Source organism: Flavobacterium paronense, assembly GCF_030409795.1.
In the GTDB taxonomy this organism is placed as follows: Bacteria; Bacteroidota; Bacteroidia; order Flavobacteriales; family Flavobacteriaceae; genus Flavobacterium; species Flavobacterium paronense.
Window position 1 is genome coordinate 1,903,157 of sequence record NZ_JAUFQN010000019.1, and the last position, 57,671, is coordinate 1,960,827.

50 protein-coding genes (2 of these 50 running past the window's edge) are annotated in these 57,671 nt (G+C 33.9%); 16 read left to right on the forward strand and 34 right to left on the reverse strand.

Annotated elements, in window-relative coordinates; all coding sequences use genetic code 11:
• Positions 1-1,730, forward strand: partial view of an OmpA family protein gene (locus QWY90_RS09635; RefSeq protein ID WP_290285687.1) — the 3' portion only. Its footprint begins 220 nt before the window's first position; the window shows 1,730 of its 1,950 coding nt (coding positions 221-1,950); its start codon lies off the left edge, out of view; it ends in the stop codon at positions 1,728-1,730.
• Positions 1,731-1,797: 67 nt separating this feature from the next.
• Positions 1,798-2,952 (forward strand): Na+/H+ antiporter NhaA, encoded by a 1,155-nt coding sequence (gene nhaA, locus QWY90_RS09640; RefSeq protein WP_290285688.1) that lies wholly within the window; start codon positions 1,798-1,800, stop codon positions 2,950-2,952.
• A gap of 46 nt (positions 2,953-2,998) precedes the next feature.
• On the opposite strand, the gene corA is transcribed toward nhaA, so the two are convergent.
• A complete protein-coding gene (gene corA, locus QWY90_RS09645; RefSeq protein WP_290285690.1) occupies positions 2,999-4,069 on the reverse strand; it encodes a magnesium/cobalt transporter CorA in 1,071 nt (356 codons plus the stop codon).
• 68 nt (positions 4,070-4,137) lie between these two features.
• Between corA and hutI the strand changes: the two genes are divergently transcribed.
• Positions 4,138-5,376 (forward strand): imidazolonepropionase, encoded by a 1,239-nt coding sequence (gene hutI, locus QWY90_RS09650; protein WP_290285692.1) that lies wholly within the window; start codon positions 4,138-4,140, stop codon positions 5,374-5,376.
• A gap of 48 nt (positions 5,377-5,424) precedes the next feature.
• On the opposite strand, the gene QWY90_RS09655 is transcribed toward hutI, so the two are convergent.
• On the reverse strand, positions 5,425-6,309 hold the full coding sequence (locus QWY90_RS09655; protein WP_290285693.1) for a DUF8428 domain-containing protein: 885 nt from the start codon (positions 6,307-6,309) through the stop codon (positions 5,425-5,427).
• A gap of 97 nt (positions 6,310-6,406) precedes the next feature.
• Between QWY90_RS09655 and QWY90_RS09660 the strand changes: the two genes are divergently transcribed.
• Together QWY90_RS09660 and QWY90_RS09665 are read left to right on the forward strand one after the other, a co-directional pair.
• A complete protein-coding gene (locus tag QWY90_RS09660) occupies positions 6,407-7,444 on the forward strand; it encodes a formimidoylglutamase (protein ID WP_290285694.1) in 1,038 nt (345 codons plus the stop codon).
• 127 nt (positions 7,445-7,571) lie between these two features.
• Positions 7,572-8,828: a DEAD/DEAH box helicase gene (locus QWY90_RS09665; protein ID WP_290285696.1), complete on the forward strand. Its 1,257-nt coding sequence runs from the start codon at positions 7,572-7,574 to the stop codon at positions 8,826-8,828.
• Here the strand turns inward: QWY90_RS09665 and QWY90_RS09670 are convergent.
• The 12 genes from QWY90_RS09670 to holA form a co-directional block, all read right to left on the reverse strand.
• The gene (locus QWY90_RS09670; protein WP_290285697.1) at positions 8,825-11,029 is read right to left on the reverse strand and encodes a response regulator; all 2,205 of its coding nucleotides are present in this window, start codon (positions 11,027-11,029) and stop codon (positions 8,825-8,827) included. The two genes, QWY90_RS09665 and QWY90_RS09670, sit on opposite strands and share 4 nt — an antisense overlap.
• Positions 11,030-11,107: 78 nt before the next feature.
• The gene (gene ettA, locus QWY90_RS09675; protein WP_290285699.1) at positions 11,108-12,802 is read right to left on the reverse strand and encodes an energy-dependent translational throttle protein EttA; all 1,695 of its coding nucleotides are present in this window, start codon (positions 12,800-12,802) and stop codon (positions 11,108-11,110) included.
• A 40-nt stretch (positions 12,803-12,842) separates the two neighbouring features.
• The gene (locus tag QWY90_RS09680; protein ID WP_290285701.1) at positions 12,843-13,025 is read right to left on the reverse strand and encodes a CAL67264 family membrane protein; all 183 of its coding nucleotides are present in this window, start codon (positions 13,023-13,025) and stop codon (positions 12,843-12,845) included.
• Positions 13,026-13,113: 88 nt separating this feature from the next.
• Positions 13,114-13,611 carry a 4'-phosphopantetheinyl transferase family protein gene (locus QWY90_RS09685; RefSeq protein ID WP_290285703.1) on the reverse strand — a complete coding sequence of 166 codons (498 nt, stop codon included), beginning with the start codon at positions 13,609-13,611 and terminating at the stop codon, positions 13,114-13,116.
• The gene (locus QWY90_RS09690) at positions 13,608-13,862 is read right to left on the reverse strand and encodes an acyl carrier protein (protein WP_290285705.1); all 255 of its coding nucleotides are present in this window, start codon (positions 13,860-13,862) and stop codon (positions 13,608-13,610) included. The genes QWY90_RS09685 and QWY90_RS09690 overlap by 4 nt, the downstream gene beginning before the upstream one ends.
• Positions 13,863-13,869: 7 nt before the next feature.
• Positions 13,870-15,138, reverse strand: a complete 1,269-nt coding sequence (locus tag QWY90_RS09695; protein ID WP_290285707.1) for a beta-ketoacyl-[acyl-carrier-protein] synthase family protein — start codon at positions 15,136-15,138, stop codon at positions 13,870-13,872.
• Between the two features lies 1 nt (position 15,139).
• On the reverse strand, positions 15,140-15,565 hold the full coding sequence (locus QWY90_RS09700) for a 3-hydroxyacyl-ACP dehydratase FabZ family protein (protein ID WP_290285708.1): 426 nt from the start codon (positions 15,563-15,565) through the stop codon (positions 15,140-15,142).
• A 1-nt stretch (position 15,566) separates the two neighbouring features.
• Entirely contained in the window at positions 15,567-16,619 is a 1,053-nt protein-coding gene (locus tag QWY90_RS09705; protein WP_290285709.1) for a type III polyketide synthase, read from the reverse strand.
• A gap of 12 nt (positions 16,620-16,631) precedes the next feature.
• Positions 16,632-17,375 (reverse strand): methyltransferase domain-containing protein, encoded by a 744-nt coding sequence (locus QWY90_RS09710; protein ID WP_336622158.1) that lies wholly within the window; start codon positions 17,373-17,375, stop codon positions 16,632-16,634.
• Positions 17,372-18,484, reverse strand: a complete 1,113-nt coding sequence (locus tag QWY90_RS09715; protein ID WP_290285710.1) for an NAD(P)/FAD-dependent oxidoreductase — start codon at positions 18,482-18,484, stop codon at positions 17,372-17,374. Before QWY90_RS09715 ends, QWY90_RS09710 begins: the two co-directional genes overlap by 4 nt.
• A 79-nt stretch (positions 18,485-18,563) precedes the next feature.
• A complete protein-coding gene (locus QWY90_RS09720) occupies positions 18,564-19,838 on the reverse strand; it encodes a metal-dependent hydrolase family protein (protein ID WP_290285711.1) in 1,275 nt (424 codons plus the stop codon).
• A 28-nt stretch (positions 19,839-19,866) separates the two neighbouring features.
• Entirely contained in the window at positions 19,867-20,871 is a 1,005-nt protein-coding gene (holA, locus tag QWY90_RS09725) for a DNA polymerase III subunit delta (RefSeq protein WP_290285712.1), read from the reverse strand.
• A gap of 54 nt (positions 20,872-20,925) precedes the next feature.
• Here holA and QWY90_RS09730 point away from each other — a divergent pair, with 54 nt between their 5' ends.
• The 3 genes from QWY90_RS09730 to QWY90_RS09740 all read left to right on the forward strand — a co-directional run bounded on the left by QWY90_RS09730 (position 20,926) and on the right by QWY90_RS09740 (position 23,288).
• The gene (locus tag QWY90_RS09730) at positions 20,926-21,375 is read left to right on the forward strand and encodes a type I restriction enzyme HsdR N-terminal domain-containing protein (protein WP_290285714.1); all 450 of its coding nucleotides are present in this window, start codon (positions 20,926-20,928) and stop codon (positions 21,373-21,375) included.
• A gap of 2 nt (positions 21,376-21,377) precedes the next feature.
• Positions 21,378-22,367, forward strand: coding sequence for a glycosyltransferase family 2 protein (locus tag QWY90_RS09735; RefSeq protein WP_290285716.1), 990 nt, complete (start codon positions 21,378-21,380; stop codon positions 22,365-22,367).
• Between the two features lie 84 nt (positions 22,368-22,451).
• Entirely contained in the window at positions 22,452-23,288 is an 837-nt protein-coding gene (locus tag QWY90_RS09740) for an OmpA/MotB family protein (RefSeq protein WP_290285718.1), read from the forward strand.
• Between the two features lie 113 nt (positions 23,289-23,401).
• On the opposite strand, the gene QWY90_RS09745 is transcribed toward QWY90_RS09740, so the two are convergent.
• The gene (locus tag QWY90_RS09745) at positions 23,402-24,022 is read right to left on the reverse strand and encodes an L-threonylcarbamoyladenylate synthase (protein WP_290285720.1); all 621 of its coding nucleotides are present in this window, start codon (positions 24,020-24,022) and stop codon (positions 23,402-23,404) included.
• Positions 24,023-24,111: 89 nt separating this feature from the next.
• A complete protein-coding gene (locus QWY90_RS09750) occupies positions 24,112-26,439 on the reverse strand; it encodes an ATP-dependent helicase (RefSeq protein WP_290285722.1) in 2,328 nt (775 codons plus the stop codon).
• Positions 26,440-26,564: 125 nt separating this feature from the next.
• Between QWY90_RS09750 and QWY90_RS09755 the strand changes: the two genes are divergently transcribed.
• On the forward strand, positions 26,565-27,089 hold the full coding sequence (locus tag QWY90_RS09755) for a DUF7935 family protein (RefSeq protein WP_290285724.1): 525 nt from the start codon (positions 26,565-26,567) through the stop codon (positions 27,087-27,089).
• 34 nt (positions 27,090-27,123) lie between these two features.
• Here QWY90_RS09755 and QWY90_RS09760 read toward each other — a convergent pair whose 3' ends face one another.
• The 8 genes from QWY90_RS09760 to QWY90_RS09795 all read right to left on the reverse strand — a co-directional run bounded on the left by QWY90_RS09760 (position 27,124) and on the right by QWY90_RS09795 (position 37,065).
• A complete protein-coding gene (locus tag QWY90_RS09760) occupies positions 27,124-29,118 on the reverse strand; it encodes a protein-disulfide reductase DsbD family protein (RefSeq protein ID WP_290285725.1) in 1,995 nt (664 codons plus the stop codon).
• Positions 29,118-30,425, reverse strand: coding sequence for a tRNA lysidine(34) synthetase TilS (gene tilS / locus QWY90_RS09765; protein ID WP_290285726.1), 1,308 nt, complete (start codon positions 30,423-30,425; stop codon positions 29,118-29,120). Before tilS ends, QWY90_RS09760 begins: the two co-directional genes overlap by 1 nt.
• A gap of 277 nt (positions 30,426-30,702) precedes the next feature.
• Positions 30,703-31,470, reverse strand: coding sequence for an alpha/beta hydrolase family protein (locus QWY90_RS09770; protein WP_290285727.1), 768 nt, complete (start codon positions 31,468-31,470; stop codon positions 30,703-30,705).
• Between the two features lie 28 nt (positions 31,471-31,498).
• Entirely contained in the window at positions 31,499-32,929 is a 1,431-nt protein-coding gene (locus QWY90_RS09775) for a serine hydrolase domain-containing protein (protein WP_290285728.1), read from the reverse strand.
• Between the two features lie 30 nt (positions 32,930-32,959).
• The gene (locus QWY90_RS09780; protein ID WP_290285729.1) at positions 32,960-33,454 is read right to left on the reverse strand and encodes a nuclear transport factor 2 family protein; all 495 of its coding nucleotides are present in this window, start codon (positions 33,452-33,454) and stop codon (positions 32,960-32,962) included.
• Between the two features lie 19 nt (positions 33,455-33,473).
• On the reverse strand, positions 33,474-34,790 hold the full coding sequence (locus QWY90_RS09785) for a retropepsin-like aspartic protease (protein ID WP_290285730.1): 1,317 nt from the start codon (positions 34,788-34,790) through the stop codon (positions 33,474-33,476).
• A gap of 73 nt (positions 34,791-34,863) precedes the next feature.
• Complete coding sequence (locus tag QWY90_RS09790) at positions 34,864-35,697, reverse strand: helix-turn-helix domain-containing protein (protein WP_290285731.1); 834 nt, start codon at positions 35,695-35,697, stop codon at positions 34,864-34,866.
• Positions 35,698-35,781: 84 nt separating this feature from the next.
• Positions 35,782-37,065, reverse strand: a complete 1,284-nt coding sequence (locus QWY90_RS09795; protein WP_500683695.1) for an anthranilate synthase component I family protein — start codon at positions 37,063-37,065, stop codon at positions 35,782-35,784.
• Positions 37,066-37,265: 200 nt separating this feature from the next.
• Between QWY90_RS09795 and QWY90_RS09800 the strand changes: the two genes are divergently transcribed.
• Positions 37,266-38,159 (forward strand): DUF4349 domain-containing protein, encoded by an 894-nt coding sequence (locus tag QWY90_RS09800; RefSeq protein WP_290285733.1) that lies wholly within the window; start codon positions 37,266-37,268, stop codon positions 38,157-38,159.
• A gap of 95 nt (positions 38,160-38,254) precedes the next feature.
• Positions 38,255-38,629 (forward strand): DoxX family protein, encoded by a 375-nt coding sequence (locus QWY90_RS09805; protein WP_290285734.1) that lies wholly within the window; start codon positions 38,255-38,257, stop codon positions 38,627-38,629.
• Positions 38,630-38,683: 54 nt separating this feature from the next.
• Here QWY90_RS09805 and katG read toward each other — a convergent pair whose 3' ends face one another.
• Entirely contained in the window at positions 38,684-40,873 is a 2,190-nt protein-coding gene (katG, locus tag QWY90_RS09810; RefSeq protein ID WP_290285735.1) for a catalase/peroxidase HPI, read from the reverse strand.
• Between the two features lie 248 nt (positions 40,874-41,121).
• Between katG and QWY90_RS09815 the strand changes: the two genes are divergently transcribed.
• Entirely contained in the window at positions 41,122-43,038 is a 1,917-nt protein-coding gene (locus tag QWY90_RS09815; RefSeq protein ID WP_290285736.1) for an amino acid permease, read from the forward strand.
• A 40-nt stretch (positions 43,039-43,078) separates the two neighbouring features.
• On the opposite strand, the gene QWY90_RS09820 is transcribed toward QWY90_RS09815, so the two are convergent.
• From QWY90_RS09820 to pckA, 4 genes are all read right to left on the reverse strand, one after another.
• Complete coding sequence (locus tag QWY90_RS09820) at positions 43,079-44,323, reverse strand: T9SS type A sorting domain-containing protein (RefSeq protein ID WP_290285737.1); 1,245 nt, start codon at positions 44,321-44,323, stop codon at positions 43,079-43,081.
• Between the two features lie 4 nt (positions 44,324-44,327).
• Positions 44,328-45,671, reverse strand: coding sequence for a leucine-rich repeat domain-containing protein (locus QWY90_RS09825; protein ID WP_290285738.1), 1,344 nt, complete (start codon positions 45,669-45,671; stop codon positions 44,328-44,330).
• Positions 45,672-46,268: 597 nt separating this feature from the next.
• Positions 46,269-47,936, reverse strand: a complete 1,668-nt coding sequence (locus QWY90_RS09830) for a putative transporter (RefSeq protein WP_290285739.1) — start codon at positions 47,934-47,936, stop codon at positions 46,269-46,271.
• A 71-nt stretch (positions 47,937-48,007) separates the two neighbouring features.
• Complete coding sequence (gene pckA, locus QWY90_RS09835) at positions 48,008-49,609, reverse strand: phosphoenolpyruvate carboxykinase (ATP) (RefSeq protein ID WP_290285740.1); 1,602 nt, start codon at positions 49,607-49,609, stop codon at positions 48,008-48,010.
• Positions 49,610-49,989: 380 nt separating this feature from the next.
• Here pckA and lpdA point away from each other — a divergent pair, with 380 nt between their 5' ends.
• A complete protein-coding gene (gene lpdA, locus QWY90_RS09840) occupies positions 49,990-51,393 on the forward strand; it encodes a dihydrolipoyl dehydrogenase (RefSeq protein ID WP_290285741.1) in 1,404 nt (467 codons plus the stop codon).
• A 147-nt stretch (positions 51,394-51,540) separates the two neighbouring features.
• On the opposite strand, the gene arsB is transcribed toward lpdA, so the two are convergent.
• From arsB to QWY90_RS09865, 5 genes are all read right to left on the reverse strand, one after another.
• Positions 51,541-52,575, reverse strand: a complete 1,035-nt coding sequence (gene arsB / locus QWY90_RS09845; protein WP_290285742.1) for an ACR3 family arsenite efflux transporter — start codon at positions 52,573-52,575, stop codon at positions 51,541-51,543.
• Between the two features lie 3 nt (positions 52,576-52,578).
• A complete protein-coding gene (locus QWY90_RS09850) occupies positions 52,579-53,190 on the reverse strand; it encodes an arsenate-mycothiol transferase ArsC (RefSeq protein ID WP_290285743.1) in 612 nt (203 codons plus the stop codon).
• 2 nt (positions 53,191-53,192) lie between these two features.
• Positions 53,193-53,810 carry a class I SAM-dependent methyltransferase gene (locus tag QWY90_RS09855; protein WP_290285744.1) on the reverse strand — a complete coding sequence of 206 codons (618 nt, stop codon included), beginning with the start codon at positions 53,808-53,810 and terminating at the stop codon, positions 53,193-53,195.
• A 1-nt stretch (position 53,811) separates the two neighbouring features.
• Positions 53,812-54,285: a DUF6428 family protein gene (locus QWY90_RS09860; RefSeq protein WP_290285745.1), complete on the reverse strand. Its 474-nt coding sequence runs from the start codon at positions 54,283-54,285 to the stop codon at positions 53,812-53,814.
• An 82-nt stretch (positions 54,286-54,367) separates the two neighbouring features.
• Positions 54,368-54,691, reverse strand: coding sequence for an ArsR/SmtB family transcription factor (locus tag QWY90_RS09865; RefSeq protein WP_290285746.1), 324 nt, complete (start codon positions 54,689-54,691; stop codon positions 54,368-54,370).
• 161 nt (positions 54,692-54,852) lie between these two features.
• On the opposite strand from QWY90_RS09865, the gene tpx reads away from it, so the two are divergent.
• The 3 genes in view from tpx to QWY90_RS09880 are tightly spaced (at most 44 nt apart) and all read left to right on the forward strand, a layout consistent with a single transcriptional unit that may run on beyond the window.
• Positions 54,853-55,350: a thiol peroxidase gene (gene tpx, locus QWY90_RS09870; protein ID WP_290285747.1), complete on the forward strand. Its 498-nt coding sequence runs from the start codon at positions 54,853-54,855 to the stop codon at positions 55,348-55,350.
• Between the two features lie 10 nt (positions 55,351-55,360).
• On the forward strand, positions 55,361-55,735 hold the full coding sequence (locus QWY90_RS09875; protein WP_290285748.1) for a diacylglycerol kinase family protein: 375 nt from the start codon (positions 55,361-55,363) through the stop codon (positions 55,733-55,735).
• Between the two features lie 44 nt (positions 55,736-55,779).
• Positions 55,780-57,671: the 5' portion of a DNA translocase FtsK gene (locus QWY90_RS09880; protein ID WP_290285749.1), read on the forward strand. The gene runs 544 nt beyond the window's last position; 1,892 of the gene's 2,436 nt are visible here — the first part of the coding sequence; it begins with the start codon at positions 55,780-55,782; its stop codon lies off the right edge, out of view.

A 57,671-nucleotide genomic window follows, 5' to 3' on the forward strand; every position in this document is an offset into this window, starting at 1 on the left:
AAAAAGCTAACAAATGGTATGCTGAACTTTACGCAACAAGTCCAGAACAAGAACCTGAATTCTATTATCGTTTTGCTCAAACTTTAAAAGCGGTTAAAGAAAGTGACAAAGCTGATGCTATGTTAGCTAAATTTTCTGAAAAAAGTGGAAATGATAGCAGAGCTAAAATACTTTCACAAAACAAAAATTATTTAGCCGAAATCAAAGCTAATTCAGGTCGTTATAAAATCGAAAACGCTGGTGTTAATACCAAATATTCCGATTATGGAACAGCTTATATGGGAACTAAAGTGGTGTTTTCATCGGCTCGGGATACTGGAAATTTCTCCAAAAGAATCCACACTTGGACAGGACAATATTTCACCAATCTTTATGATTCTCCAATAGCTGAAGATGGTTCTCTTGGTGCCGTAGGTAAGTTTGGCAAAAAAATAAATACCAAATTCCATGAAGATACACCAGCCTTTACTAAAGATGGAAAAACAGTATATTTTACCCGTAATAATTACCTTGATGGTAGAGGGTATGATGCCAGTAAAGTAACACTATTAAAAATTTACAAAGCCACTGTTGATAAAGACGGACAATGGAATAATATTACACCGCTTTCCTTTAACAGTGATAGCTATCAAACAGCCCATCCTGCCCTATCGCCAGATGAAAAAACATTGTACTTTGCCTCTGATATGCCTGGAACTCATGGACAATCCGATTTGTATAAAGTAAAAATAAATGATGATGGTAGTTTTGGTTCAACTGAAAACCTTGGAGATGCTATTAATACTGAAGGTAGAGAAACCTATCCTTTCATATCAGATGAAAATGAACTATACTTTGCCTCTGACGGTCAACCTGGATTAGGTGGTTTAGATATTTATATCACTAAAATCCCAAAAGATGGCAGCACTAATTTTAAAGAAGTGTTGAATGTTGGTGAAGAAGCCAATAGTCCAAAAGATGATTTTGCCTTCATTATCAATTCTAAATCTAAAAAAGGGTTCTTATCTTCTAACAGAGATGGCGGACAAGGAAGTGATGATATTTATAAATTTGTGGAAACAAAACCAATTTGGTGTGAACAAATCCTTTATGGTGTGGTAACTGATGAAGATACTAAAGTTGTTTTACCAAATGCCAAATTGATTCTTTTTGATGAAAAATTCAATCAAATTAAAGAAACAACTTCTGATGCTCAGGGAAAATACGAATTTACAGAAGTTGAATGTGGTAAAAAATATTTTGTAAGAGCTTCTCTTGAAGATTATACAACAAAAGAATCTCCGGTAATTATTGGTAAAGAAACTGGTAAAACAGAACTAAACTTTGAGCTTAAAACATCTACATGTAAAGTTAAAATTGGTGACGATTTAGCCAATTGCTTCAAAATCAATATCATTTATTTTGACTTAGACAAATGGAACATTAGACCTGATGCGGCTGTAGATTTAGCCAAATTATTGGATGTGTTAAACCAAAATCCAACTATGAAAATCAATATTCGTTCGCATACAGATAGCAGAGCTTCGTTCTCTTATAACGATAAGTTATCTAAAAGAAGAGCGAAATCGACTAAAGATTGGTTAGTCAAAAACGGAATTGCTACTAATCGTTTAACATCTGAAGGTTTAGGTGAAAACGAATTAGTTAACAAATGTGCTGATGGTGTAGAATGTACAGAAGCAGAACATCAACTTAACAGAAGATCTGAATTCATAATTACCGCTCTATAATACAAAAAAAACTAAAATCAAACTCTAAAAGCATCCTGAAAAGGGTGCTTTTTTTTATATTTGATATATGAAAATTACAAAACTTTTCAAAGACTTTTTTGATAGCGAAAAAGCGGGAGGATTCACATTAATTGCTTGTACATTACTTTCATTATTTTTAGCAAATTCGATATGGAGTGAAAATTACTTAAATATTTGGCACTTTGAGATAGGGAATCATTCACTTGAACATTGGATAAATGATGGACTAATGACCTTTTTCTTTTTGTTAATCGGTTTAGAATTAGAACGCGAAATTTATGAAGGAGAACTTTCCAATATCAAAAATGCATTACTGCCAATCTCAGGAGCAATTGGCGGTATGTTACTCCCCGCAGGTTTATTTTTACTTTTAAATTTTGGAGCAAAAACTCAATCCGGTGCAGGAATACCAATGGCAACCGACATTGCGTTTGCATTGGGAATATTATCGCTTTTAGGAAATAAAGTCCACACTTCATTAAAAGTATTTCTCACCGCTTTAGCGGTAATCGATGATTTAGGTGCGATTCTAATAATTGCTATTTTCTATACAAGCGATTTAAATTGGGTGAATTTAATAATCGCTTTATCCATTTTTGGAGGTTTGTTAATTTTAAACCGATTAAAAGTCCACAACCTTATTCCTTATTTAATTGGTGGAGTTTTTATGTGGTATTTTATGCTTAATTCAGGTGTTCATGCCACGATTACGGGTGTTTTATTGGCATTTGCTATTCCGTTTGGTAAAGGAAATGAAAAATCACCATCCATAATTTTACAAAATCTTTTACATAAACCTGTTGCCTATTTTATTCTACCAATTTTTGCGTTGGCAAATACCGCTATTTTGATAAATTCTGATTGGCAAACTGCTTTGTCACATAATTACACACTGGGAATTGCTTTCGGATTAATCATCGGAAAGCCTATAGGAATTGCACTTTTTAGTTATTTGGCAGTGAAATTAAAAATCTGCTCGCTTCCTGAAGACATCAATTGGAAAGCCATAATTGGTGTTGGATTTTTAGGTGGAATTGGATTTACCATGTCAATATTCATAACGCTTCTAGCCTTTTCAGATGCTGAACACATAAATAATTCAAAGATTATGATTTTGATTTCATCCTTAATCGCCGGAATTTTAGGGTTACTATTTTTAAAGTCTGTATTAAAAAAGGATTGTAATGAAACTAATTCGTAATTTATTCCGCTGCGCTCCATACAATTCGCGCTTCGCGCTTGGGTCTTTAATACCAATTTCTTCTTTTAAAATAATAGATCATTCCCAGCAATAGTAATAACATACAACCCAAGATTATAAAATAGCCATACTGCCAATGCAATTCAGGCATGTTTTCAAAATTCATTCCGTATACTCCAACGATAAATGTTAATGGCATAAAGAAAACCGAAACTACTGTCAAGGTCTTCATCACTTCATTCATCTTGTGATTTTGGGTTGAAAAAAAGAAATTTGATGCACTTTCTAAAGTAGTCATATCATATTCTATTTGTTCCAAAAGTTCTAAACATTTTTGATGTAAACGTTCAAAAAAAGTAAAATTATTAGATTCAATAGCATCAAAAACATTATCATCTTTTATACTTTTTATTGAATATAACGAATCACGTAACGGAATAATAGAACGTTTTAAAAAATTAAAATTATCACGATGTTTTTCTATTTGTTCCAAAACAGAAAGGTTTGTATCTTTTTTTGATAAATTAATAAGTTCCTCTACTTTGTCTTCTTCATTTTCAATGGTAATGTAGAAGTTTTCCATAATAGCATCAAGCAAAAGATACAATAAATAATCTGCTTTTTTAGTCCTAACAATTCCCGAATGGGTTCGCATACGTTCCCGAATATGTGTAAAAAAATCACTTCGTTTCTCTTGAAAAGATACTAAAATTCCATTCTTTAATAAAAAGCTAATTTGCTCTACTTTGATATTATTTGAGTCTTCCTCGGGTAAAAGAGATTTAACATTGAAAAACAAAGTATCATGGTATTCATCAAGCTTAGTTCGCTTAGTAGTGTTTAAAATATCCGAAAGCATAAAATTATCTACGCCTAAATAATCGCCAATACCTTTTATAACCTCATTTTCATTTAAACCGTGAACATTTAACCAATTTGTTTTTGCAAAATTCACATGTTTTTGCATTTCATCAATATCGAACTCATGAAATTCTGCCAAGTCGTTATCATCATAAACAAAAAGCTGAACTTCAGTATGTGTATACTTATGAACGCCTGTATATTCCAGCAAAGTTGGCTGGACTTTTCTTCCTTTTTTATATTTAATTTTTCTCACGAATTCTAAATTTGTTTAAATTTAATACTATTTCTTTTTTTAGAACTATTTTTACCAAAAATCATTTTATGCAAACGTTAATCATCAACATAAAAGAACTATTGCAAGTTAGAAAAACTTCGGTTGAAAAAGTTTCCGGAAGCGAAATGGCAATTTTACCAACTATTAAAAATGCCTATTTGTTGATTGAAAATGATTTGATTGCCGCTTTTGGTTCGATGGAAGATTGCCCAAAAATAAACCCTGATAAAACGATTGATGCTTCGGGGAAAATGATTTTACCTACTTGGTGCGACAGTCATACGCATATTGTTTATGTTGGCAACCGCGAACAAGAATTTGTAGATAGAATTAATGGTTTGACTTATGAAGAAATCGCTAATCGTGGCGGTGGAATTTTAAATTCTGCAAAAAAACTAAATGAAGCATCCGAAGAAGAAATTTATAACCAATCCAAAAAAAGACTAGAAGAAGTTATCCAACAAGGTACCGGAGCAATCGAAATTAAATCGGGTTACGGACTAACGGTTGAAGGCGAACTTAAAATGCTTCGCGTGATTAAAAAATTAGCTCAAAACTATCCAATCACAATTAAGGCTACTTTCCTTGGAGCACATGCTTTCCCAGCCGAATTCAAAGAAAATCACACGGCCTATATTGATTTATTACTTAATGAAATGTTGCCAAAAATTGCTGAAGAAAAACTGGCAGATTATATCGATGCTTTTTGTGAAACTGGTTACTTTTCAGTAGCAGAAACGGAACGGATTATGGAAGCCGGCTTGCAATATGGATTACGTTCAAAAATTCATGTCAATCAGTTTAACGCCATCAACGGCATTGCAGCTTGCGTAAAACACAAAGCCCTTACAGTTGATCATTTAGAAATTGTTTCCGATGACGATATTGAAGTACTTAAAAATTCTGAAACCATGCCTGTTGCTTTACCAAGTTGCTCCTATTTTATAAGCATTCCGTATACGCCAGCACGAAAAATTATTTCTGCAGGTTTGCCCCTTGCCTTGGCTTCCGATTTTAATCCGGGCACTTCGCCATCAGGAAATATGAATTTTGTGGTTGCGACCGCTTGCATCAAAATGAAAATGACTCCCGAAGAAGCTATTAGTGCTGCTACTATTAATGGTGCTTACGCAATGGGAATTTCAGCAACCCACGGAAGCATAACCGTTGGTAAAAAAGCTAATCTCATTATCACAAAACCATTAAATTCATTTTATGAATTGCCTTATTCTTTTGGCACCAATTTGATTGAAGAAGTATTGCTTAACGGAAAGTTAGTTTCATAAAAAAAGTCCCGATAAATCGAGACTTCTTAAGTAATTATTTATTAAAGATTATCGTAAGCTAAAACTGCTTTTTGAAACCAATTCTCCTTTGTCAAATACATTTACAAAATAAGTTCCTTTTGCAAAATCTTTACCTGGCAATTGTTCTGAGACTTCGACAGTTTTGTTTTCATATTTTACTGTTGTTGTAAAACTGTATGTCAAAGAATTATCTCCGAAAGAAATAGTGGCTTTATCACCTAAAACATTGTTTTTAGAATCAATAACCTGAACGTAATATGTTTTATCACCAGATTTAGCTATTTTGTTTTCTGCTATAGTGAAGTTAATTTTAAGCATATCGGTTCTGCTTGCTTTATCAGTTGCTATTTGTTTTCCAGAACTTCTTACTTTATAAGAAGCCGTTTTCAAATTTGCAACCGATAATTTAGATCCTAATTCAACAGTTTTGGCTAGTTCTTCATTTTGCCCCACTAAGACCTGATTGTATTTTTTGTTGTCTTCCAAAACTACTTTTGTACTATCTAAATTTGTAGTTAAACTTTGATTTTGCTTTTTCAAAACCTCTACCTCTTGCATCAAATTCTGCATTTTTTGCTCTAGAGCTTTGTACTGTGATTTATATTTTAGCAAAGATGCATTATCACCTTTTGTAGTTTTCAATTCAGCCATCAGTTTTACAACTTTATCTCTTTCAGCAATTAACTCATCAGACATAGAAGTGTTTTCTGCTATTGCTGCATCGTAAGTAGTTTTTAAATCCGCTAAATCCTTTAAAACAGATTCTTTTTCTGATTTTACAGTGGTAACTGTAGTCTGTAATGTATTTGCATCAGATGTAAGTTTAAAAATATAAATTAAACTTCCTATTAATAAAACAGCTAAAATCCCAATAATAGCTTTTAATTTTGAATGACTGTTTTGATTTTCCATGTTGTAGATTTTTTTGTTAAAACAAATGTGTTACTATATTAAATAGTAACGAAAGATAAACATTTTTATTATATTTTTGGTGAAATATTTTTTTTAGATGGAGAATATAATTCCGTTTTCAATTACCGATTTAGCTAAGGTTACCAATCACAGAAGTGGGGAAGTAAAATTTGGGGAAAAAATGCTCACTATTCCAAAAGGTGAGAATTATCATGAGTATTTAAAGAACTGTGAAGCACAATATGTATTGTTTGGAATTCCGGAAGATGTTGGTGTTCGAGCTAATTTTGGTCGTCCCGGAGCTTATTCTGCCTGGGAAAGTGCAATTGTAAGCATAGCTAATATTCAGCATAATCGCTTTTGTAAAGGAAGTCAAATAGTCGTCTTAGGAGCACTCGATGTCGCTAAAGAAATGGAAACAGCTAAAGACCTAGATTTCCATAATACGGCAGACCGAAAAAAGTTAAGTACACTCGTTGAAAAAATTGATAAAGAAGTTGTACATATTATTAGTTGCATAATAAAATATGGAAAAACTCCTATAATTATTGGTGGTGGTCACAACAATGCTTACGGAAATATAAAAGGAACTGCTCTTGGACTTGGGAAACCTATTAATGCCATCAATTTTGACGCACATTCCGACTTTAGAATTCTGGAAGGAAGACATAGCGGTAATGGTTTTTCATATGCGTATGAAGAAGGTTTTTTGAAAAAATATTTTATTTTCGGGTTACACGAAAATTATACTTCTAAAAATGTACTCGATAATTTAAAGAAAATCGAAGATCGGGTTACTTTCAACACTTATGATGAAATCAAAGTACGCCAGCAAAAGAACTTTCAACAGGAACTCAACACTGCACTTGAATTTATAAGAAATGATGCTTATGGCATCGAAATTGATTTGGATGCCTTACCGAATATTGCTAGTAGTGCTATGACTATGAGTGGATTTTCGGTAGAAGAATTACGTCAGTTTGTTTACTTTTTTGGCAAAAGTAAAAATGCAAGTTATCTTCACATATGCGAAGGCGCACCCGAATTAGGCGAAGAAAAAAACAATCACCTCATCGGTAAACTGATCGGTTATTTAGTTACTGATTTTATTAAATCGAGAAAAGAAATAATATAATTATAAATTATGAGTTATAAGATTGACTTTCTACCTCAGAAAATAACTCATAAGTTACAACTCATAACTCATAACTTATAAAACCCTATCTTTACGCCGACTTACTACTTAACGGTAAGTATATTATATGTTATTCGAAGATTTATCATTATCCAAAAGTATTCAAAGAGCGGTCTTTGAAGAAGGATACACCAGCCCAACACCTATTCAGGAAAAGGCAATCCCATTTATTTTAGCCGGAAAAGATTTAGTAGGCTGCGCTCAAACAGGCACAGGAAAAACAGCAGCTTTTGCTATTCCGATTATACATAACCTACACCGAATGATAGGTTCGTCAAAAAAAACAAAAGAAATTCGTTGTTTAGTAGTGACACCAACTCGTGAATTAGCCGTTCAAATTGGAGAGAGTTTTGACACTTATGGAAAATATACCAACATTCGACAACTAACCATATTTGGTGGCGTTTCGCAAGTATCACAAGTAGATCAATTAAAGAAAGGCGTTGACATCTTAATTGCCACACCTGGAAGATTATTGGATTTACACAAACAAGGTTTTATCGATTTTGACAGCTTGCATTATTTGGTTTTAGATGAATCCGATTTGATGCTCGATATGGGTTTTATTAACGATGTTAGAAAAATTGTCAAATTGGTTCCAACCAACAGGCAGACTTTATTATTTTCGGCAACGATGCCAATGGCTATAAGAGAATTAGCGGATACTTTTTTAAACAAACCAGAATATGTATCGGTTACTCCAGTTTCATCAACGGCTGAAAAAATTGAACAACGTATTTATTTTGTTGGAAAAGAAGACAAACGTGGTTTATTATACCATTTAATACGAAATGAAAACCTCAACAATTTGTTAGTTTTCGTCAGAACCAAACATGGCGCCGACAATGTTGTGAAAGCCTTGAAAAAACATGGAGTAAATTCAGAAGCCATTCACGGTGACAAATCACAAACGGCAAGACAACGTGTTTTAGATCATTTTAAGAACAAAGAAATATCTGTTTTGGTTGCAACCGATATAGCTGCTCGTGGAATTGACATTGAAAGTTTACCTTATGTAATCAATTTTGATTTGCCAAATATTCCGGAGACTTATGTACACCGAATTGGTAGAACCGGTCGTGCTGGAAATGGCGGGATTTCTATTTCATTTTGCAGTAAAGATGAAGAGCCTTACTGGAAAGATATTCAGAAATTGATAAAGGTAGATGTGAAAACTATAAAAGACCATCCGTTTCCATGGAAAGATGCTGAACCCAATCCGGATGCGAAACCTGATTTAAGAAACAAAAAGAAACCCGAAGGAAAGGAAAACAATTCAAGAAAATCGGAAGCTTCTAAAAAGAATAAAAAACGCTGGTACTAATCAGCGTTTTCTTTATTTTTAATTTGATTGTGAATTACCTGAAATAACTTCGATGGTTCAAAAGGTTTTACCATTACATCATTCATACCGGCTGAAATTGCTTGTTCTGCGACTTCCTGTTTATCAAAAGCTGTCAAAGCAATAATTGGAATGGTTATTCCTTTTTCTCTAATTTTTCTTGTAGTATCAAAACCGTTGATTAAGGGCATATTGATATCCATTAATATCAAATCAAACGATTCTCGTTCTAATGCTACCAAAGCAGCATAACCATCATCTACAATTGTACAACTCATATTGCTGCTCTGGATAATTTTTTTGGTCACAACCTGATTGATTTTATTGTCTTCTACAACCAAAATATTGTATAAATGACTGGTTGATAAATCTACTTCAATATTATTGATAATTTCTATTGATTTATCTTCATCAAATTCAAATCCGATAGTGAATGAAAAAGTGGTGCCAACATTTTCCTCGCTTTCCAGATGAATTTCGCTGTCAAATAATTTCACCAAACTAGAAACAATAGACAATCCCAAACCTGTACCTTGATAATCTTCCTCTTTCCGTTCTATTTGAACAAATTTATCAAAGACTTTATCCTGATGTTCTTTTGCAATGCCAATTCCGGTATCTTTTACTTTAAATTCAATAAAATAGACTTTGCCTTCTACTTTTTTCAAATCGGCAATGACAGCAACTTCACCGTTTTTGGTAAACTTCAACGCATTACTCACTAAATTCATTATGATTTGTGACAAGCGGAGTTTATCGCCAATTAAAAACTCAGGAATGGCCGTATCAATTTCAACAGTAAATACATCATTGTTTTTATCGGCTATATATTCAACCGAATTTTTTATCAAAGTGATTTCATCCGTAAGGTTAAAAATCAGGTTTTCTAATACAATGCGTTTCTCTTCTATCTTATTGATTTGAAGAATATCATTCACAAGTGAAAGCAGGTATTTTGCAGAAAATTTTAAGGATTTTAAGTGTGGACTATTACCAAGTTCTTTATGTTCGTCTAAAATAATATTGGTAATTCCAATAACTCCGTACAATGGAGTTCTTAGCTCATGAGTAATTGTAGACACAAACTGGGATTTGAGCTGCGATGCTTCTTCTGCGGCTTCTTTGGCCAAAACAAGTTGCTCATTAGCTTTTTGTAATTCGATATTGGCTTGTTCTCTTAGCTTTATATTTTTGTACAAAGTCAATAGAAACAACAACAAAATTATCAGGATGACTATAAATAAAATAACAATCAATTTTGACTGTTTAATGCTTTTTTGATGCTTTTCGTTTACTTTCTCAATTCGTTCCAATTGATTTTTGTATTCGTCCAACTCAATTTGTACCGCTGTATTCTCAAGGTTGTCGAGTTTGTCATCTGAATAAACAACTTTATTTAATGAATCTAATTTTGCTTTATACTCCTTTGCTTTTTCAGGTTCATCATAATGTTTGTGATGGCGAACCAAGTTTTCATAAATACTAATTAAGTAGGAGTCAGATTGAATCTCCTTGGCTATTTTGTGAGCTTTAGCATAATATTGTTCTGCTTCGGTTTTTCTATTATGATATGTAGCATAAATCCCAAGCAGCGAATTCATTCTCATTTTGATTTCTTGGTCACCATACTTCAGTACATTTTCCTGAATGTCTTTTAAATAGAGATTTCCTTCATCGTATTTGTCAATCGCAAAATAAGCACTGACAAGATTCATCTTTGTATTATTGATGTCGGTGCTGTCCTTGATTTTTTCGGCATAAAATAATGCCTTTTTATAATAATTGATTCCTTTTGGAACATCAACTTGGTTGTAATAATAAACACTTCCTAAATTGCCATATATCCAATTGAAGAGTTTGTCATTATTGGTACTTTTGGCATAAGTAAGCGCTTTGTTATAAAATTCAATTGCTTTTTTAGTATCGGAACATTCATTGTAAATAACACCAAGCGTATTGTAGGATTGAGCAATATATAAATCGTCATTAATAGCAAAAGAGCTAATCAATGCTTGCTTTGAAGATTCTAATGCAATGTCGTATTTTGCCTCATTAAAATCGGTTACAGCTTGATTAAGTAATTTATCAATTTCCGCTTTTTCTTTCTTATAATCTTGCGCTACCGTATTGGCATAACAAAAAAATAAAAACACAAGTAAACTAATTGATTTGGCTTTAATCATAAGGATTGTTCAACGCTCAAATATAAAATTTTTATTCAAGAAAAAATCCCGATTGCTCGGGATTTTCAATGCTTTTAATTAATTTCTAATTAATTTTCTATACTTGATTCGTTTTGGAGTCACATCAACACCCAAACGTTTCTTTTTGTTCTCTTCATATTCTGAAAATCCGCCTTCAAAATAGTAAACTTCAGAGTTACCTTCAAACGCCAAAATATGTGTGCAAATTCTATCCAAAAACCATCTGTCGTGACTAATTACTACAGCACAACCGGCAAAATTTTCTAACCCTTCTTCTAAAGCACGAAGCGTATTGATGTCTAAATCATTTGTTGGTTCATCTAATAATAATACGTTTCCTTCTTCTTTCAATGTCATCGCCAAGTGCAAACGGTTACGTTCACCACCTGATAATGTGGCTACTTTTTTGTTTTGATCGCTTCCTCCAAAATTAAAACGGGATAAGTAAGCTCTCGAGTTCACTTGTCTTCCACCCATCATGATTAATTCTTGTCCGTCACAGAAGTTTTCCCATATTGATTTATTGGCATCAATATTTGAGTGGGCTTGGTCAACATAAGCAATCTTAACCGTATCACCAATGGTAAATTCGCCTGCATCCGGTTTTTCTTCTCCCATAATCATTCTGAAAATAGTAGATTTACCGGCACCGTTTGGACCGATGATTCCAACAATTCCGGCTTGAGGTAAAGTGAAGTTTAAGTTGTCATATAATAACTTATCTCCAAAAGCTTTGGCTACATTTTTAGCTTCAATAACATTGGTTCCTAAACGTGGACCATTGGGAATGTAGATTTCTAATTTCTCGTCGAGTTCTTTTTGGTCTTCGTTTAAGAGTTTGTCGTAATTTTGTAGACGTGCTTTTTGTTTGGTTTGTCTTCCTTTGGCACCTTGACGAACCCAATCTAACTCTCGTTCTAGAGTTTTTCTGCGTTTAGAAGCCACTTTTTCTTCTTGCTCCATTCGCTTTGTTTTTTGGTCAAGCCAAGAAGAATAGTTTCCTTTCCACGGAATACCTTCTCCTCTATCTAATTCCAAAATCCAACCGGCAACGTTATCTAAGAAATACCTATCGTGTGTTACTGCGATTACGGTTCCGGCATATTGCGCTAAATGTTGTTCTAACCAAAGTACGCTTTCAGCATCCAAGTGGTTGGTTGGCTCATCCAATAACAATACATCAGGTTGTTGTAATAGCAAACGACACAAAGCCACACGGCGTTTTTCTCCACCCGATAATACACTGATTGGCATATCACCTTCTGGTGTGCGAAGTGCATCCATTGCGACTTCTAATTTATTATCAATTTCCCAAGCACCACAAGCATCAATTCTATCTTGCAATTCCGCTTGACGAGCCATTAATTTATCCATCTTATCGGCATCTTCATATACTTCAGGCAAACCAAAACTGTCATTTATTGTATTGAATTCGTCCAAAAGCGCCATTGTTTCTGCTACACCTTCCTTTACTATTTCTAAAACCGTTTTAGTTTCATCTAGTTTTGGCTCTTGTTCTAAATAACCAACCGTATAACCTGGTTGAAATACTACATCACCTTGGTAATTTTTATCTACTCCGGCAATAATTTTCAACAAGGAAGATTTACCCGAACCATTTAATCCTAGAATTCCAATTTTTGCTCCGTAGAAGAAACTTAAATAGATGTTTTTTAGTACTTGCTTATCACTTCCTTGATACGATTTACTCAATCGTTGCATGGAGAAAATTACTTTTTTATCGTCAGACATATTTAGATTATTAGATAGTTAGATTATTAGATTATTTAGATTACAATCGCCCTTTAAGCGAACTAAAAACCCAAGCATTGGCTAAGAAACCGACACCTACTGCTCCGAAACCCCAACCTGCAGTATCAGCATAACGATATACTCCTAATCCGATTAGAGTGAATCCCATGATAATCATGATTAAGGTTGCCCATCCTAAAACGGTATTTTTATTCATTCCCATAATTTGTGGTATTTATTTTTTAGCGAAAGCAAATATCGTAAAAAAATATGTTTTGGAACAAAATGTACTACTGCATTTATGCAATAATTTAAAAACTTATTATTCTTTCAAACTTACCATGATGACTTTTGGAAGCTGGATTTAAAATCTTGTTTATCAAATCATAATAGAATGGTAATTCATTGGTTTTGATAAGCTGTTCGCTGGATGAAAGCGTTTTTATTTTATAAAAAAATATAGGGTGAAGCAATGCATTGGTTTCAACAAACTCTGAATTGATTGTAGTTTGGGTATAATAAGTGGTATCATAGCAAACAACAATACCATGAATTATTCCTTCTTTTGATTCTATATCAAAACATTCTAATCGAAGTGGAATAAATCCCCTTATATTAGTTTGGCGATTGTAAATTTTGTAGCAGGCTTCTTTTCTGCTCCATAAATTCCAAACTGCTGTTTCGGGATCATCAGAGTTCAAAATATACAGTTGCTCATTTGGAGTAAAAAGTTTGTCTAAAAATCCTCTGCGTTTCCAATTGCTTTCTTTTTTGGCAAGAGCTAAATCTATAATATCATTTCCAATCACTTTTCTGAAAGTTTGCTTTGAATTATTTCTATAGTAGCTTTTACAGAAAGCATCTTTTCCATAGATTCATTGTCTATTGTTATCTCAAAAGCATCTTCTACGTCTAAAACAATATCAACCAAATTAGCCGAATTTATATTTAAATCCTTAATAAAATCGGTATTCTCATTGATGTTATCGAAGGCCTGTTCATTCTTGACAAAAGGTTTTACGATCGTTTTCAATTTTTCAATGATAGCAGCTTTATCCATAGTTTAGTTATATTTTTTTTATAATCACACAGCCATTCACATCTCCAAATCCGAAACTGGCTTTGGCTAAGATAGTGATATCTTTTTCAATAAGTTGTTGCGGAATTCTAGAGATGTCAATTGTATTGATGATATCAGAATTTATATCCTCACAGTTTATATTCGGAAAAACAAATCCGTGATAAACCTGAAGCACCGAAGCAACACTTTCAATACTTCCTGCGGCTGACAAACAATGGCCAACCATTGATTTTAATGAGTTGATATAGGGAAAATCAATTCCCTTTCTGTTCAGTGCCTCACTCCAATTCTGTATTTCCAAACCGTCTTTACTGGTCGCCGTTAAATGTCCGTTTATGGCATCAATAGCATCCGAGTTAATTCCGGCATGAGCCATAGCAGCTGTTATGCATTTTTGCACCGCAACTGGATTTGGAGCTGTCATTGTTCCTAGTCCGCGTTGTCCACCGGAGTTTATATTTCCTCCTAGAACCTCTGCATAAATTAGGGCACCACGAGCTATAGCAGTTTCTAAATCTTCTAATACTAATGCACCTGCACCGCTCCCTGGTACAAACCCTGAAGCTGTAGCCGACATTGGTCTGGAACCTTGTTCTGGTGTTTCGTTGTGTTTAAATGTGCACACTTTCATAGCGTCAAATCCACCCCAAATATAAGGTCCACTATCGCTAGTACTTCCTGCTAACATTCTTTTGGCTTGACCGAGTTTAATGCGTTCATAAGCCATCAAAATACTTTCGGTTCCTGTGGTACAAGCAGAAGAATTAGTTGTGACTTGATTTCCCAAACCGAGTTTTCCTCCCAAATAAGCACTCACGCCGCTGTTCATTGTTTGAGCAACAGCAGTGCTTCCTAGTTTACGGGTTTCCAGATTATCGATTTTATAAATGCTTTCTCTAAACTTTTCAATACCTGAAGTTCCGGTTCCGAAAATTGTACCCGAATCCCAATCCGGGTTTTCCTTCTGCTCGATGGGTAGACCGGCATCTTTCCATGCCTCCATTCCGGCAATAACACCATATAAAATTCCAGTTGAATTAAAATTTCTAAGTTCCAACTCTGTAAAATAGTCTCTTTTTAATGCTTCTGAGATTTCTGGAGTTCCCGAAATCTGACAGGAAAATTGTAAGCGTTCAAGTTCAGCATCATGTTTTATGCCTGAAATTCCGTTTTTAATCGCATGAGTAAACGCAGCGAGTCCCACTCCATTTGGAGCAACAATTCCCAGACCTGTTATCACTACTCTTCTTTCCATTTTATAAAATAATTCCGGCTATAGTGCCATGGCAAACTTCTTCTTTATTTGCAGTAAGCATTTTAACTTTGCACTTCAACTTACCAAATCTAAAATATACTTTTTCTGAAACTACGGTTACCGTTTCATTGGGATAAACCGGTTTCAGGTATTCAATTTCAGCTGATGTTAATGCGACTTTTGATTTATCATTAAAATCATTTCCTAATAAATAAATTCCAAAACAAACAACTCCGATTTGTGCCATAGTTTCGGTTAATATAACACCCGGTGTTATTGGATTGCCTTTAAAATGTCCTTTGTAAAATTCTAAATCATCTCTAAAAGTATACTTTCCTTCCACGCCATTTTCATCGATATGCAGCAACTCATCTACAAATAAGAAAGGCTTTGAATAGGGTAATTTATTTATAATACTTTTATACATTTTAGAATTCAATTAATATACGTTGCGCTGAAAATCCTGGTCCAAAACTCAATAATAATCCCTTTTCTCCTTGCTTTGGTTTATTATCCATTATACGTTCTAAAACATATAATACTGTGGCACTCGACATGTTACCATACAATCGTAACACTTCTTTGGTATCATCTATATTCTTTCCTAAATCGGAAAACAAATCTTCCACTGTCTGTACAATTTTTTTACCTCCTGGATGGAAAATCAGATGGTCTATATCTTCGATTTTTAATTGATTTTTTTCTAAAAAAGGATGAATAATATCTGGAAAATGTGATGCAATAGTTTCGGGAACTTCAATATCCAAAACCATTTGCAGACCAGAATTGGTAAGTTTAAAACCCATCATGTGAATCGCATCATAAAAGTGATACATTTCATCTGCCAGAATTTTTGGCCCTTCATCCTCTTCATGAGACGAAAGTAAAACACAAGCAGCGCCATCGCCAAAGATAGCCGCAGAAACAATATTTGCCATCGAATAATCATCGAGTTGAAATGTGGCCGTTGGGCTTTCTACTGCAATAATAGCTGCCCGTTTTCCTAGATTGGCCTGAAGAAAATTCTTAGCGTAAATCATCCCCGAAATTCCTGCTGCACAACCCATTTCGGTAACTGGCAATCTGATAATATCCTGACGTAATTTAAGTGAATTGATTAAATAGGCATCTAATGACGGAATCATAATTCCGGTACAACTTACTGTTATAATATAGTCGAGTGTTTCCGGTTTCCAGTCAGCTTTCTTTAAAGCTTTGTCAAGTACTTTTTCACCAAGGGCAATCACTTCTCGAACATAAATGTCGTTTCTTTCCTCAAATGATGTTTTGGTAAATACTTCAATTGGATCCATTATCGAGTACCGTTTATCTACCAGCGCACCTTCAAATATCTTGCTTACTTTCCTAATAAAACGCTCATCTTGTCCAATAAGCCATGTATTAAGAAACGGAAGTATTTCTTCTGTAGTTCTTGAATATTTGGGTAATTCTTTAGCAACTGTTTTTATTGTAACGCTCATTGGTATTCTGTATTATTCTTTTTGTTCAAAATTTACAACTAACTGTAGGTTGATTATCCATTGGTATCGAAATGCCCATTTCCATTGTATGGTGTAGTTAGCAAAGTTCAATTTCTTAGAGAATTGCTCTAATTCCTGCTTTTTAAAACCTCTTAAAATCGAAATCAGTCCATCTTCTCTTGACATGGTATTCAATCCGAAGACAAAACACAAAGCCTGAAATAATCGATAGGAAATGGCGCTTCTGTGCAAATCATTAATCACAATTCCGAGCCTCGCGTTGGTTTTAAATACTTCTAATAGTTTTATAATTTCTTCCTCTTTAAAATGATGAAGTGTCAATGTACACAGTACGATATCATAGTGTAGCGATGAAAAAGTGGTGTCAAATATATCTTCACAGCGGTATGTAACAGTAGGATAATGAAGTGATAATTTTTTAGCATAATTGATTGTAAATTGATTTGCATCGATGCCAATTAATTTAAAATTTAAGTTGTTATTTTCAGCATAAAGAGCTAAGGTTCGTAACATATCACCATTACCACAACCTACATCTACAATAGTTGTACAAACATCCTTCGGCTTATGTCTCATGATTTTTTTGACGCCTTCGAGTGTCAGTTGGTTGCCACCTAACAGCTGATTTATTTTGGCGATTTTGTCCAGTGCATCACGAAGCTCTTCACCTTCCATCTCAAAATCATCCATAATCTCGGATTGATTTGTTCGGTATTTTGTATTGAGTGGCATCATAACGGTCGACCGTGGGTTTTTTTAATTAACAGCGGTAATAAAAACGGAATGGTTGTAACGATAGTTAAAACAACATTGGCCAGCTTTTCTTTTTGAAGCAAATTTCCTAACAACCTGCCTGTTTGTATTCGATTAGCAAAATTTTTTCTCCATAATTTTGAGTACTGTCTTTCCATTTCGGTTCTGGAACAACGACCTTCAAAAAAATTGATAACCGATTCAGAAGCTAATTTTGCACTATGAATTGCCATTGCCATACCATTACCACATAATGGATGAATCAATCCGGCTGTGTCGCCAATCATTAACATTTTGTTTTCTACACTTTTTTTGGGTTCAAAAGATATCTGACTTATCGTCAAGGGAGTTTCAAATTGAATTATCGCATCCGTGAAAATAGCTTTTAAATTAGGATTTTTACATACTACATTTTCCTGATAGGCTGTTATGCTTTTATATTTTTTAAAAGTTTCATAATTTCCTAAGTAACAAATGTTAACTAAATCGGTTTCCACTTTAGACACACCACAATAGCCTCCATTAAAATGATGTAAGCCAACCACATCGTCAGCAAAATTAACTTTATAATGGGCTTTTACTCCTAACCAGTTTGAGGGTTTACTGATGAAATTGCGCTTTAGGACAACATCCAAATTTGAACGTTTTCCAAAAGCACCCAAAACAACTTTGGCACAAAAAACACTATTGTTTGTAGTTACACGAAATTTATCCTCAAGAAAAACCACATTAGAAACTGTTTCTTGAACAATCTTACCTCCTCTTTTGAGTACTTCTTGATAGAGATAATAATCTAAAGCGAATCTACTTACTCCAACTCCACCAAGAGGCAAATTGGCTTTAATAGTTTTTCCTGAAACCAATGAAAAATTTAGTTTTGAAATCTTTTTTGGATGCAGTGTTTCTAAATTTAGGGCTAAGGATTGCAAGTAAGGTAACACTTCATTCGATATATATTCACCACAGACCTTATGCTTGGGAAATTCATTTTTTTCAAAAAGTAAAACCTTACAATCGAGTTTTAAAAGATGAATAGCCGCTGTCAAACCAGCTAAACCTCCACCTAAAATTATTACTTCTTTACTTTCCATACAATGTAAAAGTAAGCAATTGTCTTATGAACAATTTGTATAATTATGTTAAAGATTTAAATAATTGAAAGTTTGACAACTATTTATAAACTACGCCTTCTTTCATAACAAAAACAACATTAGTAACGGTAGACACAACTTGAGAAGGATCATCATTAGTAGCGACAATATCGGCTAAAAAACCTGGTGCTATAATTCCAATTTGTTTGTCCATATCAAGTAACATGGCATTGGTAAAAGTGGCAGCTTGCAGTGCTCTAATAAAAGGAACACCTGCTTCGGTCATATAAATGAATTCCTTGGCGTTTTCACCGTGAGGAAACACACCAGCATCTGTACCAAAACCAAATGGTACTCCTTTTTTATAAGCACTTGCAAACATAGCTTGCAATCTTGGTCCAATAGACAACGCTTTAGGAACTACAATGGCTGGGTAATAATTGGCAATTTTTGCTTTCTCGGCAACGAACTTCCCAGCAGATAATGTTGGTATTAAAAAGCAATTGTATTTTATCATCATGTCCATCGTAGTATCGCTCATTTCTGTGCCATGCTCTATAGTTTTTACACCAGCTTTTATGGCTCGTTGCATTCCTTCATCGCCGTGAGCGTGTGCGGCTACTTTCATCCCATAGTCTTTGGCTGTGGCAACAATGGCATCCATTTCTTCTTGAGTGAATTGCGGATTAGTGCCACTTTTAGCAACGCTTAACACGCCGCCTGTAGCTGTTATCTTTATCCAATCGGCGCCATTTTTGTAGCGTTGTCGTACAGCTTGTTTAGCATCTTCTATACTATTAACGACACCATCTTTTGGACCAGGATTTCCCATCAAGTCTTTTCTGTAACCGTTTGTTGGGTCGGCATGGCCTCCTGTTGATGCCAAAGCTTTTTCGGCAGTAAAGATTCGTGGACCAATAACTTTGCCGGCATTTATGGCATTTCTAAGCGATACATTAACACCGCTTCCGCCTAAATCTCTGACCGTTGTAAAACCCGCCATAAGAGTATGCTTGGCAAAAACCTCAGCATTAAAAGCAATATCAGCATCATTCAAGGTAAATTCTTCGATATAATGTGTTGGACTACTTTCTTCCTCTAAATGGACGTGCATATCAATCCAACCCGGCATAACCGTTTTGTTTTTGAGGTCAATAATTTTGTCTGTTACATTGGTTGAATTAACAAAACCCTCTTCAATGCTCTTTATAGTTTTACCAGAAACTATTATGGTTTTATTAGTTAGTACTTTACCATTTTTAGTATCTATTAATTTACCACAATGGATATAAGTATCTTGAGCTTGTGTAATTAGTACCGTTAATAGAATGGTGAAGAGGAATAGTTTTTTCATGTTTTTTGATTTTGATAAAGATAGAAAATTAATTAAAAATACTCACCAACATTTCCTTTAGCAAATCGCCTTGAGGTAAAGCATTAGCTCCAACACCTTTGCTTTTTACATCAATATCGCGTAGTTTTCCAACAATGGCACTTACTTTTTTCATTGGATAATTATGTGCAGCAGTGATATAATCATTTACAAAAAATGGACTTACCCTTAATATTTTGGCAACGTTACTTGGCGATTTGTCTTTTAAACCATGATATTGAAGTAAAGCAGAAAAGAAACTGAATACCAATCCGTTGGTCATAACAATTGGATTGTCTTTTTGGTTCTGTGCAAAATAATTGGCAATTTGATAGGCTTTGAATTGGTTTTTATCTCCGATGGCTTTTCGAAATTCAAACACATTAAAATCTTTACTGAAGCCAATATTTTCTTCTATATGATTGGGTGTAATTGTGCTTCCTTTTGGCAAAATGATTTCCAGTTTGGTCAATTCGTTGGCAATCCTACTCAAATCGTTTCCCAGAAACTCAACAAGCATTGCCATAGCTTTTGGTTCTATTCCATAACCTCTGCCTTGTAAAACGCGTTTAATCCACTCACCGACTTTGTTGTCATACATTTTTTTGCTTTCGTAGACCAAACCATGTTTTTCGAGCGTTTTTGTTACTTTCTTGCGTTTGTCAAGAGATTTATATTTGTAAGCAAAAACCAAAACCGTAGTAGGTTGTGGATTTTCAGCATATTTTTCTAATTGGTCAATTGTTCTAGATAATTCCTGTGCTTCTTTAACAATTACCACTTGACGTTCTGCCATCATTGGGTAACGTTTGGCATTCGCAACGATATCATCAATAGTAGTATCACGGCCATAAAGCACCATTTGGTTAAACCCTTTTTCATCTTCTGTTAAAAGATTATCTTCTAAATATTCCGTGATTCTATCAATATAATAAGGCTCTTCACCCATCAGAAAATAGATTGGCTTGATGTTTCCTGCTTTGATGTCGTTGATAATTTTTACTACTTCTTCCAAAATAAGTTGATTCGGTTATTTGGTTATTCGTTTAATTGATAATAGATTTGTTGGATGCAAAAACTCAACTTTCCTTCCTATAACTTTCGCTTCAAAAATAGTGAAAATAAAGTGTCTATTTTTGATGACATCAGGAAAAAGTTTATCATTCTAACTCCCGAAGAATGGGTTCGTCAACATACAGTTCAATTTTTACTACAAGAGAAGAATTATCCAAAATCATATATTAATGTTGAGAAACTAATTAAAGTAAATGATATCAACAAACGCTACGACGCTGTAGTTTTTCATCCCAATGGGGAACTATTTTTATTAGTAGAATGTAAAGCGCCAGAAGTAAAAATAACTCAGGAAACCTTCGACCAAATTGCACGTTATAACCTGAAAATGAAAGCAAAATACCTAATGGTAACCAACGGACTAAATCATTACTTTTGTCAAATGGACTTTGAAAATGAGCAATATGTTTTTCTTGAAGAGCTACCAAATTTTATAAGCAAATAACATTGAAGAAAATAGCCGTAGTCATATTAAACTGGAATGGAGCCAAATTGTTAGAGCAGTTTTTGCCTTCTGTTGTGGCGTATTCTGATGAAGCTAAAATATATGTGGCCGATAATGCATCAACAGATAATTCGATTGCGGTTGTAAAAGAAAAGTTTCCAACGATTACTATTATAAAAAATGAGGGTAATTATGGTTTTGCTAAAGGATATAATTTAGCGTTGGAGAAAGTAGAAGAAGAATATTATGCATTAGTTAACTCCGATATTGAAGTTACTCAAAACTGGCTTGCTCCAATTCTTTCTATTTTTGAAAATCAACCTGAAATTGGAATCATTCAACCCAAAATTTTAGATTATAAAAACAAAGACTACTTTGAATATGCTGGTGCTGCTGGAGGTTTCATTGATCAGTTTGGTTATCCTTTTTGTCGAGGACGCATTTTTGAAACAATAGAAAAAGACAATGGTCAATATGATGATGAGTTAGAAATTTTTTGGGCAAGTGGTGCTTGTTTTTTTATCAGAAAAGAAATTTATAGGAAACTAAATGGTTTTGATGCCGATTTCTTTGCCCATCAGGAAGAGATTGATTTGTGCTGGCGTGCTTTTAATTTGGGTTATAAAGCCAAATACACTTCGGTTTCTGTGGTTTATCATATTGGTGGTGCGACTTTAAATGAAAGCAATCCGAAGAAAACTTTCCTAAATTTCAGGAATTCATTATTGATGCTTACCAAAAATTTGCCCGAAAATAAGTTGGTTCCAATTCTTTTTGTGCGTCTGATACTTGATGGAATTGCTGGAATTCAATTTATTTTTAAAGGAAAACTTATTCATTGCTGGGCAATTATCAAAGCACATCTCGCATTTTATAGCATGATAAACAAAACGTTAAAAAAACGAAAAGGAGCTCAGTCTGATTCCTATTATTATTCTAAAAGTATTCTCTATAGCTACTTCATAAAAAATACCACCGTTTTTAAAAAATAATTTTAACAAGAGTTTATCATTGTATTTGACTCTTTCAAACCTAAATTATCCTTACTTTTGTTGAAATTTTAATTACCCTATCTTATGAAAAAAGTAATTTTCGCACTTTCGCTAGTTGCCCTTACCCTAACCTCTTGTGGCACAAAGAAAAAAATTGCTGCTCTTGAAGCACAAAACAAAGAATGTCAAGATTTATTGAATTCAACTACCGTTAAATTGAACTTATGTCTTTCTGAAAAAGACGCGCTTTCTAAACAAAATGATTACCTTAAACAAAACAATTCAGATTTGATTAGTAATACAAAAGATTTGACTGTTTTAACTACAAAAGGTGCTCAAAACTTAGAAAAATCATTGGAAAGTTTAAAAGAAAAAGATTTAAAAATTTCAAGACTTCAAGATGCTTTGACTAAAAAAGACAGCGTTACATTAGCCTTGGTTACTAGCTTAAAAAGCTCTGTTGGAATTTCTGATCCAGATATTGAAATCAATGTTGAAAAAGGTGTAGTTTTCATATCGATTGCTGATAAATTATTATTCAAGAGCGGAAGTTATGTTGTAAGTGACAGAGCTAAAGAAGTTTTAGGCAAAGTAGCTAAAGTAATCAATAGCCGTCCTACATTTGAATGTATGGTTGAAGGTCATACAGATAATGTCCCTTTTACAGGAAATGCAATATTACTTGACAACTGGGATTTGAGTGTAAAGCGTTCAACTGCTATTGTTAGAGTATTGACAAAAGATTTAGGTGTTAAACCATCTCAATTAATTGCAGCCGGAAGAAGTGAATTTATTCCATTAGTGGATAACAATTCTGCTGATAACAGAGCAAAAAACAGAAGAACACGTATTGTAGTTTTACCAAAAATTGATGAATTCTACGATATGATTGAAAAAGAAATGAAAAATCAGAAGAAATAATTTTTGAGAGAAAAGAAACAAGAAGCAAGATCAAAGACTCTTATCTAAATAAAAAACGTCCTAATTTATTGGGACGTTTTTATTTTATCTTGCTTTATTCTTCTATTTCCTTTCTAAAAAATATCAGTATCGCCTTTTCCTTCCCTAATGACTACTGGTTCGTATCCCGATAAATCAATAATCGTAGAACCAACATTATCACCATAACCACCATCAATGACTAAGTCAACAAAGTGTTGCCATTTTTCAAAAATCAATTCCGGGTCAGTAGAATATTCTAATACTTCATCTTCATCGTGAATAGAGGTTGATACAATTGGGTTTCCTAATAGTTTTACAATTTCGAGTGCAATATTATTATCCGGAATTCTAATTCCGACAGTTTTCTTTTTGCGGAATTCTTTTGGCAAATCATTGCTTCCAGGCAAAATAAAAGTATACGGTCCAGGCAAACTTCTTTTTAGAATTTTAAAAGTTGATGTATCTATTTGACGAACGTAATCAGACAAGTTGCTCAAATCACTACAAACAAAAGAAAAATTAGCTTTCTCAAGTTTGATTCCTTTGATTTTAGCAATACGTTCCAAAGCTTTGGTATTTGTAATATCGCAACCTAATCCATAAACAGTATCCGTTGGATATATTATCAAACCACCATTGCGCAAAACATCCACAACCTTCTTGATAGCAGCTTCGCTTGGTTTGTCTTCGTATATTTTTATAAATTCGGCCATAAATTAGAAAATAGATGAAAGAGAAAAGATAAAAGACTTGTCTCTATATAGTTATTTATTCTTGCTTCTTGTCTCTTGCTTCTTGTTTCTTATCCAATCACATCAAGCTTAGCAAATCTCAAAAGCAGCTTCTTAATTCCACCTACTTCAAATTTTATTTCTGCTTTTTTGTCTGCGCCTGTGCCTTCTAAACTAACAACTTCGCCTTTACCAAAGCGTTCGTGAATGACTACATTTCCAATTGTTAATTTACTATCAAACAAATTCGTGTTGTTACTCGGTGCATTCCCAATTGGTTTCAATTTACGAATATTTAAAGATGAAACCGGTTCATCACCATATTTCTTTGGTGGCATTCCGGCTGTTGGTTTGGCTAACCGCAATTTGGATTTATCAATATCACCAAAAATATCCAAATCTATTGTTGGCTTGTATCGATAACCTGTGTCCAACGGATTGATATATTCTAAATATTCATCTTTTATTTCTTCGATAAAACGAGAAGGTTCGGCATCGGTTAATTTACCCCAACGGTAACGCGATTGCGCATAAGTTAAATAGGCTTGATGTTCCGCTCGGGTTAAGGCAACATAAAACAATCTTCGCTCTTCTTCGAGTTCACTTCTGGTATTCATACTCATGGCACTCGGAAACAAATCTTCTTCCATACCAACTACAAAAACATACGGAAACTCTAATCCTTTTGCCAAGTGAATCGTCATCAAAGCCACTCTGTCATCATCGCCAGTATCTCGATCTAAATCAGTTGCCAATGCTACATCTTCCATGAATTCGGATAAAGCCCCACGCGCGCCATCAATTTCTCTTTGGCCTTCGATGAAGTCTTTGATACCGCCCATTAAGGTTTCTATGTTTTCAATACGGGCGATGCCTTCGGGAGTTCCGTCTTTTTTGAGTTCCTGGATTAAGCCTGTTTTTTTTGCTACATGCTCCGTTAAAACAAATGCATCCTGTTGTTCGTTGATGACTTGAAAACTCTTAATCATCGTCACAAAATCATCTATTTTTTGTTTGGTGCCCGAGTTTAATTTTAAATCAATCTTGTCGATATTTTCCATTACTTCAAAAATGGAACGCTTGTAATGATTAGCGGCAACCGTAAGTTTTTCAATAGTGGTGTCTCCAATACCACGAGCGGGATAATTAATTACACGAATCAATGCTTCTTCGTCTTTTGGATTTATTACCAATCGCAAATAGCACAAAACATCTTTGATTTCCTTTCTTTGATAGAAAGACAAACCGCCATAAATTCGATACGGAATATCACGTTTACGTAGGGCGTCTTCCATGGCTCGAGATTGTGCATTGGTACGATACAAAATCGCAAACTGACCGTTGATCATTTGATTGCGCATCTTTTGCTCAAAGATTTCACCAGCTACAAATCGGCCTTCTTCTCCATCAGTAACACTGCGATGTACTTTTATTTTAGCGCCATAATCATTGGCTGTCCAAACAACTTTATCGAGTTTGGTTTTATTCTTATCAATAATCGAATTGGCTGCTTCAACAATGTTTTTGGTCGAGCGATAGTTTTGTTCTAATCGATAGGTCTTTACATTTTCATAATCCTTTTGGAAGTTCAGAATGTTATTGATGTTGGCTCCACGAAAAGCATAGATACTTTGGGCATCATCACCAACGACACAAATGTTTTGAAATCTGTCGCTCAACGCACGCACAATCAAATACTGTGAATGATTAGTATCTTGGTACTCATCAACCAAAATGTATCTAAAACGGTCTTGGTATTTGGCCAACACATCCGGAAAACGATTTAGGAGTTCGTTGGTTTTTAATAACAAATCATCAAAATCCATTGCTCCAGCTTTGAAACATCTGTCTACATAATTGGCATAGATTTCACCCAATCTTGGCTTTTTACTCATGGCGTCCTGCTCTTGCAGTTCAGGATTGTTGAGATATGCTTTGACAGTAATTAATGAATTTTTATACGATGATATTCTGCTTAAAACCTGTTTCGGTTTATAAATATCTTTATCCAATTGCATTTCTTTGATAATGGCTGAAATGAGTCGGACACTATCTTGTGTATCGTAAATAGTAAAGTTTGACGGATAACCTAATTTATCGGCTTCACTTCTTAGGATTCTTGCGAACACTGAATGAAACGTTCCCATCCATAGATTTTTAGCTTCATTAGTTCCGACAATATCAGCGATACGTTTTTTCATTTCACGTGCCGCCTTATTGGTAAAGGTTAATGCCAAAATATTAAACGCATCGACACCCAAACTCATCAAATAGGAAATACGAACCGTTAACACACGGGTTTTTCCTGAACCTGCTCCAGCGATAATAATCATTGGACCATCTTTCTGAAAAACGGGTTGTTGTTGGGCTTCGTTGAGTTGAGAAATGTAGTGTTGCATTTTTTAAAAGTCGCTGAAGTTTTAAAATCTTCGTCAACAAATTTAATGTTACTAAACGTGAAAAGCAATAGACTTTTATGGGTATTTCTATTATATTTGTGAACAATTTTAGATATAATTTAGCTATGAATTCAGATAAAATAATAGAATTACTGATGTATGCTGTTCCTTCACTGATTACAGGTGGTGTAGCATATTATTTGTTTGATAATTACTTTAAAGACCAACAAAATACCAGACGTTGGTTGTTACAAAGAGAGAATCAGAAACATTCGTTGCCTTTGCGTTTGCAGGCGTATGAAAGATTGGCTTTGTTTTTAGAGCGCATTAATCCGGCGAAGTTGCTGATTAGAGTAGCTCCTTTGAGTGATGACAAAGTTGATTATCAAAATCTTTTGATTCATCATATTGAACAGGAATACGAGCACAACATTACGCAACAAATATATATTACTAACGAGCTTTGGACGATGCTTTTGACTGCTAAAAACACCATCATTCAAAATATCAGAAAGACTACTTTGGATGAGACTGTTACCACTGCAGATCAGTTAAGGGAAAAGATTTTAAGCAATCTACTCGACGGACAATCAGCTACTACAGTTGCACTTAGTTATTTAAAAAATGAAGTCGCTGAAGTTTTAGGATAAAAAAAATCCTTCTCAGTTGAGAAGGATTTTTTGTTTATTTAAACTTTGAAATTCCGTCTTTCAGCCAAGCTAAATAGTCGTCGATGTTTGGAGTATAACTAATTGGTGTATTCAGTTTTTCTTCTTTTAAATTGATTAAAACGTAGAACGGCTGTGTGTTGGTTTTGTATTTGGTGATTATAAATTCTGTCCATTTATCGCCAATTGTGGTAATTTCATTTCCAGTTTCTTTTGAAACGGTTTGTTCATTCTTTGGTAATTCTCTTTTATCATCAATATACAATGAAATTAAAACAACCTCGTTTTTCAATACATTTAAAACCTTTTCATCCGACCACACATTGTTTTCCATCTTACGGCAATTAACGCAAGCATAGCCTGTAAAATCAAGCATAACAGGTTTATTTATAGATTTTGCATAAGCCAACCCTTTGTCATAATCATTGAAAACTGTTAATCCGTGTGGTCCTATTTCGGCTCCATCGGGTAATACTTTTTTAGAAGAAACACTTGAGTTTCCGAAAAATCCAGTTGGGCTTTCGCTATACGTTTGTGGCGGTGGGAAGGCACTTATTAATTTTAAAGGAGCGCCAAATAATCCCGGAATCATATAAATGGTGAAAGCCAAAACGAGTAATCCCAATGATAGTCTTCCCACAGAAATATGAGTCAACGGACTATCATGTGGCGTCATTATTTTGCCTAATAAATACAATGCCCAGGTTCCGAAAACAGCGATCCAAATTGCTAAGAAAACTTCTCTTTCCAGCAGATGCAATTGTAATACTAAATCGGCATTGGATAAAAATTTAAACGCTAAAGCTAATTCTAAAAAACCAAGTGAAACCTTTACTGTATTTAACCAACCGCCCGATTTTGGCAATGATTGTAACCAACTTGGGAACATGGCAAAAAGCATAAATGGTAAGGCTAAAGCCGAAGAAAAACCAAGCATACCAACGATTGGCGCAATCCCACCTCTAGAAGCTGATTCTACTAAAAGCGTACCTACAATTGGTCCGGTGCAAGAAAAAGAAACTATTGCTAAGGCCAAAGCCATGAAAAGAATTCCAATAACTCCACCTCTATCAGCTTGTTTGTCGACTTTATTTGCCCAGGAATTAGGCAGCATGATTTCGAAAGCGCCAAGGAAAGAGGCAGCAAAAACTATAAGAAGTAAAAAGAAAAACACATTGAACCAAGGATTTGTAGATAAAGCATTTAAGGCATCGGCACCAAAAATAGCTGTAATGGCTAATCCTAAAACCACATAAATCGCAATGATAGAAATACCGTAAAGAATGGCATTTCGTTTCCCTTGTCCAGGATTTTTACTTTGTTTGGTAAAAAAGCTAACCGTCATTGGAATCATTGGAAAAACACAAGGTGTAAGTAGTGCGGCTAAACCTCCTAAAAATGCTAGGAAGAAAATAGTCCATAAGCCTTTTTGTTCTTCTTTTTTCGGAGCCTCAGCTATTACTTTTGGTTCTGGCTTGACCGGTTCACTAACCGTAAACTGTGATGTACTTGCTGTATCTGTTGCTGAAATGTTAGTGGCTGTTTCTTTACCAATTTGTTCTTTATTGGGTAGCTGAAACGTAAAATTCATATTGTCATTGATACACGCTTGTTTGCATACTTGGTAATCAATTTTAGCTTTTATAGAAGCCAATTTTACATTAATAATTTTTACTTTTTGAGTAAAAGTTACGCTCTTTTCAAAGAAATATTCATCGACACCAAAAATATCATTGAACTCTTTTTTGTATGGACTTTCTTTAACTTTTCCAATCAATTCATAATTGCCTTTTGTGTCTTTGAATACAAATTCGGCTGGCAATGGTCCACCATCTGGTGTGAATTGAGAATACACATGCCAACCTTCGTCGATCTTGCCTTCCATCACCAAATTAAATTCGGTTTCCGTTAGCTTTTCTACTTTGGTTGACCATTTTACTGGTTTTATAATTTGTGCATTTAGGTTGGCAAAAGCCAAAAAAGGCAAAAGAAAAAATAATAGTTTCTTCATTAGGGTGTATAATTTATTTTTAAAATTTGTGTCGTCGTTTCGGTAACTTTAAATCGTTCGTCCTGTCTTTTTCCGATAACCCAGACGATTTGGTTGTCAGAACATAAAAGCCAAGTATTTGCTTTATCCAACAAAGAATATTTTTCGTCTTTAAAAAACTTGCTTAGCTTCTTTTTACCATTCATTCCAATTGGATAGAAGAAATCACCTTCATGCCATCGTTTTATTTCTAAAGGAAAATGCAATTTCTCTTCGTCAACAAATATAGTATTAGTTGTCTGAACCGAAATGTCGGCTACGTTACAAAACGCCATTTTTAAGGGAAATTTAACTTCCTTTTGTTCTTTTTTTACTGAAAAACTCATCCTTTCGTTCTCATTTTGTTTTGGAAACAAAATCAAATGATTTCTGTCTTTTAGTAAAATATGCGTTTCAGAAAACACTTGTTTTCCTGATTGTGCCTTAATTAAATCATAAACGGCGTTCCAATCGGTGAAACCATAATTGGATAGCCATTGGTATAAATAGGCTTTGTGATTTTGAAATTTCAATACTTTAGCAATATCGATTTTGATAGTATCTTCTTCTGAAACCACTTGTTTGTATACCATTTGTGAGGCGTCATTACCAAGAGATTTTGCTTGTTGCAGATTAGAAATCGTATTCTCAAAAGAATCTAACAAACTTGGATTGAGTTCTTTCAGCACCGGAATTACATTGTGTCGTAATTTATTTCGCAAATATGTATCGGAGGCATTGCTGCTGTCTTCTCTCCATTGGATATTATTTTCTTTGGCGAAAGCCTCAATTTCATTTCTGGAGAAAGCTAATAACGGACGGACGATATTCGCGTTTTGCTGCGGAATTCCGGTCAAACCATCTAATCCGGAACCACGGGTGAAATTGATCAAAAAGGTTTCCAGGCTGTCATCTAGATGATGCGCTGTTAGAATATAGTCGTAATCGTTATTGATTAAAAGTGTGTTAAACCATTCATAACGCAGGTTTCGGGCGACAACCTGAATGGATAACTTTTGTTGTTCCGCAAATTTTTTAGTATCAAACCGATTAACAAACAGTAAAACATCCATCATTTCACATTGGTATTTTACAAATTTTTCGTCTTCATCGCTTTCATTACCTCGCAGTTGAAAATTGCAATGAGCAACTCTGATATCCAACTTTAACAGATGACACAACTGCAACAAAACCATGCTGTCAATGCCTCCACTTGTTGCCAAAAGGAGCTTCTTCCCTATTAGGAAAGGAAGATTGCTATTTATATGATTTTGGAATTTCTGAAGCATTGTTTTTTTATTGACGAATTTAACATTTTTTCATCTTCCATTTACAATTCTTTTATTTCTTACTTGCCAGTTCATTGAAAAGCAACCGCACTTATGCAGCATCCTTATGGCACTTGTGTGGCACTTACACGGCACTTACACGGCGCTTTGATGGCACTTTGATGGCACTTTAGCACTTTGGGCGAGTTAATAAAAAAGGGGAGGCAACGAGTTATTATTTAACCAAAAACCATAAATAACGTAAAACTGAGTTGGCGGTTTGTTATTATTCCATTTATCAATCTTTTAGAAACTTTAATATGTATTTTTGAATTTCTTTGCGTTGTTCATCATTTGCATTATTGTCCATTTCGTTATGAGTTGTATTTGATAATTTTATAATTGTCATTTCCAACTTTTTAATTTCCTTTTCTGTAGGCAAAACGCCTTGGTCTGCTGGTTGGTCACTTGATCGTAAAGAATAAATCTTAGGTTTATTAGATTTTGGAAAGGCCATTCTTCGGTTGTCTAGCGTAATTATTTTATCAATCATATTTGGGTATTTCTGAGGAAAAAGGGCCGTCATATCTCCTCCGTTGGAATGTCCAATCAATGTAATGTGATTAAAGTCTAACTCAGGATTTGTTTCTTTAAGTTTATTGATGACAAAATGAATATTGTCTACACCACGCTCCCAAAATGGTCGTCTAACTATTTGTGGATTTCCTTTTAATGGTAACAAACTATCAGTAGAAAGTTCGTGTTGAATACTTACAACAAATAATTCTTTTGAAGCTAAAAACGCTGTCAAATAAGAATATGCCAAATAATCGCTACCTTTATTTTGCCCATAACCATGACTGAAAATTACAACTCTTTGTTTTTTTTGTCTCTTACTTGATTTGAGTTGATAAATAGCGATAGGGATTTCTCTTTCTCTCTCTTTGTCATATAATTTTAATGTGTCCAGTCTAACAACAAAGTTTAAATCATCGCTTATCTGTGTTTTAAAAGTAGAACAACTCAAAATAATTATAAATAGAAAAAAATAAATTGTTCCTTTCATAGATTACTATCTTCTAAATTTATAGTTATCATTTTTTATTGAATGCTGATAAAATATACTTTTTAATTAGCTCATCACTTGGCGATTGTGAATTATAGTTACCTCCTGTAATTACGATTACCATATTTTGTTCTTGTAAAAGATATATTTTTTGTCCACCATTTCCTTGTGCTCCAAAGGTATAATATCTTGTTCCATCAACTTCTAAATATTTATTCCACCACAAGTATCCATAGTCAACACCTTGAACAACTGAATATTTTTTAAGAGATTGTTCAACCCACTCTTTTGATAGGATTTGTTTTCCATTCCAATTCCCTTTGTTGAGATAAAGTAAACCAAATTTTGCCATATCTCTAGAAGTTAAATATACTTGGCAAAATGTTTCAACACTTGATTTGTTGGGTTTAAAATTCCAAACAAATTTTTTGATGCCGAGTGGATTAAAAAGATTTTCTTTTGCAAATTCGGGTACTTTTTGGTTCGTAACTTTTTCAATAATTCTACCGAGCGTTATAGGATTTCCCGAACAATACATACCCTTTCCTCCTGGTCTATCAATCATTGGCAAATCTAATGTGAATTTTACCCAATCATCAGAATTGTTCATTGTCGTTTCATTTCCCACAGAATTCGGGTTACTAACATCACAATCTAGTCCGCTTTGATTGGTTAAAAGGTTTTCAATTGTAATTTTTTTCTTGTCTTCTGAATTATTTGCAAATTCATATTCCGGAAAAAAAGATAGTACCTTTTCGTTTTTACTTTTAATAAATCCTTTATCTATGGCAATTCCTGTTAAGGCAGAAACGAAGCTTTTAGTTGCCGAACGAAGTTCGTGCAGTTTGTCTTTGCCATGTTCGTAAAAGTATTCTTCAAACACTAATTTACCGTCTTTGATTATCAAAATGCTATGAACATTAGGGTATTTTCCATCAACAATTTGTTGTGTCATTTCGGTTAGGAGTGATTTATCTAATCCAGTATTGTCTAAATTTCCTGTTTTTAAACCGTCATCACTATTTTTTGGTTGCTGATAAGAATATTTATAGTCTTTTATATTAGAAAGTCTTGGATACCACATTCCCATTGGGAATTTTATGTTTTTTCGCAACACTTTAAAAGTGTCCTTTCCTGTAGAATAACTTGCAATCTGATTCTTTTTATTTCTAAAAAAACGGATTTTATTTTTAGTCATATCCATAAATAAATCTCTTTCTATTGGAGATAATTTATATTTACTCTCGTTGATTATGGCGTACAAAATAGTGTCTTTGGGTGAAGCTGCAATTGTTAAAGTGGAGTTATTTACATATTCAAATAATCCCTCATATTCTTTTAGTTGACTGTAGGTTATCGCGTATTTTTGTGAGATTTGAGACGGGACAACATTCCCTTCTTGAGCAGTAACAATGTTTAAGATGCCGGTAAAAAATATGCTGATGATTAAATTCTTCATTTTATTAGGTTTGAATTATTTGAGATATCTTTAATGTAAACTTACTACTCGTGTTATTTTCCAATCATTGTTTTTATGTTGCCAAATAACCAGAAACCGCCCCACTTTTGATGGTGTACCCGCTGGCTCTTGATTATTGTGGAATTTGTGCAACCCCATTTCAATAGCTCCAAAATCTTTTATTGGATATACTTCAATACTACCTTTTACAAGTTCTCTAGTTACTTTACCACAAATGTTTCTTTTTGTAGCATCAATTATATCTTGTTTTGAAGTCATTAAGCCTCCTTGGTCGTGGTAAAATTCAATATTTTCAGAAAAAAAAGAAGCATACTTTTCAAGATTGATATCACAGGTGTTGTAAGCAGCAAAAAAGGTGCTGTCTAATTTTACGATTGTTTCATAAAGTTGCGGGTCATCGGGCTTGTAATTCTTCGTTATCTGATAAATGTTTTTTGTTGTATTACACGAAGTCAGAAAAGCTAAAATCATTGTTAGTGATAAGTAAATTTTTAAATATTTCATATTCCTTTCTGAATTAATTTTAATTTTTTGAAAATAAGATTGTACTACTATTTTTTCTTCTTTTATACATAAAAATAAGAATAATTAAAAGCGTTGCTACTAATGAAAGACCAACAACTAAATCCAATGATTTGCTATCTTTTTTTTTAAAGCTCAATGCCATTAAACTATTGGGTTTTAAATACATTGTAGCCTTGGGATAGTCTATAATTACATTGAACCTTTTAAGTAAATTATTACCAATAATTCCTGCTTCGCCGTAAAAACTTTTGTCTGAACTTGAAATGTGAATTGGAACTTGTGGGATAGAATAGCCAAATAGTTTTAAAAGTGGTAATTCCACTATTTCATTTTGATAAAACCCTTTTCCATTTCCTGTTGCACTACTTTTTCCTAAATTCTTCATGGTGCTATAAAGTTCATTGTTTTTTGCATAGTCCCCACTAACTTGAACGGTTAAACTACCTCCTGTATCAAATAAATACCAACCAGTGAAGTCTTTTACTCCATTGTTTAAAGTTGCTTGAATAAATGTACCATTCAAATCGTGTCTTATTTGTTGTTTTGAATAGCCGGCAATAGTAGTTGGCATTTCACTATGAATAATTAGCAGTTTTTTTTCATAATCAATTTCTACAACTTTATCCTCAAAAATATTGTACCCAAGTACTCCATCAGTATTAATAGCGCCTTTGTAATCAATGTAAGTAAGTGAAAGATTTTTCCATTTCAATGCCGAAAGTTGCAAAAGGTTTGAACTACTTGTTTGGTCAACAGTAAAGCCTGATGTACCTTCTCCATCAGTTTGTCCATCCAACTTTATTTTTGCAATTTTTTGTCCTCTTTCATTTAGCACACAAGTTCCTGCGCCTGTATCAAAAATGAAGTCTATTATTTCCGAATTATTTACTTTGCCTTTTATGTGAATATAATGATCGTTACCAAGCGTAAATGGGATTGTATCGCTTGTTATTTTACAATTTTTACAGTCTTTGTAATACGAGGGAATAACTGTTGAAATTTGAGCATAACAAGTATCTTTTGCATTTAAAAGCACCTTGAAATCATATTTATTGTTGGGTTTTACATTAAATGAAATACTGTCAATATCAGTATAGAAGATTACTTTTCTGTTTTGATTGATTTTTGCAATGTGATATACTACTGGTTTTACATCTTTTTGCAAATATTCCCACCACTTTGTAATTGGATTGTCCCCATCTTTTATTGAAACTCTTTGAGTCTTTGCCTGCACTATTTTTATGTTTTGTTGAGCAAAACAAGAATTTATACTACATAGAAAAAGTGCGATAATAATTTTGATTGATGACTTCATTTTGATTGATTTTTGATTACTAAAGGCAAAGATTAATAATTTAAACGAATCACACTTGTAAGGATGTAAACCATCATGAAAAAATCCAATTGATTTGATTGTTTTCTATTAGTGATAGTTTGGAAAAAAATACTTTTGGAGAATATCCCGTTAATGATTTAAAATCTTTTGCCATATGCGATTGATCAAAATAATCAGCCAGATAGGCGATATCTATGAGTTGTTCTTTACTTGCGTTTTTTGTAAACATTTTTATGGCACTTCTAAACCGCTCGATTTTTATAAATTGACTGGGATTGGTCCCAATATGTAGTAAAAATTGTTTGTGTAAAGTTGTTCTTGAGATTTCAAAACGTTCTGATAATGCTGCAATGCTAATTTTGGATGTGTTTTCGTTTGCAATTTTCTCTATGGCTTCATGCAAAAAAGAATGTTTAAAATCATTGTATTTTGAAACTAAATAGTTTTCCAGAAATTCAATTTTAGCAGCATCTTCTTTAATTTTAAAAACCTCATTTATTGTAGAAGTATAATCTTCAAAAGGATTAAATTCTGAAATAGTATTTATTATAAAATTAGACAATGATTCCTCTAAAAAAAAATTAATTCCAAGCGGTTTAAAGTAAATAGTGATTTCATTGGTTGAACCTTTGTAAGTGGTTGAACCTTGTTTTTGATTATCAATTATTAAAATCGATTTTATTTCTTCATTTGGATGATTTTCAATAGTTACATCATTTTCATCAATGCTTATTTTAGCGTTTTGACATAAAGTAACATAAACGGTGTTTGAAGGAAACCCAAAATAGGTTATGTCTTCATCATTATTATTTCTTTGTAATGAATAAAAACATTCGATATGATTTTGTAAAATATCGCTTTTAGGTTTGTAAATTTTTATTTTCAAATTATTTTAGGTTAAATTTTACGATGCTGTGCGCAACAATGACCATTAACTATTTAAGTGACGAATTTAGTATTTTATAAACTCTCAACTCAAAACTTCAAACATAGCTTTGGCTTTCAACAGACATTCTTCATATTCCTGTTCGGGATTGGATTGCGAAGTGATGGCGCTTCCGACTGAAAACGATAGGTACTTTTCCTTGGCATTATATAGAATACTTCGGATAACGACATTGAAATCGAAATCATTATTGGGTGTAAAATAGCCTACCGCACCGCTGTATAAGCCTCGTTTTGATTCTTCGAGTTCTTCAATAATCTTCATGGCTGAAATCTTTGGTGCTCCAGTCATGCTTCCCATTGGAAAAGTGGTACGTAGAATTTCTACTGGAGAAATTGTGTTTTCCACAGTGGAAACAACTGTTGAAATCATTTGATGAACTTGATCGAAAGTATAAATACCACACAATTCTTCAACTTCAACTGAACCTTTAATTGCTGTATGCGATAAATCATTGCGGACCAAATCAACAATCATGATGTTTTCGGAACGTTCTTTTGGGTTTTGCTCTAATTCTTTTTTTGAATTATTGTCTAACGTTTCGTCTGAAAAACGCTTGGCTGTTCCTTTTATCGGTTGCGAAATAATTTTATATCCTTCTTTTCTTAGATAGCGTTCCGGAGAAGCGCAAAGTAAATACTGTTCCTTATTTTTGAAGAATATTGCAAATGGTGGTTTGGAAATTGCATTTAGCTTTTGATAGATTTCGATGGGTTCAACAGTAGCATTTTCGGCATAAAATTCCATGCAAAAGTTAGCTTCATAAATATCTCCACGATGAATATATTCGAGCATTTTGTTTACTTTTGAAAGATAACTTTCTTTTGAAATGCGTTGTTTAATTGATAATTGATAATTGATAATTGACAATTTACAATTATTCTCTATACCGATTAAATCAGATTCTATTTCATCATCACATAAGCGCAAATACTGAACTTCTAACTGATTTCCTTTTAGCAGAAACAGCTTCTTTGGCTGAAAGAAAAATAAATCGGGAAAATACAAACCGTCAAAGTTATTGGAATACAATTCTTCTATATCATTTTTTACATCATAGGACAAATAACCAAACAGCCAATCTTTAGTTTGTTGCTGGTATTGTTTTAAATCTTCAAAAGCATTGTGATAATCTGTTTTCACAGAAGTAAAAGCATCGACAGCCAATACACAGTCAAAACTGGATTGCTGTTGATGATAATTGTTTGAATCTAAAAAAACCACTTCCCTAAACTGTTGTGACCAATGTAATAATTGGTTTTTGAATAGCTCAGGATTGTTGATTTTTTTCGAAATTATAGTTCTCAATGAGATGATTTTTATAGCACTCAAAATTACAATAAAATAATTGGTCGTTAGAATTGAATAAGCTGAAATTTTTGGCATGCTTTTTAGTAAGCACAAAACAACATTTAACAAGAAATTCATTTTAGCTATTGATAGAAAACTACACTCACTTTTTGAAATTGAAATTGTAACTATTATTAACTATTTAAAATGAATTTAAAATGAAAAAAAGAACAAAACTTGGTTTGACATTGCTCCTTTTTGGATTTGCCTTTGCGTGTAAACAAGCTGAAGCAACAGACAATACTGCTGAAGTATCGGCTGACACTACAGCGGTTGAAAAAACAATCTCTTCTGATGCAGCCGTTGAGAAAAAAGAAAGTAATCGGAAATTTGTACGAACTGCCGATTTAAAATTCAAAGTCAAAAATGTTGCCAAATCAACCTATGCTATTGAAAATATAGTGGCTAAAAATGGTGGTTTTGTAACCTTCACCGATTTGAAAAGCAACATCAATGAAAAATCGGAAACAAAAATTAGTCAAGACAGTACACTCGAAACTACCCGATTTACTGTTGACAATACCATCACCCTTCGTGTCCCAAACACCCAATTAGATACCGTTTTAAAATCGATGGTGAAAGAAGTTGCCTTTCTAGACAGTCGATTGATAAAAGCTGATGATGTCGCCTTGCAATTATTATCTAATAAAATGGCGCAAAAAAGATTGGCTTCTCACCAAAAAAGACTGGAAAAAGGGATTGATACCAAAGGCAAAAAACTAAATGACATTAACAATGCCGAAGATAAAGTACTAGGCCGCGCAACCGAAAACGATGAAACCGTTCTGCAGAATCTTAGTTTAGAAGATCAGGTAAATTATAGTACGGTGACTTTGTATTTGTACCAAAGAGAAAGCGTTTTACAGGAAATTGTAGCCAATGAAAAAAGTATTAATGCCTACCGACCACATATTGGATTACAAATTTGGGATAGTTTGAAAACAGGTTGGTTTATGTTTGAGGCTATTATTGCATTTATCGTTCAGTTGTGGGCATTTATTTTATTAATTGTTTTTGGAATAGTAGCTTACAGAAAGTTTGTCAAAAAATAACTGTTACTAAATTGATATTGAAATAAATACCATTGGTGCAAACCTTTGGTATTTTTTATTTAAATTTGGTATACTAACCAAAAATGTAAACTATTATGAAAATCGCTACTATTGTTATTCGAGTATTGATAGGACTTTTTCTCCTATTTGCATCCATCAGTTATTTTTTGCATCTAATGCCTGAACCTGTTACTACTGGAGATTTTAAAGCATTCCAATTGGGATTAGTGGCTTCAACTTACTTAATGCCTTTGGCAAAAGCGGTTGAGTTACTTTGTGGTTTATCTTATGTAGCTGGTAAATATGTTACCCTAGCAAACATTGTTATTTTGCCTGTTACGCTAAATATTTTATTAATCAATTATTTTATGTCACCAGAAACGCTTCCAATTGCTGCAGTATTATTTTTGGCAAACTTATTTTTGATTTATCGTTATTGGCATAATTATAAAACGGTTTTTACTCCATAAAAAAATGCCTCTCAAAATTGAGAGGCATTTTTTATTCTATCTAAGTGAAATGGCTTAAGCTAAATCGAATCTATCTAAATTCATCACCTTATTCCAGGCTGCAACAAAATCATTGACGAATTTCTCTTTAGCATCTTCACAAGCATAAACCTCAGCAAGAGCGCGTAATTCTGAGTTTGAACCAAAGATTAAATCAACGCGTGTTCCTGTCCATTTTACTTCGCCTGTTTTACGGTTACGCCCTTCAAATGTGTCTTGTTTATCTGAAGTAGCACTCCATTTAGTGCCTAAATCCATACCATTGATAAAGAAATCATTGGTAAGTGTTTCTGGATTCTTAGTAAAAACACCATTTTGAGAGTGATTAAAGTTTGTGTTTAACACCCGCATACCACCAACAAGCACTGTCATTTCGGGTGCTGTTAATGTTAACAATTGTGCTTTATCTAAAAGCAATTCTTCTGCTTTTGCAAAAGGATTTGATTTTACATAATTACGGAAACCATCGGCTTTAGGCTCAAGTACTGCAAATGATTCTACATCAGTTTGTTCTTGAGATGCATCGGTGCGACCTGGTTTAAAAGGGACTTTCACATTATGTCCTGCATTTTTTGCGGCCTGTTCAATAGCTGCACAGCCACCTAAAACAATTAAATCAGCCATAGAAACCGGTTTACCAAAATCTTTTTGAATTCCCTCAAGAGTTTCCAATACTTTGGCTAATTGAGTCGGATTATTTACTTCCCAGTTTTTTTGTGGAGCCAAACGAATACGTCCGCCATTAGCCCCACCACGTTTGTCAGAACCTCGGAATGTTGATGCTGATGCCCAGGCAGTAGAAACCAACTGAGAGACAGTTAACCCAGAAGCAAGTATTTTAGCTTTAAGCGCTGCAATATCATTTTCATCAATTAGTTTGTGTGTAACGGCAGGAACAGGATCTTGCCAAATCAATTCTTCTGATGGAACTTCTGAACCAAGATATAGATTACGTGGACCCATGTCGCGGTGCGTTAACTTGAACCATGCTCTGGCAAAAGCATCTGCAAACTCAGCTGGATTTTCATGGAAATGTTTAGAAATTGGAGCATAAATTGGATCCATCTTTAAAGCCATATCGGCAGTAGTCATCATTAGTGCTTGCGTGTTGGAAGGATTTCCAGCTGCAGGTGCTTTTCGAGCATTGGATGCTGCTGTTGGTGTCCATTGATTGGCTCCGGCAGGGCTTTTTGTTAATTCCCATTCGTATCCTAACAGTACTTCAAAATAGTCGTTATCCCATTTCGTTGGATTAGGTGTCCATGCACCTTCTATTCCACTAGTGATTGTATCATCTCCATGACCTGTTCCAAAAGTATTTCTCCAACCTTGACTTTGTTCTTCAATACCGGCTGCTGCAGGTTCTCTTCCAACATATTTTGCTGGATCAGCAGCTCCGTGAGCTTTTCCAAAAGTGTGTCCACCTGCAACTAATGCTACTGTTTCGTAGTCATTCATTGCCATACGTCCAAAAGTCTCGCGAATGTCTATTGCCGATTTAAGTGGGTCAGGATTTCCGTTTGGTCCTTCTGGGTTTACATAAATTAGCCCCATTTGCACAGCACCAAGTGGATTTTCTAATTCACGATTACCGGTATACCGTTTGTCGCCTAACCATTCTGTTTCAGAACCCCAATAAATATCTTGTTCAGGTTCCCATACATCTTCACGTCCTCCACCAAAACCAAAGGTTTCAAAACCCATTGATTCTAGAGCACAATTTCCGGCAAGTATCATCAAATCAGCCCAAGAGAGTTTTTTTCCGTATTTCTGTTTGATAGGCCAAAGTAGCAAACGTGCTTTATCTAGGTTACCATTATCCGGCCAGCTGTTAAGGGGTGCAAAACGTTGTGTTCCTGAACCTGCGCCACCACGACCATCTTGAATTCTGTAAGTTCCTGCACTGTGCCATGCCATTCTGATAAAGAATGGTCCGTAATGACCATAATCAGCAGGCCACCAATCTTGCGAATCGGTCATAAGGTTGTAAAGGTCATTTTTAACCGCAGTTAGGTCTAATTTTTTAAACTCATCAGCGTAATTAAAATCTTCTCCCATCGGATTAGAAAGTGAAGAGTTTTGACGCAAGATATTTATGTTCAACATATTTGGCCACCAATCTCTGTTAGATGTACCATTTCCTGCGCTTTGTTTTAGGGTTCCGCTTGTAAACGGACATTTTCCCTGAGCATCATTATTTCCCATACTGTATTATTTATATTGGTATAAAATTACATTTTTTATGAACCAAAACTAATGATAACTGTCATCTTTTGCGATAGTTTTTAATTATATATTACTATTTGTAAATTGTCAAAACTTATTTAGAAAAGAGAGCCAAATTGAATAAAATATTTCTTTCAATTTGAGAATTCTGCACCTCCACATAACATTCCCTTCTTTCTATCAAATCTTTTATATATTTGTTTTCACTAGAACCAAAAACTAACCGTATGCGATTTTCCAATTTATTCCGAAAAAAAACAGTACAAGACATCCTAAATCAAGTTGCTAAAAATGAAGCTGACGGACATCAGGCTTTAGGCAAGCATTTAACAGCGCGTGATTTAACTGCATTTGGTATTGCTGCAATTATTGGAGCCGGAATATTTAGTACCATTGGAAAAGCCAGTGCTGATGGTGGTCCTGGTGTGATTTTCTTATTCATTTTTACAGCCATTGCTTGTAGTTTTGCAGCCTTTGCTTATGCAGAATTTGCTTCAATGGTACCGGTTTCAGGTAGTGCTTATACTTATTCTTATGTAGCTTTTGGTGAAATAGTCGCTTGGATTATTGGCTGGGCGCTTATTATGGAATATGCTATTGGAAATATTACTGTTGCAATTTCCTGGAGTGATTACTTTACCGGCTTACTCGAAAGTGGTGGCATTCATCTTCCCCAATGGGTTCAGATGGATTACCTTACTGCTTCAAATGGTTATAAAGATGCAACGGCTTTAATGCACAGCGGTAAGTCATTTGGTAATTTATCTGAAGGATTACAAGCTGCTTACTCTGCATGGATAACCTCTCCAACGCTTGGTTCTTTTCATTTTGTTGCTGATTTACCAGCTCTATTCATCATTATTGTAATTACTTATTTAGTTTATCGCGGTATGAAAGAGTCGCGTAACGCCAGTAATTTAATGGTTGTAATAAAACTTTGTGTTATTTTATTGGTTATTGCTGTTGGTGTTTTTTATGTTGATACCGCCAACTGGCATCCATTTACACCCAATGGTGTTGGTGGAATATTGAAAGGTGTATCAGCTGTATTCTTTGCCTATATTGGTTTTGACGCTATATCTACTACTGCAGAAGAGTGTAAAGATCCGCAGCGTGATTTACCCAAAGGGATGATGTGGGCGATTATAATTTGTACCGTTTTGTATGTCGTTATAGCTTTGGTATTAACCGGTATGGTAAATTATGCCGATTTGAATGTGGGTGATCCACTAGCATTTGTATTTGATAAATTGAATTTGAAATGGATGTCGGGTATTATTGCGGTGAGTGCTGTTGTTGCAATGGCGAGTGTTCTCTTAGTCTTCCAAATGGGTCAACCACGTATCTGGATGAGTATGAGCCGTGACGGATTATTACCAAAACGCTTCTCTAAAGTGCATCCTAAATACCACACACCCTCTTATGCGACTATAGTAACAGGTTTTGTGGTTGCTATTCCGGCCTTATTTTTAAATTTAACTATGGTTACTGATTTGTGCAGTATTGGAACCTTATTTGCTTTTGTATTGGTTTGTGCAGGAGTTTTGGTATTACAAAATAAACCTGACATCCCAAGAGGGAAATTTAAAACACCTTATGTTAATTCAAAATATGTGTTTCCTTTATTGATACTAATTGGTATATCGATAGCTTTTACAGTAAACAAACAATCCACTATGGATTTCTTAACGAATGAAAAACAAATCAATGCTCCGGCAGATATTGTGACTTCATTGAGCAAGGAAGACAGTAAGAAAGTTTATGATTATTTGGCAACCTTAAAGAAAGATGTAAATACTGTTGATGTTGAAAAACTACTGAGTGAATTCAGTCAAAATGAAAGCACCTACAAACAGGTAGTAGATGATATGCCAATTGATAATTCGTTAAAATACGAAAGCGGTTTTAGTTTGTTTAAACATAAAATCCCGATGTGGATATTTCTGATATCTTTACTATGCTTTGCGGTTTGGTCATGGAAGCAGAATCTTTCCTTGATACCATTACTCGGATTAGTATGCTGTTTGTATATGATGGCCGAGTTAAGTATTTGGAATTGGATTTATTTTACTTGTTGGTTACTGATTGGGCTTACTATCTATTTTGGATTTAGTCATAAAAACAGTAAACTGAATCAGAAATAAGCTTAAAACAAAAAATCCCGAGCTGTCGGGATTTTTTGTTTTATTGTTTGAGAATTCGTTTTGTTTCGTTGCCGACCTCTGTTTCCACTGTTATGAAATACGCTCCCTTGGCTAATGAACTTACATCAAGAACTGTGGTATTTTCAAAAGTTAGAATTGTTTGTCCCAAAACATTATTGATAGTTGTTTTGATGATTGGTTCATTATTGAAAACTTCAATGTTTATTATATCCGAAGTTGGATTGGGATAAATTGTAAATAAATTGTTTTCAGTAGTTGCAATTCCTAATGTACAATTCTGCGTTACCTGAACTGTAGCAGGTACTATACTGGCATAATAGCCTAATTCTATTCCATCCACACAAAGTAATGCTAGTTGTGGATTATTGGAAATATTCGCTCTCGAATAAATAATATTTCCGGTTTCTTCACCATTTTGATCTAACTCATAATACCATTCAAAATCATTCAGACCATTTTTTATATCCAAATGAATTAGATTGGGATTATTGGTGATATTTGAATAAGTTACATTGAATGGAATCCTTAATTCGGTTAGATTGGTATATTCACATCCCAAATAACCATAAGGAGGATCTGGTGATTGCGAGCCTACGTAGACATTATCAAGATTAACATATGTCAACGGATTATGGGACAAAATTAAGTCTCCATATATTTCGAGATGATGAAAAGGCAATGAAGTCAGGTTATTATACGACAAATCAAGCAGGCTTAATTGTTCATCTTCTTTAAGCACAATAGTATTTAGCTGATTATGAGAACAGTTTGCATACATCATTTGATCGCCCATGTCAAGAAACACATAAAAATTTGGCAAAAGTAAAGAAGTCAGATTGTTATAACTGCAATCTAAAAAATCCATCCTATTTTCAATATCCTGACAGTTTAAGTTTGATAATAAATTATGGGAACAATCCAACCGTCTTAAAAATATAAGGTTATTTACATTAAGTGATGTCATTGAATTATTTTTACAAAAAAGCTGCCTTAAATTAGAAAACGAATCTATCCCGGTCAATGAACTGATAGCAGCATTCTCAACATAAAGCATTTGCACCAAAAGAGCTTCATTAACTTCAATTTCCCCATTACTATTGGCATCAATTTTCATTGGGAGAAAATAGGACGAAGAACTTGATGCAATTTGATTGGTGGTATCAGCTTCCAAAAGCTTTGCTTTAAAATTCGCATCGGGGATAGTAACAATCTGTGCATGTATTGTTACACTCAAAAAAATCAATAACCCTAAATAATCTTTCATTTTCTTATAGTTTAATTATCCTTTGGGTTTTCCTACCAGATAAAGTTTCGACTGTAATAAAATAAGTTCCTTTGGTTAATGAGCTTATATCAATAGTTGAAGCGTTTTCAAAAGTCATTATAGTTTGTCCTAATACATTGGTAATACTTGCCTTATTTATAACTTGATTATTAGAAACTTCTATGTTTACTATACCCGAAGTTGGGTTGGGATAAATGGTAACTACCGCTTTATTAAAATCATCAACTGACATATTCACTGAAACTAGAATATCACAATTACTACCATTATAAACTAAAACATTACCACTGGTATTGTAATTGGTCAATGCCAATTGATTTTGTTCTCCATCATCGGTACAGATTGAAACTAACAGTGGGTTGTTATGTATTCTAAATGCAAAAAAAAGCAAATCGGGATCGCTAAAAGAAAAGACACCATTTCTAACATTTATTGTTTGCAAATTAGGGCAATCAGTTGCAATTAATTGAGAAGTCCCAGATTGAGAACAATCGATATTGGTAACTAATGTATTAGAAACCGAAAGTAATCTTAATCCCATAAGACCATTTACATTTATAGTAGTCAATGGATTGCCCGAACAGTATAACGTTTCTAATGAAGTTAGGGTTGACTGCAAATTAACTGAGCTAATATTATTGGCACTAAAATCTAAATATCTAAGCAATGTTAATCCAGTTAAATCCAAACTATTTAAGTTATTGTTGGCGCTAAGAAATTCTATAATACCCAGATTAGCTGTATTGATAATACTGCTTAGTTGGTTGTTACTACAAAAAGCATATTTTAAAGCAGTAAGTCCATTAAAATCAAGAGAAGTAATACTATTATTTTCACACCATAACCATTGAAGGTTTGTCAATCCAGACAAGTTAAGTGCGCTCATAGTATTATTATAACAATATAACTTTATCAAATTATTTAAACCAGTAACATTCAATGAGCTTAATGTACCGTTATTGGCTTGTAGAAACTGAAGATTAATCAACGCAGTCAAATTTAAATCCGTTATGGAATTGCTACTACAATCCAAATAGGTAAGGTTTGTAAAATACTGTATACCATCCATCGAAGAAATATTATTAGTTGCAATGGAATTTGTAGAAACATTTAGCTGTGCTACATTCAATGCTTCAGTAACCTGAATTTCATTGTCATTATTGATATCAATCTTTATATTGGTTCCGCTAGAATTTTTAGCAATGGCGTTTGAAACATTCGAGGCCAATAATAAAGTTTTAAAATTTACATCAGGAATAGTAACAATCTGCCCTATAGCTCCCAAACTAAAGAATAAGAACAAGAAAGAAAAGTAGTTGTTTTTCATAATCAGTTTATTAAGAGGATTTAAAGGTACTGAATAAACCTGAATTGTAACTTATCAATTACAAAAATACACCACAAAAAAATCCGTTAAAGAACGTTGGGATTTTTTTGTTCCTCCAAAACAAAAAATCCGTTACAGAGAACTCTATAACGGATTTTCTACACAATCTGGTTTGTTTCTTATTACCCTCTTTTGCTTTAAACAGTCAGTAGCTGTACTTCTTATTTTAATTTATTGGTTTTTACCAACTGCAAAAGGATAAATATCTTCTTTACGGCAACATAAGTTACGCTCAGATTTGCATATAATTAAGGATTGCTTTTACTGTTAAAGTTTCCCCTTGTTGAACATTGTATTAAATTGTTCATTCAAAACAACTTCTTCTAATATTCTATGTTAAAGTTATTAAATTAAATTCAATTATTATTGATTTTCAATTAATTAACACAAAAAAAAGATGTATTTTCAGTTCTTGTATTCTATTACTTATTAATAAAAAATAAAACTAAAATTTATCTTATAAGTTTAAGTTCCCAAATTCCTTCTTACACTTTTTCATATTTGATGTGGAATTTAAATACTACAATTATGTAACTGTCATGTAAACATTAAAATCAATAATTGTGCGGCGACTATTCTCAAAATCATTGTTAGTGGATACACTGTGGCATAGGTTGCTGAGGGAATATCACTACCAGAAATTTTTAAAGCAAAAGCCAACGCAGGCGGATCAGTAGAAGCACCGGCTAAAAGACCACATACTTCAAAATAACTTTTTTTGAAAAAGCGTTGAGCAATAACACCTACCAATAGTAAAGGAATCACCGTAATCAAAATACCAAATCCTATCCAAATAAACCCGTTTCCTCCAGCAAAAGCTTCGGCTAATTTAGAGCCGCTACTCAAACCTACACTGGCTAAGAACAAGGTAATCCCCAATTCCCTTATCATCAAATTGGCACTGGCAGTAGTGTAATTATTCAGATACAACTTGTTTCCAAACCGGCTTAAAAGTAAGGCCACGATTAATGGGCCGCCTGCCAATCCAATTTTAACAGGAACTGGGATATTAGGGATTTGAAAGGGTATGCTCCCAAAGATAACACCAATTACAATTCCCATAAATATAGGTCCCAAATCAGGCACTTCCAATCGTTTTAATGAGTTTCCTAAAACGTCTGTTATGCGTTCTAATCCTTCTTTAGTACCTACGACTTTAATTGTATCACCTAATTGAAGTGTAATGTTACCATTAGGAACCATTTCTATACCGGCACGGTGCAAGCGAGTGAAGGTAAAATCGTGTTGGTTCATCTCTGGTATATCACCAAGACGTTTATGAGTGATGTTTTTATTGGTAACCACTACCCTATTGGACACTAAATTACTATCCATGGCAGCTTTTAAATCCATATCGCTTTCAGGGCCAATTAGCACATGTAATTTTTCAAATAAATTCTTTGGAGCAACGACAAGCAACACATCGTTTTTTGCCAGTATTTCGGTTGGGGTTGGAGTTATTATAATGCCATTGTGAAACATCCTTGATATAATAATTGGTGTATCAATCATTTCAAAAATAGTATGAATTGACTTCCCTATTAATTGTTGGTTTTCTAATTTCAAATGTTTAGAAATTACCTTGTCTTCTCTTGCATTATTGGCTTCCTCATGCTTTATTATTTCTTCTTTTATGTTTATTCTAAAAACTCTTTTCAGAACAATCATGGATATAATAATACCAAAAACCCCAAACGGATATGCTACTGCATAAGCCAATGTTACCATAGAATTATCAGCAGCCAAATGATGTAAATTAGTTATGGTTGTTTGTGCAGCTCCTAGTCCAGGAGTATTCGTAACCGCACCACTCATAACACCAGTCATTATTGATATGGTATTTCCGGAGAGAAAAAAAAGGGCTAAAGTTGTTAAGACACCAAGTAGTACAACAAATGTGGCTAACACATTCGAAACAAGTGCATTTCTATTGAGTGAAGCAAAAAAACCAGGTCCGACTTGAAGTCCGAGCGTATAAACAAATAATACCAGACCAAATTCTTTTAAAAAATCTTGTAATTCATGGTTAATTGTGACTCCCATAAAGGAAAACAATAACCCTACAAAAAGTACCCATGTAACACCGAGAGAAATACCGAATATTTTTATTTTGCCAAACCAAATTCCCAATGCAATAACTAATCCGAATATGATAATAGTTTGCGCGAAAGACTCATGAGTGAGTAAATCTTTTATCCAGTTCATTTTGTTTTTGTTTTATAAAATACCTTGGGTAATTTAGTAAAATTTCCCAAGGTATTTTTATTTTGAGCCAATTATAAATGAGGTCCGGCAGAGATTAATCTTTTGCCTTCTTCGGTATTAGTATATTGCTCGAAGTTTTTATTGTAAAGTGCTGTTAAGTCTTTTGCTTTTTTCTCCCAATCTGCAACCTCTTTATATGAAGTTCTTGGATCAAGAATATCATCTACATTTGCTAATTTTTTAGGAGCAGTAAGGTTTAAGAAAGGTACTTTTATCGTTTCCGCATTTTCGATACTTCCGTCAATAATAGCATCGATTATCGCACGAGTATTTTTTAAAGAAATACGTTTACCAGTTCCATTCCACCCTGTGTTTACAAGATATGCTTTAGCATTGTGTTCTTTCATTTTGGCAACCAAAGTTTTAGAATACATCGTTGGGTGTAAAGTTAGGAATGCTTCACCAAAAGCGGGTGAGAATGATGGCTGAGGCTCTGTTATACCTCTTTCAGTTCCGGCAAGTTTTGAAGTAAATCCACACAAGAAATGATATTGCGCTTGATCTTCATCTAAGATAGAAACCGGAGGCAATACACCAAATGCATCGGCAGATAAATAAATAATTTTACTGGCATGTCCTGCTTTAGAAGGCAAAACAATTTTGTTGATATGATATATCGGATAAGAAACTCTAGAATTTTCAGTGATAGAATGGTCAAAATAATTGATTTCGCCATATTCATCCACAATCACATTTTCTAACAAAGCATCTCTTTTAATCGCTCTCCAAATATCGGGTTCTTGGGCTTCAGTCAAATCAATAACTTTAGCATAACAGCCACCTTCGTAATTAAAGACGCCGTTGTTATCCCAGCCATGCTCATCATCTCCAATCAAATATCGTTTTGGGTCAGCAGACAAAGTTGTTTTTCCTGTTCCAGATAAACCAAAGAAGATGGCAACATCGCCTTTTTCACCAACATTGGCAGAACAGTGCATTGATGCCATACCTTTTAATGGTAAATAATAATTCATCATAGAGAACATTCCTTTTTTCATTTCTCCGCCATACCATGTTCCGCCAATGATTTGGATTTTTTCTGTTAAATTAAATAATACAAAGTTTTCAGAATTTAAGCCTTGTTCTTTCCAATCCGGATTGGTACATTTTGAACCATTCATAACCACAAAGTCGGGTTTGCCAAATGTTTCCAATTCATAAATAGAAGGTCTGATAAACATATTAGTTACAAAGTGAGCTTGCCAGGCAACTTCCATAACGAAACGCACTTTTAATCTGGTATCTGCATTGGTACCGCAAAAGGCATCTACAACATATAATTTTGGAGAAGTTGAAAGTTGGTCTAAGACTTTTGCTTTCAAATCGTCCCAAACTTCAATTGTTGTTGGAAAATTTACTTTGTCATCCCAGTAAATAGTATCTTTAGTAATATCATCTTTAACAATGTATCTGTCTTTAGGAGAACGTCCTGTAAAAATTCCTGTTTTAACTGCTACTGCACCAGTATCTGTTAAAGCCCCTTTTTCGTATCCTTTTCTTTTATGAGAAACTTCGGCCTGAAATAATTCTTCATAAGAAGGATTATAGGAAACTTCATGATATCCTGTAATTCCCAATTCGTGTAATTCCTGAATGATTCTAATGTTTTTCATCGTAATTATTTTTTGTTATAAATTTTGCTCATACGTAAGTATATAACTTACAGGTCAAAGTTCCTATTTAAAGTCATAAAAAAAACTGACAATTGTCATGAAAAAAATAAATCTACGAAAACGTTTTCATTGAATAGCAAGGGATACAGCGTTTTAGTGTTATAGCTTACTGTATAAATGAATGCAAAAAAAAAGTATAAAAAAGTTCTTTTTTAAATAGATTGACTTTAAAATTAATTGTTTAAAATGACAACTAAAAAACGTCAGCTAAACCACAAATCGATTTCCTTTTTAAAAAAACAATCTGCAAAACGATATACCAAAAAACATTTGTAATTTTGTGACACAAAAAATAAAACACAAATCATAAATATAAACTTATGAGTTCATTTGACGTAGTCATTATAGGTTCTGGTCCGGGCGGATATGTTTCGGCAATTCGTTGTGCCCAATTAGGTTTCAAAACCGCTATTATTGAAAAATATTCCACGCTCGGTGGCACTTGCCTTAATGTAGGTTGTATTCCATCAAAAGCATTATTAGCTTCTTCACATCATTATGAAGAGCTACAACATTTTGCAGATCATGGAATTGAAGTTTCTGGCGAAGTAAAGGTAAATCTTGAAAAAATGATTGCACGCAAACAAGCGGTTGTTGATCAAACTTCGGGCGGTGTGAAATTCCTAATGGATAAAAATAAAATTACCGTTTTTGAAGGATTGGGATCTTTTGTTGATGCTACTCACGTTGCCATTGCAAAAGCTGATGGAACATCAGAAACCATCGAAGGTAAAAATATAATCATTGCTACAGGTTCAAAACCATCTTCTTTGCCTTTTATCAAATTAGATAAAGAAAGAATTATAACTTCAACAGAAGCCTTAAAATTACCTGAAGTTCCAAAACATTTAATCATTATTGGTGGCGGTGTTATCGGAATTGAATTAGGGCAAGTGTACTTACGATTAGGCGCACAAGTTTCTGTTGTTGAGTATTTGGACAGAATTATTCCGGGAATGGATGCTGGTTTGTCTAAAGAATTAACTAAAGTGTTGAAAAAACAAGGCATGAAATTCTACACTTCTCATAAAGTGAAATCAGTAGACAGAAAAGGCAAAAACATAAGCGTTCAAGCCGATGATGCCAAAGGAAATACGGTAACATTTGATGGAGATTATTGCTTAGTAGCAGTTGGCCGTCGACCTTATACGGATGGTTTAAATGCTGATAAAGCCGGAGTAAAAGTTACTGACCGAGGTATGATTGAAGTTAATGATCATTTGAAAACGAATGTTCCTTCTATTTATGCGATTGGCGATGTAGTTCGCGGAGCCATGTTAGCTCACAAAGCCGAAGAAGAAGGAACGATGGTTGCGGAAATCATCGCCGGACAAAAACCACATATCGATTATAATTTAATTCCGGGTGTTGTATACACTTGGCCTGAAGTTGCTGCTGTTGGTAAAACCGAAGAGCAGTTAAAAGAAGCTGGTGTTGCCTACAAAGCGGGAAGTTTTCCTTTCAAAGCATTAGGAAGAGCAAGAGCTGGTGGTGATTTAGATGGATTTGTTAAGATATTAGCAGATGCTAAAACCGATGAAGTTTTAGGTGTTCACATGATTGGTGCCCGTTGTGCCGATTTGATTGCTGAGGCTGTAACGGCAATGGAATTTAGAGCCTCTGCCGAAGATATATCTAGAATGTCTCATGCCCATCCAACCTTTGCGGAAGCAATTAAGGAAGCAGCGTTGGCAGCTACTGACAATAGGGCTTTACACGTTTAAAAATTTGCCACAGATTACACGGATTAAACAGATTAGCACTGATTTATTTAAGAGTCTAATTGAAATCCGTTTTAATCCGTGTAATCTGTGGCAAAAAACTTTAGGTTTTTAACATAAAAAGAAAAGTCCTGATTTTTCGGGACTTTTTTATGCTTTATAATATTTCTTCTTAAGCCAAAAGGCAACATTGACCAGAGTAATAAGCGCTGGTACTTCTACCAAAGGGCCTATGACTCCCGCAAAAGCTTGTCCGCTATTGATTCCGAAAACGCCTATTGAAACGGCTATAGCTAATTCAAAATTATTTCCAGAAGCCGTGAAGGATAAAGCTGCAGCATCTCGATAAGTGGCTCCAATTTTTTTGGATACAAAAAACATCAAGAAAAACATGATCGCAAAAAAGATAACTAATGGAATAGCAATTCGGATTACATCCATAGGTAAATCGACAATCATGGCACCTTTTAAACTAAACATTACAACAATCGTAAATAAAAGTGCAATCAATGTTATAGGTGAAACAAACGGAATGAACTTTTGGTTAAACCATTTATCGCCAATAAATCTTTTAATTAGAAATCTGCTAATGACAGCAAAAGCAAAAGGAATTCCTAAATAAATGCCCACTGTTTTTGCAATTTCAGCTATAGTAATATTTAATTCTAATCCTTTGAAACCAAATAATGGCAACATAATTTTCAAATAAAAATAAGCATACAAACTAAAAAAGAAAACCTGCAATAAACTATTAATTCCAATTAAACCTGCTGTTAGTTCTCTATTCCCTTCGGCTAATTCGTTCCAAACAATCACCATAGCAATACAAGGTGCAATGCCAATAATAATTAAGCCTGTCATGTATTCTGGATAATCTTTAAGGAAAATAGTCGCTAGTAAAAACATCAAAAAAGGCCCGACTATCCATGTAATAAAAAAAGATGCGGATAAGAGTTTAGGCTGCTTGAACATTTTAGGAACTTGAGAAAAATCAATTTTGGTTAATGGCGGATACATCATTAGAATCAAACCAATAGCTAAAGGAATATTGGTAGTTCCTGATGAAAATGAATTGATATAATTTGCAGAACTTGGAATAAAATATCCGATTCCAACTCCAACTAACATCGCCAAAAAAATCCAAAGCATTAAAAATCGGTCTAAGAATCCTAATCTTTTTTTCATAGTTTATTTCTTTATCTGAGAAAACACAAAATACATTTCACTTGCTATTTGTAAACTGCGCTCTACGTATTTTTCGTTCATTAAACTAGTTCCGTCAAATGCTTTTGGATCATCGTATTTTATTGGAAATCGGGCTTCAGCACCCAAAACCATTGGGCAACCTTCATCAGCATTATTGCATGTCATTATTGCACCAAATTTGCTTTTTGGATTAAAATCATCAAAATACGTTTTAGAAAAACAAATAATTGGATATTGATTGTCATCGAATTTGACTGCATAAACTGGGTTTGTACCTTCACTTAATGACTGAATTTGAAAACCTTGATTTGCCAGAATTTCTCCAACTTTGGGAAACATAGCCGTTGCTTCAGTTCCACCCGAATAACAAAATACATTTTTAATTCCGAAGTGAAATGCCATCGTTTGTGCCCAAATTTGAGACAAATGACTTCTTCTTGAATTATGAGTGCAAATGAAATTTAGTCTGATTTCCTTATTATTATTGATTTTATCCTGAATAAAATCGATTAAAGGTTTTAGCACTGTTTTGCGTTCTTCTGAAAGTGGAATAAGAGCACTATTTTCAAGGTTTTTTTGAAGTATTGAATACATATCTATTTCTTTTTATAAGAACAAAAAATAAAATTTTGAACGGTGTTAAAAGGAGTTTGATGGTCTTGGGTAAAAGAGGTGTTTAATTCAAAATCGGTATTGAATAAATCATTAAACTTGGCTTCAGAATATTGTGTGATATTTAATCCACTACATTTCAATGGTCCGTTTTCAGAAAAAGCACCGATAAATAAATACCCATTTTTAGTTATGGAATTAGCTACCAATTTTTGATATGTAGCAATTTCTTCTTCATTAGTTAAAAAATGAAAACTGGCTCTATCGTGCCAAACATCGAATTTTACTTTTGGTTTAAAATCCAAAACATCGGAAACTATAAACGTTACGGAGGAAGCTTTATTTCCAAGTCTTGTTTTGATTCTTTGTATAGCATTTTCTGAAATATCCAAAAGATATAAATTGGTATACCCAAGCTTTAAAAGCGAATCAATCAAATAACTATCACCACCACCAATATCGATAATCCGTGCGTCTTTTGGAATTTGATTATTACTAAAGAAATTTATTGAAGTTTCCGGCATTTGTTGGTACCAACTTACTTCTTTTTCATGCTTGGTTGCAAATACATTTTCCCAATGTTCTTTTCTACCTTTTTCCATATTAACAACAACTTGAATCCGGACTACAACATGCAGCTTTCTCTTTCCATTCTCCTATTCTAGCTTTGATTTTTTCAGCTGGAATTCCGCAATTGTCTTTGGCTAAACAGTCGGTTTGTTTTGAAGTTAAAAGGAAAGTCGTTCCATTAAAACCAAGGCTGAATTTACCAATAGTATCTTTCATTTGATATTCGACTTCAATTTCTAAATCGGGTATTTTCAAAACTTTTTCTGAAAGTTCAATTATATGAACCAATTTTTCCGGATGCAAACGATGATCAAAGTCATTAGCTTCCCACAATTGAAAGTTAGCGACTTCTTCATTACGAATAGTTCCGCCACAATCGATAAAATTTTTAGTCACTTTACCCACTTCGGTTACGTGAAAATGATTGGGTACTAATTCACCGTTAGGCAATTGAAAAGCTATGGTAGTTAGAGCATTCAATTCTTTTTTAATTTCTGATAGTTTCATGATTAGATTTTTAGATTGTTAGACTTCTTAGATTGTTAGAAAGAAAATCTTATTCTTATTTCACTTCCCTTTTCCCTAGTATTTAACAGCATTTATTCTTTAGTTTATGGCGAATCATTCCAAAATGATTTTCAATTTTATCAATGGTATCAGGATTTATGCAATAGCAAATAGCTGTTCCTTCAATTGTCCCTTTAATGATATTCGCATTTTTTAATTCTTTTAAATGTTGTGAAATTGTGGGTTGTGCCAACGGTAATTCGTTAACAATATCGCCACAAATACAACTATCAACCGACAATAAATAATCGACAATTGCAATTCTGGCCGGATGCGACAAAGCTTTAAATAACGTTGCCATTCCGTTATACTCTTCTGAAAACGATTCTGATTTAGATGCTCCCATAAAATTAATTTAATTAATATATTGCAATATTACAATAAACAAATAATATAAATCAAATAAATTCTATTAAAATTAGTAATGTTATTAATTTATCAAAAAAATTAGTATCACAATTACCTAAAATATTTTTACTACTTTTGACACTCAAAAAAAATATTATTATGGCTTCAATAACATTAGGAGGAAATCCAATAAACACAAGTGGTGAATTACCAAAAGTAGGTTCAAAAGCACCTGATTTTCAATTAGTAAAAACAGATTTAGGAGTTGCAACTTTAGCGGATTTTGCCGGAAGCAAATTGGTGTTAAATATATTTCCGAGTATTGATACTGGAACTTGTGCTACTTCTGTAAGAACTTTTAATGCCGATGCCAGTAAATTAGAAAATACTAAAGTGTTGTGTATTTCAAGAGATTTGCCGTTTGCTCAAAATCGCTTTTGTGGTGCTGAAGGCCTAGAAAACGTTATTAATTTATCCGATTTTAAAACAGGAAGTTTTGGAAAAGAGTACGGATTAGAAATTGTAGATAGCGTATTGTCAGGTTTACACTCAAGAGTAGTTATTATTTTGGACGAGAACGGAGTAGTAAAATATACTGAACAAGTTCCGGAAATAGCTAACGAACCAAATTATGAATCAGCTTTAGCTGCTCTTTAGTATTTTTAAAATGGAATTCGAAAAAGACAACTCTTTTTTCACAGGTAGATTAAAAAGTATTGGTTATGCTATTAAAGGCGCTTATAAACTCATCACAACTGAACATAGCGTTATGGTTCAGTTTTCAATAGCCATTATGCTAATTATTGCTGGATTTATTTTTCATATTTCAAGAGAAGAATGGATGTTGCAAACTTTAGCTTTTGGTTTAGTGTTGGGTATTGAAAGTCTGAATACAGCTGTCGAAAAAATGGCCGACTTTATTCATCCAGAATTTCATGACAGAATTGGTTTTATAAAAGACATTGCGGCAGGAGCTGTAATGTTTGCAGCAACTGCTGCCATTGCAGTAGGATTATTAATTTATGTTCCTAAATTTCTATAATCTTTCGATTAAATTTCTATTTTTATAGCATGTATAACTAACCAATGGCAAAAACAGTAAAAAAAGAATCTAAGGAAAAAGATCCCCAATCGGATATTAAAATTTTAAAGACTAAAAAGCAATATCGAATGCTTTTTGGGTTTCTTTTGGTTTTATTGTCAATTGGTTTTTTGGTTTCCTTCATTTCCTTCTTTGTTACGGGACAGGCCGATCAAAGTGCTGTTGATTCGATTACCGATAGAACTGTTCTTGTAGAAAACTGGCTGGGTAAATTTGGGGCTTATATAGCCGATTTATTCATCTATCGTGGCTTTGGCGTTGCTTCCTTCCTATTTGTGAAGTTGTGTTTTTTGAGCGGTGCCTTTTTACTACTAGACTTACCCATCCGAAAACTCAAAAACACTTGGTTTTGGGATTTGTTTGCGATTATAATTTTATCGATAGCATTTGGCTTTTTTGCGACTAGTATTCCCGAATTAGGAGGTACAATAGGCTATGAACTCAATCAATTTATTCAAGATTACATTGGTAAAGTCGGGACATTACTTGCAATTGTCTTTGCGATTGTTATCTATTTAATTTTCAAAATAAAAATCTCTCCAGATGCTATTAAAACTTTCTTTGAAGGGAAACATAAGGACATCAAAGATGATTTAAACGGATTAGTTTCTTCAAATAGTGGAACAGATTACAACTTAGAGGAATTTGCTGTTGATGAAGAAACCGAAGAACTAGCAGAACCAACCATAAAAACTTCTCAATTTGAAATTAACAAAGAAGCTTTAAAACCAACTATCGAAAATGCTTCAGAAATAAATTTAGAGCCAACAATAAAAATGGTTGTAACGCCTACTCCACAACCTCAGATTATTGAAACTAAAGACGAAGCTTTTGTAATTGAAAAAGCTACAGATGAAGATGTAATCGAAGAAAATTTGGCAGCCAAATTAGTAGCTGACTTTGGCGAATTTGATCCTACATTAGAATTATCAAACTACAAATTTCCCACAATTGATTTGCTAAAAGAATACACTTCTGTTGGCATTACCATCAATCAGGAAGAATTAGAAGAGAACAAAAACCGAATTGTAGAAACTTTAAAAAACTACAAAATAGATATTGCTCAAATCAAAGCTACAGTTGGACCATCAGTTACATTATATGAAATTGTACCGGAAGCCGGTATTCGTATTTCCAAAATCAAAAGCTTAGAAGACGATATTGCATTATCTCTGGCAGCATTAGGCATTCGTATCATTGCTCCAATTCCGGGAAAAGGAACAATTGGTATTGAAGTACCAAACAAGAATCCAACGATGGTTCCAATGAAAACTGTGATTTCTTCAGCTAAATTTCAGGAAGCTGAAATGGAATTACCAATTGCTTTAGGAAAAACTATTTCCAACGAAACTTTTGTAGTTGATTTGGCAAAAATGCCTCACCTTTTGATGGCTGGAGCTACAGGACAAGGAAAGTCTGTTGGATTAAATGCGGTATTGACTTCATTATTATACAAAAAGCATCCAGCCGAAGTTAAGTTTGTTTTAGTTGACCCGAAGAAAGTAGAACTAACGCTTTTCAATAAAATAGAACGTCATTATTTGGCAAAATTACCTGATGATAGTGATGCTATCATTACTGACAACACCAAAGTAATTCATACCTTAAATTCGTTATGTATTGAAATGGACAACCGTTATTCGCTCTTGAAAGACGCAATGGTTCGTAACATTAAAGAATATAACGACAAGTTCAAAGCCCGTAAATTAAATCCTGAAAACGGACATCGTTTTCTGCCTTATATTGTTTTGGTGGTTGATGAGTTTGCCGATTTAATTATGACTGCCGGTAAAGAAGTGGAAACGCCAATTGCTCGTTTGGCCCAGTTGGCTCGTGCCATCGGAATTCATTTAATCATTGCCACACAACGTCCATC

What these genes read in the sequence shown, in the direction of transcription:
- nhaA (WP_290285688.1), top strand. Translation starts at nt 1,798, where the DNA reads ATGAAAATTACAAAACTTTTCAAAGACTTTTTTGATAGCGAAAAAGCG.
- hutI (WP_290285692.1), top strand. Translation starts at nt 4,138, where the DNA reads ATGCAAACGTTAATCATCAACATAAAAGAACTATTGCAAGTTAGAAAA.
- QWY90_RS09655 (WP_290285693.1), bottom strand. Translation starts at nt 6,309, where the DNA reads ATGGAAAATCAAAACAGTCATTCAAAATTAAAAGCTATTATTGGGATT.
- QWY90_RS09660 (WP_290285694.1), top strand. Translation starts at nt 6,407, where the DNA reads ATGGAGAATATAATTCCGTTTTCAATTACCGATTTAGCTAAGGTTACC.
- QWY90_RS09665 (WP_290285696.1), top strand. Translation starts at nt 7,572, where the DNA reads ATGTTATTCGAAGATTTATCATTATCCAAAAGTATTCAAAGAGCGGTC.
- QWY90_RS09670 (WP_290285697.1), bottom strand. Translation starts at nt 11,029, where the DNA reads ATGATTAAAGCCAAATCAATTAGTTTACTTGTGTTTTTATTTTTTTGT.
- ettA (WP_290285699.1), bottom strand. Translation starts at nt 12,802, where the DNA reads ATGTCTGACGATAAAAAAGTAATTTTCTCCATGCAACGATTGAGTAAA.
- QWY90_RS09680 (WP_290285701.1), bottom strand. Translation starts at nt 13,025, where the DNA reads ATGGGAATGAATAAAAATACCGTTTTAGGATGGGCAACCTTAATCATG.
- QWY90_RS09690 (WP_290285705.1), bottom strand. Translation starts at nt 13,862, where the DNA reads ATGGATAAAGCTGCTATCATTGAAAAATTGAAAACGATCGTAAAACCT.
- QWY90_RS09695 (WP_290285707.1), bottom strand. Translation starts at nt 15,138, where the DNA reads ATGGAAAGAAGAGTAGTGATAACAGGTCTGGGAATTGTTGCTCCAAAT.
- QWY90_RS09700 (WP_290285708.1), bottom strand. Translation starts at nt 15,565, where the DNA reads ATGTATAAAAGTATTATAAATAAATTACCCTATTCAAAGCCTTTCTTA.
- QWY90_RS09705 (WP_290285709.1), bottom strand. Translation starts at nt 16,619, where the DNA reads ATGAGCGTTACAATAAAAACAGTTGCTAAAGAATTACCCAAATATTCA.
- QWY90_RS09710 (WP_336622158.1), bottom strand. Translation starts at nt 17,375, where the DNA reads ATGATGCCACTCAATACAAAATACCGAACAAATCAATCCGAGATTATG.
- QWY90_RS09715 (WP_290285710.1), bottom strand. Translation starts at nt 18,484, where the DNA reads ATGGAAAGTAAAGAAGTAATAATTTTAGGTGGAGGTTTAGCTGGTTTG.
- QWY90_RS09720 (WP_290285711.1), bottom strand. Translation starts at nt 19,838, where the DNA reads ATGAAAAAACTATTCCTCTTCACCATTCTATTAACGGTACTAATTACA.
- QWY90_RS09730 (WP_290285714.1), top strand. Translation starts at nt 20,926, where the DNA reads ATGCAAAAACTCAACTTTCCTTCCTATAACTTTCGCTTCAAAAATAGT.
- QWY90_RS09740 (WP_290285718.1), top strand. Translation starts at nt 22,452, where the DNA reads ATGAAAAAAGTAATTTTCGCACTTTCGCTAGTTGCCCTTACCCTAACC.
- QWY90_RS09745 (WP_290285720.1), bottom strand. Translation starts at nt 24,022, where the DNA reads ATGGCCGAATTTATAAAAATATACGAAGACAAACCAAGCGAAGCTGCT.
- QWY90_RS09750 (WP_290285722.1), bottom strand. Translation starts at nt 26,439, where the DNA reads ATGCAACACTACATTTCTCAACTCAACGAAGCCCAACAACAACCCGTT.
- QWY90_RS09755 (WP_290285724.1), top strand. Translation starts at nt 26,565, where the DNA reads ATGAATTCAGATAAAATAATAGAATTACTGATGTATGCTGTTCCTTCA.
- QWY90_RS09760 (WP_290285725.1), bottom strand. Translation starts at nt 29,118, where the DNA reads ATGAAGAAACTATTATTTTTTCTTTTGCCTTTTTTGGCTTTTGCCAAC.
- tilS (WP_290285726.1), bottom strand. Translation starts at nt 30,425, where the DNA reads ATGCTTCAGAAATTCCAAAATCATATAAATAGCAATCTTCCTTTCCTA.
- QWY90_RS09770 (WP_290285727.1), bottom strand. Translation starts at nt 31,470, where the DNA reads ATGAAAGGAACAATTTATTTTTTTCTATTTATAATTATTTTGAGTTGT.
- QWY90_RS09775 (WP_290285728.1), bottom strand. Translation starts at nt 32,929, where the DNA reads ATGAAGAATTTAATCATCAGCATATTTTTTACCGGCATCTTAAACATT.
- QWY90_RS09780 (WP_290285729.1), bottom strand. Translation starts at nt 33,454, where the DNA reads ATGAAATATTTAAAAATTTACTTATCACTAACAATGATTTTAGCTTTT.
- QWY90_RS09785 (WP_290285730.1), bottom strand. Translation starts at nt 34,790, where the DNA reads ATGAAGTCATCAATCAAAATTATTATCGCACTTTTTCTATGTAGTATA.
- QWY90_RS09800 (WP_290285733.1), top strand. Translation starts at nt 37,266, where the DNA reads ATGAAAAAAAGAACAAAACTTGGTTTGACATTGCTCCTTTTTGGATTT.
- QWY90_RS09805 (WP_290285734.1), top strand. Translation starts at nt 38,255, where the DNA reads ATGAAAATCGCTACTATTGTTATTCGAGTATTGATAGGACTTTTTCTC.
- katG (WP_290285735.1), bottom strand. Translation starts at nt 40,873, where the DNA reads ATGGGAAATAATGATGCTCAGGGAAAATGTCCGTTTACAAGCGGAACC.
- QWY90_RS09815 (WP_290285736.1), top strand. Translation starts at nt 41,122, where the DNA reads ATGCGATTTTCCAATTTATTCCGAAAAAAAACAGTACAAGACATCCTA.
- QWY90_RS09820 (WP_290285737.1), bottom strand. Translation starts at nt 44,323, where the DNA reads ATGAAAGATTATTTAGGGTTATTGATTTTTTTGAGTGTAACAATACAT.
- QWY90_RS09825 (WP_290285738.1), bottom strand. Translation starts at nt 45,671, where the DNA reads ATGAAAAACAACTACTTTTCTTTCTTGTTCTTATTCTTTAGTTTGGGA.
- QWY90_RS09830 (WP_290285739.1), bottom strand. Translation starts at nt 47,936, where the DNA reads ATGAACTGGATAAAAGATTTACTCACTCATGAGTCTTTCGCGCAAACT.
- pckA (WP_290285740.1), bottom strand. Translation starts at nt 49,609, where the DNA reads ATGAAAAACATTAGAATCATTCAGGAATTACACGAATTGGGAATTACA.
- lpdA (WP_290285741.1), top strand. Translation starts at nt 49,990, where the DNA reads ATGAGTTCATTTGACGTAGTCATTATAGGTTCTGGTCCGGGCGGATAT.
- arsB (WP_290285742.1), bottom strand. Translation starts at nt 52,575, where the DNA reads ATGAAAAAAAGATTAGGATTCTTAGACCGATTTTTAATGCTTTGGATT.
- QWY90_RS09850 (WP_290285743.1), bottom strand. Translation starts at nt 53,190, where the DNA reads ATGTATTCAATACTTCAAAAAAACCTTGAAAATAGTGCTCTTATTCCA.
- QWY90_RS09855 (WP_290285744.1), bottom strand. Translation starts at nt 53,810, where the DNA reads ATGGAAAAAGGTAGAAAAGAACATTGGGAAAATGTATTTGCAACCAAG.
- QWY90_RS09860 (WP_290285745.1), bottom strand. Translation starts at nt 54,285, where the DNA reads ATGAAACTATCAGAAATTAAAAAAGAATTGAATGCTCTAACTACCATA.
- QWY90_RS09865 (WP_290285746.1), bottom strand. Translation starts at nt 54,691, where the DNA reads ATGGGAGCATCTAAATCAGAATCGTTTTCAGAAGAGTATAACGGAATG.
- tpx (WP_290285747.1), top strand. Translation starts at nt 54,853, where the DNA reads ATGGCTTCAATAACATTAGGAGGAAATCCAATAAACACAAGTGGTGAA.
- QWY90_RS09875 (WP_290285748.1), top strand. Translation starts at nt 55,361, where the DNA reads ATGGAATTCGAAAAAGACAACTCTTTTTTCACAGGTAGATTAAAAAGT.